Annotated in this window: 49 protein-coding genes, 1 tRNA gene and 1 pseudogene (2 of these 51 running past the window's edge); 24 read left to right on the forward strand and 27 right to left on the reverse strand. The window is 73.4% G+C overall.

What is annotated here, in order from left to right:
- Together GA0070610_RS29330 and GA0070610_RS29335 are read left to right on the forward strand one after the other, a co-directional pair.
- Window positions 1-944, forward strand: the 3' portion of a protein-coding gene (locus GA0070610_RS29330; protein ID WP_089003018.1) for an ABC transporter ATP-binding protein. 235 nt of this gene lie to the left of the window's left edge; 944 of the gene's 1,179 nt are visible here — the last part of the coding sequence; the start codon falls outside the window, past its left edge; its stop codon occupies window positions 942-944.
- Window positions 941-2,044, forward strand: coding sequence for an ABC transporter ATP-binding protein (locus GA0070610_RS29335; RefSeq protein ID WP_089003019.1), 1,104 nt, complete (start codon window positions 941-943; stop codon window positions 2,042-2,044). The genes GA0070610_RS29330 and GA0070610_RS29335 overlap by 4 nt, the downstream gene beginning before the upstream one ends.
- Window positions 2,045-2,105: 61 nt before the next feature.
- On the opposite strand, the gene GA0070610_RS29340 is transcribed toward GA0070610_RS29335, so the two are convergent.
- Window positions 2,106-2,561, reverse strand: coding sequence for a hypothetical protein (locus tag GA0070610_RS29340; protein ID WP_089003020.1), 456 nt, complete (start codon window positions 2,559-2,561; stop codon window positions 2,106-2,108).
- Window positions 2,543-3,208, reverse strand: coding sequence for an HNH endonuclease family protein (locus tag GA0070610_RS29345; RefSeq protein WP_089003021.1), 666 nt, complete (start codon window positions 3,206-3,208; stop codon window positions 2,543-2,545). The genes GA0070610_RS29340 and GA0070610_RS29345 overlap by 19 nt, the downstream gene beginning before the upstream one ends.
- Window positions 3,209-3,316: 108 nt before the next feature.
- Here GA0070610_RS29345 and GA0070610_RS29350 point away from each other — a divergent pair, with 108 nt between their 5' ends.
- On the forward strand, window positions 3,317-4,768 hold the full coding sequence (locus tag GA0070610_RS29350; protein ID WP_089003022.1) for an MFS transporter: 1,452 nt from the start codon (window positions 3,317-3,319) through the stop codon (window positions 4,766-4,768).
- A gap of 22 nt (window positions 4,769-4,790) precedes the next feature.
- On the opposite strand, the gene leuA is transcribed toward GA0070610_RS29350, so the two are convergent.
- From leuA to GA0070610_RS29365, 3 genes are all read right to left on the reverse strand, one after another.
- Window positions 4,791-6,542, reverse strand: a complete 1,752-nt coding sequence (leuA, locus tag GA0070610_RS29355) for a 2-isopropylmalate synthase (protein WP_089003023.1) — start codon at window positions 6,540-6,542, stop codon at window positions 4,791-4,793.
- A gap of 237 nt (window positions 6,543-6,779) precedes the next feature.
- On the reverse strand, window positions 6,780-7,331 hold the full coding sequence (locus GA0070610_RS29360) for a nitroreductase family protein (RefSeq protein ID WP_089003024.1): 552 nt from the start codon (window positions 7,329-7,331) through the stop codon (window positions 6,780-6,782).
- An 85-nt stretch (window positions 7,332-7,416) separates the two neighbouring features.
- Window positions 7,417-8,253 (reverse strand): hypothetical protein, encoded by an 837-nt coding sequence (locus tag GA0070610_RS29365; RefSeq protein WP_231925853.1) that lies wholly within the window; start codon window positions 8,251-8,253, stop codon window positions 7,417-7,419.
- Between the two features lie 223 nt (window positions 8,254-8,476).
- Here GA0070610_RS29365 and GA0070610_RS29370 point away from each other — a divergent pair, with 223 nt between their 5' ends.
- Window positions 8,477-9,742: an aspartate kinase gene (locus GA0070610_RS29370; protein ID WP_089003025.1), complete on the forward strand. Its 1,266-nt coding sequence runs from the start codon at window positions 8,477-8,479 to the stop codon at window positions 9,740-9,742.
- A gap of 5 nt (window positions 9,743-9,747) precedes the next feature.
- Complete coding sequence (locus tag GA0070610_RS29375) at window positions 9,748-10,809, forward strand: aspartate-semialdehyde dehydrogenase (protein WP_089003026.1); 1,062 nt, start codon at window positions 9,748-9,750, stop codon at window positions 10,807-10,809.
- Between the two features lie 141 nt (window positions 10,810-10,950).
- Here GA0070610_RS29375 and GA0070610_RS29380 read toward each other — a convergent pair whose 3' ends face one another.
- Window positions 10,951-12,372, reverse strand: a complete 1,422-nt coding sequence (locus GA0070610_RS29380) for a GGDEF domain-containing protein (RefSeq protein ID WP_089003027.1) — start codon at window positions 12,370-12,372, stop codon at window positions 10,951-10,953.
- A gap of 218 nt (window positions 12,373-12,590) precedes the next feature.
- Between GA0070610_RS29380 and GA0070610_RS29385 the strand changes: the two genes are divergently transcribed.
- Together GA0070610_RS29385 and GA0070610_RS29390 are read left to right on the forward strand one after the other, a co-directional pair.
- Window positions 12,591-13,373 carry a phosphodiesterase gene (locus tag GA0070610_RS29385; protein ID WP_089003028.1) on the forward strand — a complete coding sequence of 261 codons (783 nt, stop codon included), beginning with the start codon at window positions 12,591-12,593 and terminating at the stop codon, window positions 13,371-13,373.
- Between the two features lie 286 nt (window positions 13,374-13,659).
- The gene (locus GA0070610_RS29390; protein WP_089003029.1) at window positions 13,660-15,369 is read left to right on the forward strand and encodes a bifunctional metallophosphatase/5'-nucleotidase; all 1,710 of its coding nucleotides are present in this window, start codon (window positions 13,660-13,662) and stop codon (window positions 15,367-15,369) included.
- A 93-nt stretch (window positions 15,370-15,462) separates the two neighbouring features.
- On the opposite strand, the gene GA0070610_RS29395 is transcribed toward GA0070610_RS29390, so the two are convergent.
- Window positions 15,463-16,746, reverse strand: coding sequence for an MFS transporter (locus GA0070610_RS29395; protein ID WP_089003030.1), 1,284 nt, complete (start codon window positions 16,744-16,746; stop codon window positions 15,463-15,465).
- Window positions 16,747-16,878: 132 nt separating this feature from the next.
- Here GA0070610_RS29395 and GA0070610_RS29400 point away from each other — a divergent pair, with 132 nt between their 5' ends.
- The gene (locus tag GA0070610_RS29400; protein ID WP_089003031.1) at window positions 16,879-17,352 is read left to right on the forward strand and encodes a hypothetical protein; all 474 of its coding nucleotides are present in this window, start codon (window positions 16,879-16,881) and stop codon (window positions 17,350-17,352) included.
- A 42-nt stretch (window positions 17,353-17,394) separates the two neighbouring features.
- Entirely contained in the window at window positions 17,395-17,781 is a 387-nt protein-coding gene (locus GA0070610_RS29405) for a VOC family protein (protein ID WP_089003032.1), read from the forward strand.
- A gap of 80 nt (window positions 17,782-17,861) precedes the next feature.
- Here the strand turns inward: GA0070610_RS29405 and GA0070610_RS29410 are convergent, their stop codons facing one another.
- Together GA0070610_RS29410 and GA0070610_RS29420 are read right to left on the reverse strand one after the other, a co-directional pair.
- Window positions 17,862-20,876: an NACHT and WD repeat domain-containing protein gene (locus GA0070610_RS29410; RefSeq protein ID WP_157747274.1), complete on the reverse strand. Its 3,015-nt coding sequence runs from the start codon at window positions 20,874-20,876 to the stop codon at window positions 17,862-17,864.
- Window positions 20,877-21,982: 1,106 nt separating this feature from the next.
- The gene (locus GA0070610_RS29420) at window positions 21,983-22,252 is read right to left on the reverse strand and encodes a hypothetical protein (protein ID WP_231925854.1); all 270 of its coding nucleotides are present in this window, start codon (window positions 22,250-22,252) and stop codon (window positions 21,983-21,985) included.
- Between the two features lie 206 nt (window positions 22,253-22,458).
- Between GA0070610_RS29420 and GA0070610_RS29425 the strand changes: the two genes are divergently transcribed.
- A complete protein-coding gene (locus GA0070610_RS29425; protein WP_089003035.1) occupies window positions 22,459-22,683 on the forward strand; it encodes a winged helix-turn-helix domain-containing protein in 225 nt (74 codons plus the stop codon).
- Between the two features lie 175 nt (window positions 22,684-22,858).
- Here the strand turns inward: GA0070610_RS29425 and GA0070610_RS29430 are convergent, their stop codons facing one another.
- Window positions 22,859-23,188: a hypothetical protein gene (locus tag GA0070610_RS29430; protein ID WP_089003036.1), complete on the reverse strand. Its 330-nt coding sequence runs from the start codon at window positions 23,186-23,188 to the stop codon at window positions 22,859-22,861.
- A 224-nt stretch (window positions 23,189-23,412) separates the two neighbouring features.
- Between GA0070610_RS29430 and GA0070610_RS29435 the strand changes: the two are divergent.
- Window positions 23,413-23,631, forward strand: a pseudogene (locus GA0070610_RS29435) (tyrosine-type recombinase/integrase); the annotation flags it as partial.
- Window positions 23,632-23,707: 76 nt separating this feature from the next.
- Here the strand turns inward: GA0070610_RS29435 and GA0070610_RS29440 are convergent.
- Both GA0070610_RS29440 and GA0070610_RS29445 read right to left on the reverse strand, forming a co-directional pair.
- Window positions 23,708-23,781 (reverse strand) — tRNA-Pro (locus GA0070610_RS29440).
- A gap of 312 nt (window positions 23,782-24,093) precedes the next feature.
- The gene (locus GA0070610_RS29445) at window positions 24,094-24,987 is read right to left on the reverse strand and encodes a metallophosphoesterase (protein ID WP_089003037.1); all 894 of its coding nucleotides are present in this window, start codon (window positions 24,985-24,987) and stop codon (window positions 24,094-24,096) included.
- A 25-nt stretch (window positions 24,988-25,012) separates the two neighbouring features.
- Here GA0070610_RS29445 and GA0070610_RS29450 point away from each other — a divergent pair, with 25 nt between their 5' ends.
- Window positions 25,013-25,468 (forward strand): GatB/YqeY domain-containing protein, encoded by a 456-nt coding sequence (locus GA0070610_RS29450; RefSeq protein WP_089003038.1) that lies wholly within the window; start codon window positions 25,013-25,015, stop codon window positions 25,466-25,468.
- Window positions 25,469-25,549: 81 nt separating this feature from the next.
- Here the strand turns inward: GA0070610_RS29450 and GA0070610_RS29455 are convergent, their stop codons facing one another.
- On the reverse strand, window positions 25,550-27,985 hold the full coding sequence (locus tag GA0070610_RS29455; RefSeq protein ID WP_089003039.1) for a penicillin-binding protein: 2,436 nt from the start codon (window positions 27,983-27,985) through the stop codon (window positions 25,550-25,552).
- A 404-nt stretch (window positions 27,986-28,389) separates the two neighbouring features.
- On the opposite strand from GA0070610_RS29455, the gene GA0070610_RS29460 reads away from it, so the two are divergent.
- Window positions 28,390-28,710 (forward strand): WhiB family transcriptional regulator, encoded by a 321-nt coding sequence (locus GA0070610_RS29460; protein WP_089003040.1) that lies wholly within the window; start codon window positions 28,390-28,392, stop codon window positions 28,708-28,710.
- Between the two features lie 6 nt (window positions 28,711-28,716).
- Here the strand turns inward: GA0070610_RS29460 and GA0070610_RS29465 are convergent, their stop codons facing one another.
- From GA0070610_RS29465 to GA0070610_RS29475, 3 genes are read right to left on the reverse strand one after another with little or no spacing between them, the layout of a single operon-like run.
- Window positions 28,717-29,868, reverse strand: a complete 1,152-nt coding sequence (locus tag GA0070610_RS29465) for an ArsA family ATPase (RefSeq protein WP_172896619.1) — start codon at window positions 29,866-29,868, stop codon at window positions 28,717-28,719.
- A 53-nt stretch (window positions 29,869-29,921) separates the two neighbouring features.
- Window positions 29,922-30,899 carry an ArsA family ATPase gene (locus GA0070610_RS29470; RefSeq protein WP_089003042.1) on the reverse strand — a complete coding sequence of 326 codons (978 nt, stop codon included), beginning with the start codon at window positions 30,897-30,899 and terminating at the stop codon, window positions 29,922-29,924.
- A 26-nt stretch (window positions 30,900-30,925) separates the two neighbouring features.
- Window positions 30,926-31,585, reverse strand: coding sequence for an Rv0361 family membrane protein (locus GA0070610_RS29475; RefSeq protein WP_089003043.1), 660 nt, complete (start codon window positions 31,583-31,585; stop codon window positions 30,926-30,928).
- A 308-nt stretch (window positions 31,586-31,893) separates the two neighbouring features.
- Between GA0070610_RS29475 and GA0070610_RS29480 the strand changes: the two genes are divergently transcribed.
- From GA0070610_RS29480 to GA0070610_RS29500, 5 genes are all read left to right on the forward strand, one after another.
- The gene (locus tag GA0070610_RS29480) at window positions 31,894-32,373 is read left to right on the forward strand and encodes a hypothetical protein (protein WP_089003044.1); all 480 of its coding nucleotides are present in this window, start codon (window positions 31,894-31,896) and stop codon (window positions 32,371-32,373) included.
- 46 nt (window positions 32,374-32,419) lie between these two features.
- Window positions 32,420-32,575 (forward strand): DUF4177 domain-containing protein, encoded by a 156-nt coding sequence (locus GA0070610_RS29485; protein WP_018222171.1) that lies wholly within the window; start codon window positions 32,420-32,422, stop codon window positions 32,573-32,575.
- A complete protein-coding gene (locus GA0070610_RS29490; protein WP_089003045.1) occupies window positions 32,572-33,033 on the forward strand; it encodes a RidA family protein in 462 nt (153 codons plus the stop codon). Before GA0070610_RS29485 ends, GA0070610_RS29490 begins: the two co-directional genes overlap by 4 nt.
- 122 nt (window positions 33,034-33,155) lie before the next feature.
- On the forward strand, window positions 33,156-33,983 hold the full coding sequence (locus GA0070610_RS29495; protein WP_089003046.1) for an MBL fold metallo-hydrolase: 828 nt from the start codon (window positions 33,156-33,158) through the stop codon (window positions 33,981-33,983).
- A complete protein-coding gene (locus tag GA0070610_RS29500; RefSeq protein ID WP_089003047.1) occupies window positions 33,980-37,558 on the forward strand; it encodes an adenylate/guanylate cyclase domain-containing protein in 3,579 nt (1,192 codons plus the stop codon). The genes GA0070610_RS29495 and GA0070610_RS29500 overlap by 4 nt, the downstream gene beginning before the upstream one ends.
- 48 nt (window positions 37,559-37,606) lie before the next feature.
- Here the strand turns inward: GA0070610_RS29500 and GA0070610_RS29505 are convergent, their stop codons facing one another.
- On the reverse strand, window positions 37,607-38,557 hold the full coding sequence (locus tag GA0070610_RS29505) for a TerC family protein (RefSeq protein WP_089003048.1): 951 nt from the start codon (window positions 38,555-38,557) through the stop codon (window positions 37,607-37,609).
- A gap of 321 nt (window positions 38,558-38,878) precedes the next feature.
- Between GA0070610_RS29505 and GA0070610_RS29510 the strand changes: the two genes are divergently transcribed.
- The gene (locus GA0070610_RS29510) at window positions 38,879-39,349 is read left to right on the forward strand and encodes a hypothetical protein (RefSeq protein WP_089003049.1); all 471 of its coding nucleotides are present in this window, start codon (window positions 38,879-38,881) and stop codon (window positions 39,347-39,349) included.
- Between the two features lie 31 nt (window positions 39,350-39,380).
- A complete protein-coding gene (locus GA0070610_RS29515) occupies window positions 39,381-40,901 on the forward strand; it encodes a serine/threonine-protein kinase (protein ID WP_089003050.1) in 1,521 nt (506 codons plus the stop codon).
- Here the strand turns inward: GA0070610_RS29515 and GA0070610_RS29520 are convergent.
- A complete protein-coding gene (locus GA0070610_RS29520; RefSeq protein WP_089003051.1) occupies window positions 40,878-41,225 on the reverse strand; it encodes a hypothetical protein in 348 nt (115 codons plus the stop codon). The two genes, GA0070610_RS29515 and GA0070610_RS29520, sit on opposite strands and share 24 nt — an antisense overlap.
- A gap of 101 nt (window positions 41,226-41,326) precedes the next feature.
- Here GA0070610_RS29520 and GA0070610_RS29525 point away from each other — a divergent pair, with 101 nt between their 5' ends.
- Both GA0070610_RS29525 and GA0070610_RS29530 read left to right on the forward strand, forming a co-directional pair.
- Window positions 41,327-41,806 carry a hypothetical protein gene (locus tag GA0070610_RS29525; RefSeq protein WP_157747275.1) on the forward strand — a complete coding sequence of 160 codons (480 nt, stop codon included), beginning with the start codon at window positions 41,327-41,329 and terminating at the stop codon, window positions 41,804-41,806.
- Between the two features lie 174 nt (window positions 41,807-41,980).
- Entirely contained in the window at window positions 41,981-43,786 is a 1,806-nt protein-coding gene (locus GA0070610_RS29530; RefSeq protein WP_089003053.1) for an alpha/beta hydrolase, read from the forward strand.
- A gap of 49 nt (window positions 43,787-43,835) precedes the next feature.
- On the opposite strand, the gene GA0070610_RS29535 is transcribed toward GA0070610_RS29530, so the two are convergent.
- The 9 genes from GA0070610_RS29535 to GA0070610_RS29575 all read right to left on the reverse strand — a co-directional run bounded on the left by GA0070610_RS29535 (window position 43,836) and on the right by GA0070610_RS29575 (window position 55,161).
- Window positions 43,836-44,999 (reverse strand): acyl-CoA dehydrogenase family protein, encoded by a 1,164-nt coding sequence (locus GA0070610_RS29535; RefSeq protein ID WP_089003054.1) that lies wholly within the window; start codon window positions 44,997-44,999, stop codon window positions 43,836-43,838.
- Window positions 45,000-45,015: 16 nt separating this feature from the next.
- The gene (locus GA0070610_RS29540; RefSeq protein WP_089003055.1) at window positions 45,016-47,097 is read right to left on the reverse strand and encodes an ATP-binding protein; all 2,082 of its coding nucleotides are present in this window, start codon (window positions 47,095-47,097) and stop codon (window positions 45,016-45,018) included.
- Between the two features lie 55 nt (window positions 47,098-47,152).
- Window positions 47,153-48,754 (reverse strand): acyl-CoA carboxylase subunit beta, encoded by a 1,602-nt coding sequence (locus GA0070610_RS29545; protein ID WP_089003056.1) that lies wholly within the window; start codon window positions 48,752-48,754, stop codon window positions 47,153-47,155.
- 232 nt (window positions 48,755-48,986) lie between these two features.
- Complete coding sequence (locus GA0070610_RS29550; RefSeq protein WP_089003057.1) at window positions 48,987-50,126, reverse strand: acyl-CoA dehydrogenase family protein; 1,140 nt, start codon at window positions 50,124-50,126, stop codon at window positions 48,987-48,989.
- A complete protein-coding gene (locus GA0070610_RS29555) occupies window positions 50,123-51,856 on the reverse strand; it encodes an acyclic terpene utilization AtuA family protein (RefSeq protein WP_089003058.1) in 1,734 nt (577 codons plus the stop codon). Before GA0070610_RS29555 ends, GA0070610_RS29550 begins: the two co-directional genes overlap by 4 nt.
- Window positions 51,853-52,665 (reverse strand): TIGR03084 family metal-binding protein, encoded by an 813-nt coding sequence (locus GA0070610_RS29560; protein ID WP_089003059.1) that lies wholly within the window; start codon window positions 52,663-52,665, stop codon window positions 51,853-51,855. The genes GA0070610_RS29555 and GA0070610_RS29560 overlap by 4 nt, the downstream gene beginning before the upstream one ends.
- Window positions 52,666-52,706: 41 nt before the next feature.
- Complete coding sequence (locus tag GA0070610_RS29565) at window positions 52,707-53,309, reverse strand: TetR/AcrR family transcriptional regulator (protein WP_089003060.1); 603 nt, start codon at window positions 53,307-53,309, stop codon at window positions 52,707-52,709.
- 346 nt (window positions 53,310-53,655) lie between these two features.
- The gene (locus GA0070610_RS29570; RefSeq protein ID WP_089003061.1) at window positions 53,656-54,399 is read right to left on the reverse strand and encodes a metallophosphoesterase family protein; all 744 of its coding nucleotides are present in this window, start codon (window positions 54,397-54,399) and stop codon (window positions 53,656-53,658) included.
- Between the two features lie 84 nt (window positions 54,400-54,483).
- A complete protein-coding gene (locus tag GA0070610_RS29575; protein WP_089003062.1) occupies window positions 54,484-55,161 on the reverse strand; it encodes a Crp/Fnr family transcriptional regulator in 678 nt (225 codons plus the stop codon).
- 217 nt (window positions 55,162-55,378) lie between these two features.
- On the opposite strand from GA0070610_RS29575, the gene GA0070610_RS29580 reads away from it, so the two are divergent.
- Together GA0070610_RS29580 and GA0070610_RS29585 are read left to right on the forward strand one after the other, a co-directional pair.
- A complete protein-coding gene (locus tag GA0070610_RS29580) occupies window positions 55,379-56,041 on the forward strand; it encodes an adenosylcobinamide amidohydrolase (RefSeq protein WP_089003063.1) in 663 nt (220 codons plus the stop codon).
- 56 nt (window positions 56,042-56,097) lie between these two features.
- On the forward strand, window positions 56,098-56,424 hold the beginning of the coding sequence (locus tag GA0070610_RS29585) for a CapA family protein (protein ID WP_089003064.1). The gene runs 837 nt beyond the window's last position; 327 of the gene's 1,164 nt are visible here — the first part of the coding sequence; its start codon is at window positions 56,098-56,100; the stop codon falls past the right edge of the window.

Genomic DNA, 56,424 nt, shown 5'->3' on the forward strand with positions numbered 1-56,424 from the left:
AGCTCGACGACCGGTCCCGGCGGGACATCCGTGGCCGGGACGTCGCGATGATCTTCCAGGACCCGCTCTCGTCCCTGAACCCGGTGATCCCGATCGGGTTGCAGGTCACCGAGGTGCTCACGCGGCACCGGGGGATGAAGGGCGCGGCGGCGGAGAAGGAGGCGGCGGCCCTGCTGGACCGGGTCGGCATCCCCGACCCGAGGCGGCGGCTCAAGGAGTACCCGCACCAGCTCTCCGGCGGCATGCGGCAGCGTGCCCTGATCGCGATGGCCGTGGCCTGCAAGCCCCGGCTGCTGATCGCCGACGAGCCCACCACCGCGCTGGACGTCACCATCCAGGCGCAGATCCTGGAGCTGCTCAAGGAGCTGGTCCGGGACTCCGGCACCGCCCTGGTGATGATCACCCACGACCTGGGCGTGGTCGCCGGGATGTGCGACACCATCAACGTGCTCTACGGCGGCCGGGTGGTGGAGACGGCCCGCCGTCGCCCGCTGTTCCGCGAGCCCCGGCACCCGTACACCGTGGGGCTGCTCGGCTCGGTGCCGCGCCTGGACGCGGGGCGCGGCGAGCGGCTGAACCCGATCCCGGGCTCGGTCCGCGACCTGCTGCCCTGGCCGGACGGCTGCGCCTTCGCGCCGCGTTGCACCCGGCGGGTCGACGAGTGCGTGGGGGAGCCGCCCGCGCTGGTGCTCGCCCACGACGGGCGCAGCTACCGTTGCGTCAACCCGGCGCCGGTGCCCGGCACCCTGCCCCCGACGGCCGGCACCGGCACCGCCCCGGCAGAGCCGGCCGCCACCCCGGCACCGACGACCGACGCCCCGGCCGCCGCCACCGCACCGGCGACCGACGCCCCGGCCACGGTCGCCACCGCACCGGCGGACGCATCCGCGACGGAGGCGACCGCGGGCCCGGTGCCCGCACCGCGCGAGGAGGAGAAGCCGTGACCGAGAGCGAATTCCTCGTCGAGGTCCGCGACCTGAAGGTGCACTTCCCGATCCGACGGGGCGTGATCTTCGACCGTACGGTCGGCCACGTGAAGGCCGTCGACGGCGTCGACCTGAGCATCCCGCGCGGCAAGACGTACGGGCTGGTCGGCGAGTCGGGCTGCGGCAAGTCGACGCTGGGCCGGGCGCTGCTCCAGCTCACCCCGCCCACCGGCGGCGAGGTCAGGTTCGACGGCGTCGAGCTGACGACGCTGCCGTCGGGCAAGCTGCGGTCGATGCGTCGCCGGATGCAGATGATCTTCCAGGACCCGATGTCGAGCCTGGACCCCCGGCAGAACGTGGAGTCGATCCTCACCGAGGGGTTGCAGGCCCACGGCATCGGCGGCGACCGGGACGAGCGCCGGAAGATCATCGGCGAGACGCTGGACAAGGTCGGCCTGCCCCGCTGGGCGCTCTCCCGCTACCCGCACGAGTTCTCCGGCGGCCAGCGGCAGCGCATCGGCATCGCCCGGGCGCTGGTGCTCGGGCCCGACCTGATCGTCGCCGACGAACCGGTCTCCGCGCTCGACGTGTCGATCCAGGCCCAGGTCGTGAACCTGCTCGACGATCTCCAGGACACCCTCGGCCTGACCTATCTGGTGATCGCGCACGACCTCGCGGTGGTGCGGCACATCTCCGACACGGTCGGCGTGATGTACCTGGGCGCGCTGGTCGAGGAGGCGCCGAGCGACCGGCTCTACACGGAGCCGCTGCACCCGTACACGCGGGCGCTGATGTCGGCGGTGCCGGTGCCGGACCCGGACGTGGAGGACCGCCGGGAGCGCATCCTGCTCGCCGGCGACCTGCCCTCGCCGGCCAACCCGCCGGCGGGCTGCCGGTTCCACACCCGCTGCCCGTGGGCGCAGCCGACCCGCTGCGCCGACGAGCGGCCCGTGCTGCGGGACATCGGCGGCAGCCGGGTCGCCTGCCACTTCGCCGAGCGGATCGCCAGCGGGGAGCTGCGCCCGCACAAGGTCAGCGTGCAGCTCACCCGACCGGTCGGCGAGGGCGAGGAACCGCACACCGTCTCCGCCCCCAGCGAGCCGGGCTCGTACGTCTGATCCGCGTCGCGGACGCGGCCCCTCGACCGGAGGGCCGCGTCCGGGCGGCCGGTCGGTGGGGTCAGCCCTCGGGGCGGTGCAGCAGCGCCACCGCGACGGCGTGCACCGCGTCCAACCCGGCCGGGTCGGCCAGCGCCACCCTGCCGCCGGTGACCGTGTACCACTCGTCGGCGTCCTTGTACTGCACCGTCAGCGTCACCTGGCCGTCCGCGTACCCGGTGCGCAGGGTCAGCTCGCCGGTGACCACCCCGACCTCGTCGGTCATCACCCCGCCCGGACCGGGCACGACGTCGGCCGTACGCTCCGTCGCGGCGGTCGAGGTGCCCTCGGCGTCGGCAGCCATGCCGGCCCCCGGCACCCCGGTGGTCGTGCCCGCCGCGCCGTCCGCCGTCATGCCGGCCGTGGTCGGCCCGGCCGGCGCGCTGCCGGTGGCCGCCGCCGCGTCCTCCCCGGTGGCGTCCGGCGTCTGCTCCGGGGCGGGGGTGCCCCCGGCTCCGGTCACGGCTTGCTCGCCCATGTGCAGCCCTCCAGCATGTCGGTCAGGGCGGCCTTCTCGGCACTGGTCACCGTCAGCCGCCAGTGGTGCTTCACCGTCACCCAGTTGTCGGCGTACTGGCACCAGAACGACCGGTTCGCCGGCTTCCACTGGGACGGATCCTGGTCACCCTTTGCCCGGTTGGAGGACGCGGAAACCGCGATGAGCTGCGGCCGGTCCAGATCGTTGGCGAACTCGCCACGCTTCGCGTCGTCCCACTCGTCGGCGCCCGAGCGCCACGCGTTCGCCAGCGGCACGGTGTGGTCGATGTCCACGTCGGACGGGTCGGTGAACGCGCGACCGTCGTAGACGCTCTCCCAGTGCCCGCCCACCACGTTGCAGCCGGAGAGCTTGATGTCCTCCCCGTCGCGTTTCAGCACGCTGTCGCGTACGTCGCAGTTCTTGCCGGTGTCCCGCCAGTGCGGGAAGCGGCTGCGGCTGTAGCCCTTCATCGACCCGGCGGTGGCCACGGTGAGCTGGGTCAGCTTCTGTGCGGCGTTTCCGCCGCTGCCGCCGCTGCTCGGCGCGACGTCCGGCTCGTCGGCGGCGACGCAACCGGCCGCGCCGAGCGCCAGCGCCGCGGCGAGCGCGGCCGTCACTGCGGCTCGCGGTCCTGATCTGGTACGCACAGACGACACCTCTCCAGCTTGCGGGCTCCCGGCGATCCCGCACAGTACCCGGGCCGGGTTTCGGCGATTCGTGGCGTCTCTCATATCGCGCGGGGCAGATTGGACGCCATGACCGAAACCGCGCCCGCGCTCCGGCTGGGCACCGCGCACGGGCGGGGCACCCTGCTCGCCGCCGTCCTCGCCTCCGGCATGGTCTTCCTGGACACCACCGTGGTCAACGTGGCGCTGCCCCACCTCGGTGCGGACCTCGACGCCACCGTCGCCGGTCTCCAGTGGACGGTCAACGGCTACCTGCTGATGCTGGCCGCCTTCGTCCTGCTCGGCGGCGCGCTCGGCGACCGGTTCGGGCGGCGGCGGGTCTTCCTGGTCGGGGTGGTCTGGTTCACCCTCGCCTCGCTGCTGTGCGGCCTGGCGCAGGGCACCGAGTGGCTGATCGCGGCCCGGTTCCTCCAGGGCGCCGGGGGCGCGCTGCTCACCCCGGGCTCGCTGTCGGTGCTCCAGGCCAGCTTTCACCCGGACGACCGGGGTCGCGCCATCGGCGCCTGGTCGGGGCTGTCCGGCGTCTCCACCGCGCTCGGCCCGTTCCTCGGCGGCTGGCTGATCGACGCGCTCTCCTGGCGGTGGATCTTCTTCCTCAACCTGCCGCTGGCCGTGCTCGTGCTGCTGGCGACCCTGCGCTGGGTGCCGGAGAGCCGGGACAAGGCCGCGTCCCGCACCGGGACGGCGGGGCGGGGCCGGCGCCGGTTCGACGTGGCGGGCGCCCTGCTCGGCGCGCTGGCCCTGGCAGGCGTCACGTACGCGCTGATCGACGCCCCCGTCCGGGGCTTCGACTCGGTGCCGGTGCTCGCCGCCGCGCTGGCGGGCGTGGCCGGCGCGGTGGCCTTCGTGCTGGTCGAGCGGCGACGGGGGGACGCCGCGATGCTGCCCACCGGCCTGTTCGGCAGCCGGCTCTTCTCCGTGCTGAACGTCTTCACCGTGCTCGTCTACGCGGCGCTCGGCGGCTTCACCTTCTTCCTCGCCGTCTACCTGCAGAACGTGGTCGGCTGGTCGGCGCTGCTCACCGGGGTCGCGCTGCTGCCGATGACGGTGCTGCTGCTGGTCGGCTCGGCCAGGGCGGGCGCGCTGTCGGCGCGGATCGGGCCGCGGCTGCCGCTGACCGTCGGGCCGGTGGTCGCCGCCGCCGGGCTGGTGCTGCTGCGTGGCGTGGATCCGGGCGCGTCGTACTGGCGGGACGTGCTGCCCGGGGTGGTGCTCTTCGGGATCGGGCTGACGCTGGTGGTGGCGCCGCTGACCGCCTCCGTACTGGCCGCGGTCGACGACCGCTTCGCCGGCGTGGCGAGCGGCTTCAACAACGCCGCGTCCCGGGCGGGCGGACTGCTGGCGGTGGCCGCCCTGCCGCTGCTGGTCGGGCTCTCCGGCGCCGGCTACGCGCAGCCGGCCGCGCTGACCGACGCGTACCGGGGCGCAATGCTCTGGTGCGCCGGCCTGCTGCTGGCGGGGGCGGCGATGGCCGTCCTGCTCGTGCACCGCCCGGCGAGTGAGGAAGGGCACCCCGCCTGAACGGAGTGCCCTTCCCCGTCCGTCAGGCGCGGGCGCGGTTGACGGCGCTCGTCACGGCCTTCACGGAGGCGGTGACGATGTTGGCGTCGGTGCCGACGCCCCAGACCGTACGACCGTCGACCTCGCACTCCACGTACGCGGCGGCCTGCGCGTCCCCGCCGGAGGAGAGCGCGTGCTCGTGGTAGTCGAGCACCCGTACCGCCACGCCCACCGACTGGAGCGCGTTGACGTACGCGTCGATCGGGCCGTTGCCGACCGCGGTCAGCGAGCGCGGCTCCCCGCCCAGGCCGACGCGGGCCTCGATCTCGACCTTGCCCTCGGCGGTGCCGATGGCGTAGTCGTCCAGGGTCAGCGCCGGGTCGACCTGGTGGTCGAGCAGGTAGTGCGTGGCGAAGATCTCCCACATGGTGCCCGGGTCGACCTCGCCGCCGTCGTGGTCGGTGACCTGCTGGACCACGCCGGAGAACTCGATCTGGAGCCGGCGCGGCAGGTCGAGCTGGTGCTCGCTCTTCATGATGTACGCGACGCCGCCCTTGCCGGACTGCGAGTTGACCCGGATGACCGCCTCGTAGGTGCGGCCCAGGTCCTTCGGGTCGATCGGCAGGTAGGGCACCGCCCAGGTGTGCTGGTCGATCGGCACCCCGGCCGCCGCCGCGTCCTTGGCGAGCGCGTCGAAGCCCTTCTTGATCGCGTCCTGGTGGGAGCCGGAGAAGGCGGTGTAGACGAGGTCGCCGGCGTACGGGTGGCGCTCGTGCACCGGGAGCTGGTTGCAGTACTCGACGGCGCGCCGCACCTCGTCGATGTTCGAGAAGTCGATCATCGGGTCGACGCCCTGGGAGAACAGGTTCAGCCCGAGTGTCACCAGGTCGACGTTGCCGGTGCGCTCGCCGTTGCCGAACAGGCAGCCCTCGACCCGGTCCGCGCCGGCCAGCAGCCCCAGCTCGGCGGCGGCCACGCCGGTGCCCCGGTCGTTGTGCGGGTGCAGGCTCAGCACCAGGCTGTCCCGCCGGGGCAGGTGCCGGTGCATCCACTCGATCGAGTCGGCGTAGACGTTCGGCATGGCCATCTCGACGGTGGCCGGCAGGTTGACGATCAGCTTGCGGTCCGGCGTCGGGTCGACCACCTCGATGACCTTGGCGCAGACCTCCAGCGCGTACTCCAGCTCCGTGCCCGTGTAGGACTCGGGCGAGTACTCGTAGTGGATGTCCGTGTCCGGGGTGTGGATCTCCGCGTACTTGCGGCAGAGCCGCGCGCCCTGGGTGGCGATGTCGGCGATGCCGTCGCGGTCCAGCCCGAAGACCACCCGGCGCTGGAGCGTGGAGGTCGAGTTGTAGAAGTGCACGATCGCCCGCCGGGCGCCGCGCAGCGACTCGAAGGTCCGGTCGATCAGGTGCTCCCGGCACTGGGTGAGCACCTGGATCGTGACGTCCTCCGGGATCAGGTCCTGCTCGATGAGCTGCCGTACGAAGTCGTAGTCCGTCTGGCTGGCCGAGGGGAAGCCGACCTCGATCTCCTTGTAGCCCATCTGCACCAGCAGCTGGAACATCCGGCGCTTGCGCTCCGGCGACATCGGGTCGATCAAGGCCTGGTTGCCGTCGCGCAGGTCCACCGCGCACCAGCGCGGCGCGGCCTCGACGTGCCGGGTCGGCCAGGTGCGGTCGGGCAGGTCGATCCGGAACTGCTGCTGGTACGGCTGGTAGCGGTGGTACGGCATCCGGCTGGGGCGCTGCCGGGCGATGGGATCGGTGTCAGCGTCGGTGACGGGTTGAGCCATGACGGAGTGCTCCCTGGAACATGTGGCGTCAGCAATCGGAAGGTGTCGGCCGGGTGCCGGGCGACGGTGCCCGGGCGGTTGCCGATGGAAGGTTCGGATGTGCTGGACGGCGCGGTTCGACTCCGCGACGAGGTGCCGGCCTTCAGGCCTCGTCGCGGCGACCAAGGAGGAGGTACGCCTGCCACATGACGAGGTAACCCTACGTGGCCGGCCGGGGGGCGGGAAGGCCGGTCCGAACTATGAGACGCACTTCGCAGGCTCGCTGGTCAGCAGCAGGTCGGCCAGGGGGAGACGGCGGCGCAGGCCGGTCTCCGACCGCAGCAGGTCGGCGGGGAGGCTCAGCGGGTCGCCGAGCTGCCCGACTGCCGCCACCACGTGTGGCCGTACGTCCGCCGGCAGGTCGAGGTCGGCGGCCAGGCCGGCGTGGTCGAACTCGTGCAGTTGGCGTACGTGCAGGCCGAGCGCCGTGGCCTGCACGGTGAGGTGGGCGACCGCCTGGCCCAGGTCGTACGCGTGCCCGGCGGGGCCGGTGCGGTGCGCGCCGAGCAGCAGGGCGGCGGCACGCTGCGCCCAGCGCTGGTCGGGTTCGGGCAGGTTGACCAGGATCCGCTTGAACGTCTCGTCGTCGCGGTGCCCGAGCGCGAACCGCCACGGCTGGGCGTTGCCGGCCGACGGCGCCCAGCGGGCCGCCTCCAGCAGCGCGGCCGCGTCCTGGCGGGACAGCTCCGCCACCGGGTCGAAGGACCGGGGGCTCCAGCGGAACGCGAGCAGCGGGGTGAGGTCGACCATGGGGCTAGTGTCCCGTAAGGGCGATTGGTGGGTTAGGGGTGGGATGTCCGAATGTGGCGAAGGGCACCCGTAACGTCACCGCCGGTCAGGGCGTTCCCGCGCCCGGGCTCGTGGCCGGTTCCGTGGTCGGCTCCGGCGTCGCCGTGCCGAGCGGCTCGGCGACGACCACCGGCCCGGCCAGCTGGACCGTCGCCGGGGCCGGCGCGGGCGTGCCCGCGAGCAGCAGCGTGCCGGACGCGGTGTGCACCGCCGTGGGCGTGCCGTCGGGGTCGTAGCAGTAGATCCCCACGTCCAGCGGCGCGTTGATCGACGCCGACGTGGTCTCGACCGAGTAGCAGGCCCCGGCGGCGCCGGGCGGCGGCTGGGCGGGCGACACGGCGAGCGGGGCCCGCCGGTCGGTCAGCACGTCCAGCCAGTCGGTGAACGGGTGCTGCACGCGCGGGTCGACCCGGCGGGGCACGGCCTCGTCGCGATCGCCGAGGCGTACGCAGGTCGCCGGCTCGGGCCGGGCGGCGGACGGCAGGGCGCACTGGAACAGCCCGTCGGCGGTGGCCGCGAACGAGACGTCGGCGCTCCCGCCGAGCGCGCCGCCCGGCACGTCGACCCGCCAACTGCCGTCGTTCGCGGTGGTCACCAGGATCGTCCGGTCCGGGGACCCCGGGGCGCGCAGCGTGTAGCTGGCGACCAGGTGCCGGTCCTGCGCGGCGGCCGCCAGCGCGGCCAGCTCGTCGCGCGCCGCGTCCATGCCCGCCGGCACCGGTGCCGAGGTGGGTGTGGGCCGGGGGGCCGGCAGGTCGGCGGTGCAGGCGGCGAGGAGCGCGGGCAGGGCGAGCGCGAGCGTGGCGGCGAGGCGTCGGGCCGGACGCGCCGGGGTGCGCGCGGGCTTCGCGGGAAGGCCGGCCGGACGGAGATGGGCGTGCACGGGGCCATTCTGCGGCCCGGGAGGCACGCGCGTGCGCCCCGCCGCGCGCGGCGTCCCGGCGTGTCGCGCACCACCCCGCCCCCGGCGGCCGGGCCGGATCGTGGGATCACCCGACCCGGCCGGGTCGGGGGACCGATACCCTGGGTGCGTCTGACACGCGCCGCCGGCTGAACTCCGGCGGCGTCGGCACGCTCAGGGTCGTCGCTGGAGGGAGCGCACCGTCGTGGCACTCGTGGTGCAGAAGTACGGCGGGTCCTCCGTCGCCAACGCCGAGCGGATCAAGCGGGTGGCCGAGCGCATCGTCGCCGCCCGCAAGGCCGGCGACGACGTCGTCGTGGTGGTCTCCGCGATGGGGGACACCACCGACGAGCTGCTCGACCTGGCCAACCAGGTCAGCCCGCTGCCGCCGGGCCGCGAGCTGGACATGCTGCTCACCGCCGGGGAGCGGATCTCCATGGCGCTGCTCGCCATGGCCATCCACAACCTGGGGTACGAGGCCCGCTCGTTCACCGGCTCGCAGGCCGGCGTGATCACCACGTCGGTGCACGGCCGGGCGCGGATCATCGACGTCACCCCGGGCCGGCTCAAGGGCGCGCTCGACGAGGGCGCGGTCGTCATCGTCGCCGGTTTCCAGGGCGTCTCGCAGGACACCAAGGACGTCACGACGCTGGGCCGGGGCGGCTCCGACACCACGGCGGTGGCGCTCGCCGCCGCACTGCACGCGGACGTCTGCGAGATCTACACCGACGTGGACGGCGTCTTCAGCGCCGACCCGCGGATCGTCCCGAACGCGCGGCACATCACCCAGATCACGTACGAGGAGATGCTGGAGCTGGCCGCCTGCGGCGCCAAGATCCTGCACCTGCGCAGCGTGGAGTACGCCCGCCGGGCGGGCTTGCCGATCCACGTCCGTTCGTCATACTCGACCAACACCGGCACGATGGTCACCGGATCGATGGAGGACCTTCCTGTGGAGCAAGCACTGATCACCGGGGTCGCCCACGACCGCAGCGAAGCCAAGATCACGATCGTGGGGGTGCCCGACGAGCCGGGCGCCGCCGCGCGGATCTTCGACACCGTGGCCGGCGCCGAGATCAACCTCGACATGATCGTGCAGAACGTGTCCACCGAGGGCACGGGCCGCACGGACATCTCCTTCACGCTGCCCAAGGCCGACGGCCCGACCGCCATGGCCGCCCTGAGCAAGATCCAGGAGTCGGTCAAGTTCAAGGGCCTGCTCTACGACGACCACGTCGGCAAGGTCTCGCTGATCGGGGCCGGCATGCGCTCGCATCCCGGTGTCGCGGCCGGCTTCTTCGCCGCCCTCGGCGCGGCCGGGGTCAACATCGAGATGATCTCCACCTCGGAGATCCGGGTGTCCGTGGTCTGCCGCGACACCGACCTGGACGCCGCCGTGCGTGCCATCCACGAGGCGTTCGACCTCGGCGGCGACACCGAGGCCGTCGTCTACGCGGGGACGGGACGGTAGCCACCGTGTCGCCGCTGCCCACCCTGGCCGTGGTCGGGGCGACCGGTGCCGTCGGCACCGTGATGTGCGAGCTGCTCAGCGGCCGGAAGAACGTCTGGGGCGAGATCCGGCTGCTCGCCTCGGAGCGCTCGGTCGGGCGGCGGCTGCGCTGCCGGGGCGAGGAGCTGACCGTCCAGGCGCTGACCCCGGAGGCGTTCGACGGCGTCGACGTGGCGATGTTCGACGTCCCGGACGAGGTCTCCGCGCAGTGGGCGCCCGTCGCGGTCAGCCGCGGGGCCGTCGCGGTCGACAACTCCGGCGCCTTCCGGATGGATCGCGACGTGCCGCTGGTGGTGCCGGAGATCAACCCCGAGCAGGTACGCAACCGGCCGAAGGGGATCATCGCCAACGCCAACTGCACCACCCTGGCGATGATCATCGCGATCGCCCCGCTGCACCGCGAGTACGGGCTGCGCGAACTCGTGCTCGCCTCCTACCAGGCGGCCTCCGGCGCCGGCCAGAGCGGCGTGGACACCCTGCACGCCCAGCTCACCAAGATCGCGGGGGACCGGGTGCTCGGCTCCCGCCCCGGCGACGTACGCCAGGCGGTCGGCGACGACGTCGGCCCGTTCCCCGCGCCGCTGGCGCTCAACGTGGTGCCCTGGGCCGGCTCCCTGGTCGACGCGGGATGGTCGTCCGAGGAGATGAAGCTGCGCAACGAGTCGCGCAAGATCCTCGGGCTGCCCGACCTCAAGGTCTCCGCCACCTGCGTACGGGTGCCGGTGGTGACCGGCCACTCCGTCGCGGTGCACGCGGTCTTCGCCACCGAGGTGGACGCCGAGGGCGCCCGCGAGGTGCTGCGGAACGCGCCCGGGGTGATCCTGGTCGACGACCCGGGGGCGGGCGAGTTCCCCATGCCCATCGACGCGGTCGGCACCGACCCCTCGTGGGTGGGCCGGATCCGCCGTGCCGTCGACGACCCCCGCGCGCTGGACTTCTTCGTCACCGGCGACAACCTCCGCAAGGGCGCCGCCCTCAACACGGCCCAGATAGCCGAACTCCTCGCCAAGGAGCTGACCCCCCGCTAACCCCGCCCGCTCGCGTCGATCATGGCTGCGCGGGACCTCGGCGGCCGGGCGGTGTTGGTCCGCCGACTGGATACCACACAGGTATTTTTATGCCGCTGAGGTATCAGCTGTCCGGTGGTGGTGGTTCGTCGGCCAGTACACCTAGGCCGGGGCGAGGCGGGTGGCGTCGCGGCCGTGGCGTTTGACCGCGTAGAGGGCCTGGTCGGCGCGACGCAACGTGGCTTCGGGGGATTCGCCCGGGCGGGGGAGGGCCACCCCGACGCTGATCGTGCGACCGATCCGCCGCGCCGCCTCGTTCAGGCGCTCGGCGATGCGTACGGCCTCCTCGGGGCGGGTCACCTCGATCACCGCCACGAACTCGTCGCCGCCGACGCGGTAGAGCTCGTCGCCGTGCCGCAGCGCCCTTTCCAGGGCCCGGGCCAGCCGGACGAGGACGCGGTCACCGGCCTGGTGGCCGTACGTGTCGTTGACGGTCTTGAAGCCGTCCACGTCGATGGCGAGCAGGGCCGTACGTCCCGGGGTGGCCGCCGCGATCCGCTGGCCGAAGGGCCCCGTGTGCCGTAGCCCGGTCAGCGGGTCGGAGTTGGCCTGCTCGCGCAGGCGGGCCAGCGTACGCAGCCGGTCCAGGCAGCTCCACGCCTGACCGGCGAGCAGCTCCAGCAGGTTGACGGTGGTCGGGTCGGGGCGCAGCAGCCGTTCGTCGGCGACCAGCAGCACCCCGCCGTCGTCGGGCTGGCCGACCGGCACCGCGACCAGGGTGCGCACCCCGGCCCGGGTCAGCGGCAGGTGGTCCGGGATGGGCGGATGTCCCGCCTCGCCGAGCGTGTAGCCCACGCCGTGGCGGTGGGCGCGGGTGACCAGCCGGTCCAGCGCGGCCGGGCCCGCCTCGGCCAGCTCCGCCCGGATCCGCCCCTCCAACTCGCCCGGGGTGGCCGGCGGCGTGCCGAGCCGGGGCCCGGTCGGGCCGGTGAGCACCAGCACCGCCGCGGAGAGCGTGGAGACGTCCCGGGCCGCGGTGATCGCGGCGGCGAACAGATCCCACTCCGTCGACGCCGAGGTCAGCGCGGCGGCGTGCCGGAGGAGCTTCTCGCTGCGGCTCTCCGCCGGTGGCCCGCCGAGCGCCACGATCCGGGCGCCGAGCCGGGCCGCCAGCCGCTCGGCGGTGTCGCGCCAGGGCCCGAGGTCGGTCGGACCGCACCACTGGAGGTCCAGCACCCCGATGGGCCGGCCCGCCGGGTCCAGCACCGGTACGCACACCTCGGCGGTGACGTCGGGGCGTACCGGGATGTAGTCGGGGTCGTCGGCGACGTCGGGCACGACGGCGGTCTCGCCGGAGGCGTACACCCGGCCCACGATCCCGGTCTTCGGCGGCACGGTGGAGAAGACCTGCCAGGACCCGGTGGCCGCGACGCAGCGCAGCCGGTCGTGGACGTGCAGCAGGACGGAGATGGTGGCCGGCGCGTGGCGGGCGAGCGCCGTGACGGTCCACCGGCACGCCTCGACGACGGTCGACGCCATGGGGAGGCGGACCGTGACGTCTCGGATGACTCGCTCGTGATCCACTCGGCACGTCGTTCCAGGTAGGGAGGGCTGCGACCGGCGGGCGGGCCCGCGATCAAGCGTACTCAGCGGACCGCCGTACCGCCGTGGTTCAAGATCGTCCGCGTTCTTCGTACACATGTGCCATCCACAGGCTGTGGACAGGGCCTGTGGGTACGGGCGGGCCGCGCGCCGGGGCTCGCGGCGATAGCGTGAGGGTCCCCGGTCGAGTGGAGGCACCGATGCTCATCGCCCAGCTCAGTGATCCGCACCTGACCACCGGCGCGCTCGCCGCCGAGCCGGCCGCCGGCCTGCACCGCGCCCTGGGCCGGGTGCTGGCGCTGAACCCCCGGCCCGACTGCGTGGTCGTCACCGGCGACCTGGTCGAGCGTGGTCGCCCCGACGAGTACGCGACCCTGCGCGAGATCCTCGGCCGGTTCCCGCTGCCGCTGCACCTCGTCGCCGGCAACCACGACGACCGCGAGTCGCTGCTGGACGCGTTCGGCGGCACCCCGTGGCTCGGCGGTGGCTTCTCGGCCTACTACCACGTCGACCATCCGGAGGCGACGGTCGTGGTGCTGGATTCCCTGATGCCGGGCGGGGGTGGCGCCGGCTGTCTCGGCGAGGACCAGCTCGGCTGGCTGGAGGGGGTGCTGGCCGGCCGGCCCGAGGTGCCGGCGGTGGTCTGCCTGCACCACCCGCCGGCGCCCGTCGGCATCCCGTTCCTCGACGACATCCGGCTGACCGACGGCGACGGGCTGGCCGAGGTGGTCGCCCGGCACCCGCACGTCGTCCGGGTGCTCGCCGGGCACGTCCACCGCCCCGTGACGGTGAACTTCGCCGGCACGGTGCTCACCACCGCGCCGAGCACCTGGCGGCAGAGTTCGCTCACCACCAGCCCCGACGAACGGTTCGGCTGGGTCGCCGAGCCGACCGGCTTCCTGCTGCACCAGGTCGCCGGAGGCGGCTGCGTCACGCACCTGGTGCAGGCCAGCCACGCCGCCGGCATGACCTGCGACCTCTGACCGCCGGCGGTCGGTCGGACGACCGGCGCACGTCCCGCCGGCCGGCAGCCCGTCGGCACTGCCGGGCATGTCGGAAACGCCCGTCCGGACGTGCCTCCGGTCGCGGGTATGCCCAGCTCCGGGGGTACGCCCCGGTCGACGGGGACGGGCGACGATGAGAGGCTGTCGGCGACGCGGCGGCGATCCCCCACCGGCGTCACCGCGACCGAACACTGCCGACGGCGCGGCCAGCCCCCGGGGTTGACCGTCACCCGGGTGCCCGCGCCGGCTTCCCACGAGGAGTTCCATGTCCATCCCCGGGATGCGCCGGGCCGCCATCGGCCTGACCGCGCTCGCCGTGACCGCCCTCGGCGCGGTCACGACCACCCCCGACCAGGCGGACGCCGGCCCGAAGCCGGTCGCCGTCAAGCTGCTCGCGCTCAACGACTTCCACGGCAACCTCGAACCGCCGTCCGGCTCCAGCGGCACCATCGCCGGGCAGCCCGCCGGCGGGGCCGAATACCTCGCCACCCAGCTCGCCGAGCTGCGCAAGCGCGCCGCCAAGGAGCAGAACACGATCACCGTGGCGGCCGGCGACCTGATCGGCGCCTCCCCGCTGCTCTCCGCCGCGTTCCACGACGAGCCGACCATCGAGGCGCTTTCGCTGGCCGGGCTCGACTACGCCAGCGTCGGCAACCACGAGTTCGACGAGGGTGCCGACGAGCTGCTGCGCATCCAGAACGGCGGCTGCCACCCGGTCGACGGCTGCGTCGACGGCACCCCGTACGAGGGCGCCGGCTTCCAGTACCTCTCCGCGAACGCGTTCAAGACCGCGACCGGCCAGCCGCTGCTGGCGCCGTACGCCATCCACAAGGTGCAGGGCGTCAAGGTCGGCTTCATCGGCATGACGCTGGAGGGCACCCCGCGCATCGTCAGCCAGCAGGGCGTCGCCGGCCTGACCTTCGCCGACGAGGCGCAGACCGCCAACCGGTACGCCCGCGAGCTGCGCCGCCAGGGCGTCGAGACCATCGTCGTGCTGCTGCACGAGGGCGGCACCCAGGACGCCACCGGCGGCATCAACGACTGCAAGGGCATCTCCGGCCCCATCGTGGACATCGCCAACCGGATGGACCCGTCCATCGACGTGGTCGTCAGCGGCCACACCCACCAGGCGTACAACTGCGACATCAGCGGCAAGCTGGTCACCAGCGCCAGCTCCTTCGGCCGCCTGGTCACCGACATCGACCTCTCCATCGACCGGCGCACCGGCGACGTGATCAGCGCCAAGGCCGAGAACGTGGTGGTCACCCGGGACCTCGCCCCGGACCGGGCGCAGACCGACCTGATCAAGCGCTACAAGACCGTGCTCGGCCCGGTGGCCGGCCGCGAGGTCGGCCAGACCACCACGGAGATCAAGAAGACCCAGGAGACCCTCTTCGGTACGACCATGGGCGAGTCGCCGCTGGGCAACCTGATCGCCGACGCGCAGCTCGCCGCCACCGACGACGAGCAGGGCGCCGTCGCCGCCTTCATGAACCCCGGTGGCGTACGCGCCGACCTCGACGCCGGGCCGGTCACCTACGAGGAGGCGTTCACGGTGCAGCCGTTCGCCAACAACCTCGTGACGCTCGACCTCACCGGCGCGCAGCTCTACTGCCTGCTGGAGCAGCAGTTCGTCACCGGCCGGACGCTCTACCCGTCGTCGACCGTCCGGTACGTCGTCGACCCCGCCGGCACCACCGGCACCGCCGCCGACGCCTGCTCCGGCACCCGGGTCGTCCGGGGCAGCCTCACCCTCGGCGGTACGGCGGTCACCGCCGACGCCACGTACCGCGTCACGGTGAACAACTTCCTCTCCGGCGGCGGCGACGGCTTCACCGTCCTCACCGGCGGCACCAACGCGGTCACCGGAATGATCGACCTCGACGCGTTCGTGGCCTACCTGACCGCCCAGTCCCCGGTCTCGGCACCGGCCCTGGACCGCATCCGCACCACCGCGGAGGTCCCCGCCGCCTGACGGCGGACGCACCAGTCGACGGGCCCCGGAGCATCCGCTCCGGGGCCCGTCGTCGTCCGGCGCGGTCACCTCGGCATGGTCGAGTGGGCGCGGTCAGGCCTTCGCGGCAGCCGGCTCGGCGGCCGGCGGGGTGGCCGGCGCGCGGCCGTCCTGGGCCGGCGTGAGCAGCCGGCGCAGGGAGAGCGCGATGAGCGATGCCACCAGGCAACCGCTGACGACCGCCACGACCCAGATCCGGCCGTTGGCCGCACCGAGCAGCGGGCCCGCCGTGACCGGACCGATCACCCCGCTGATGCCGAAGATCATCGAGCTCATGGCGTTGTACCGGCCGCGCAGCGCGTCCGTGGCGAGCGCGTTCGTCAGCGCCGGCATCACCGGCGACAGCAGCGTCTCGCCGAAGCCGAAGATCGCCGAGCAGGCCACGACGCAGAGGGCGGCGACCAGCGCGTTGCTCGGGCCGACCACGCCCCCGGCCCCCAGGACCAGCCAGGCGAGCGCGAAGACCGCGCCCACGACCGCCAGCCCGCCCGTCCGGCTGCGCCCCTCCATCCGCCGCAGGACCAGCAACTGGGAGAGCACGATCATCACCGTGTTGCCGGCCAGCGCCCAGGCGACCACGCGCGGCGTCACCTCGGCCACCCGCACGGCGTACGCGGTGAAGCCGACCTCGATCTGCGCGTAGCCGCAGGTGGTGAGGACCAGGCCGAAGATGACCAGCCGCCGGAACGGACGGTCACGCAGCACGGTGAGGTAGCCGCCGGCCGACGCCCGGTCCCCGCCCGTCGCGGCGGCGAGCCGGTGGCCCACGTGCGGCAGGGTCAGCAGGATCAGCGCGGGCATCAGGTAGCTGATCGCGTCGAGCACGTAGATCGTCTGGAAGGTGACCGCGCGGGCCGTGTCGACGATCGCCCCGGAGGTCAGGCCGCCGAGGCCGATGCCGAGGTTGAGCAGGGCGAAGTTCAACCCGAAGACCCGCTGCCGCTCGTCGACGTCGGTGAGTGAGGCGAGGATCGTGTTCTGCCCGGGCCAGATGACGGAGCTGCCCATCGCGACCAGCGTCATCACCCCGAACGCCGAGGCGCTGGAGTCGACCAGCGCCAGCGACCCGGTGCCGACCGCCTCGATCACCAGGCCCGTCAGCAGGATCCGGCGGGCGCCGAACCGGTCGATGAGCGTGCCGCCGATGGGCGACAGCGCCAGGGTCACCACGCCGTACCAGCCGATCACCAGACCGGCGCGGGTGTCGGAGAGGCCGCGGACGTCGGTCAGGTAGATGAACAGGAACGGCAGGGTGAGGCCGCGCCCGATCGCCGACAACAGCGTGCCGATGAGCATCCGCCGGGCTTCGGAGCGGCGGGGCAGGGCGCGACTGAGCATCCCCCGATTCTGTGTGCTGGGTGTGACACAGCGCGAGGCCTTTTGGCGCCGAGTTTCCCGTTCACCCTGTGCGCGGGGTCACAGGACGGGCGTGCCGGCGGGGCGTCGTACCTCTCTGCGATCCTGGTCGCGATGACCACCACCTGGCAACACCTGCCCGCACCGGCCCGCGAGATCGCCGCCGCCACCACCGACGCGGTCGCCGCCGCCCGCGAGCGCGCCCCCGAGGCGTACGACGTCGCGGTGGCCCGGCTCGCCGCAGCCGACCGTTCCGGCCTGGTGCTCGGCGCGGTGGTCCGGCTGCTGCTGGAGGAGACCCACCCCGACGGCCTGGACGGCGACGACGTCCGTCAGGTGCTCGAAGGCTGCGTGCGCGACGCCGCGCAGTGGCAGCCCGACGTCGACCCGCACGTGGTGCTCGTCCTGCTGGCGGGCGCCCTCGGCGTCTACGACCCCGACGGCGACGAGTCGCCGCCCGACCCGCCCGCCGTGGCGCGGCACGGGCCGCTGCTCGTCGCCGACCTGCTCGCTGCCACGGGGCGGCCCCTCGACGGCTACCTGACCGCCGCGTTCACGGAGATCGCGCGCACCGAACAGCAGGACTGACCGGCCCCCCGGGGGCCGGCACTCGACTGGGGATGGTCCGACATGACCAGCAAGTTCACCGAGCTGGCGATCGACTGTGCCGACCCGCACGCTCTCGCCCGGTTCTGGTGCGCCGTCCTCGGCTACGTCGTGCAGGACGAGGACGACGAAATCGTCACGATCGGCTCCCCCGTGGTGCCGGAAGGCAGGGACCGCCCCGGCCCGGTGCCGCCGACGTTGACGTTCGCGCGGGTGCCCGAGGGCAAGACCGTCAAGAACCGGCTCCACATCGACCTCAACCCGACCGACATGGACCGGGACGAAGAGGTCCGTCGCCTGCTCGACCTCGGTGCCCGGCACGCCGACGTCGGCCAGGGCGATGAGCGTTGGGTCGTACTCGCCGACCCGGAGGGGAACGAGTTCTGCGTCCTCGCCGACCGCTGCCCCTGATCGGACGCCGCGCGCCGCGCCAACCTGCTTCCGGTCGCCTACGGTCGGAAGGACGGTCGGAAACGAGCCAAGGCTTCTCGTCACACCGGTTGGAAGGCCAATGGGAAAGCTGCTGTTTGCCGCGCGGCTTTGGTACCGGGCACGAAGACCATCACAGAACGGTCGCCGCCGCCGGTGACAATGCGGTGCCGGCCGTCCGGTCCGGGCAGCACCGCTACCGCCCACACCCCGTCGGTGTGGCCGGTCAGCTCGCTTGGCCGGTCGCCGGTGTCGGGGTCCCAGACTCGTACCGTGCCGTCTTCACCGGCGGAGACGATGTGGTGTCGGCCGTCCGGGTCGGGTAGCACTGCCAACGCCGCCACCCAGCCGGTGTGGCCGGTCAGCTTGTTTGGCTGCTCGCCGGTGTCGGGGTTCCAGATTCGTACCGTGCCGTCGCGGCTGGCGGTGATGATGTGGTGTCGGTCGTTCGGTCTGGGTAGCGCTGCCACGGCCAACACCCCGTCGGTGTGGCCGATCAGTTCGGTCGGTTGGTCGCCGGTGTCGGGGTCCCAGACCCGCACCGTGCCGTCTTCACCGGCGGAGACGATGTGGTGTCGGCCGTTCGGTCTGGGTAGCGCTGCCACGGCCAACACCCCGTCGGTGTGGCCGATCAGCTCGGTTAGTTGGTCGCCGGTGTCGGGGTCCCAGACCCGCACGGTCCTATCGACGCCGGCGGAGACGATGTGGTGTCGGCCGTTCGGTCTGGGTAGCGCTGCCACGGCCAACACCCAGCCGGTGTGGCCGATCAGTTCGGTCGGTTGGTCGCCGGTGTCGGGGTTCCAGACTCGCACTGTGCCGTCGCGGCTGGCGGTGATGATGCGGTGCTGGTCGTGCGGGCCGGGCAGCACCGCTACTGCCGCCACCGAGCCGGTGTGGCCGGTCAGCTTGGTTGGTTGGTTGCTGGTGTCGGGGTTCCAGATTCGTACCGTGCCGTCGCGGCTGGCGGTGATGATGTGGTGTCGGTCGTTCGGTCTGGGTAGCGCTGCCACGGCCAACACCCCCTCGGTGTGGCCGATCAGTTCGGTCGGTTGGTCGCTGGTGTCGGGGTTCCAGATTCGTACCGTGCCGTCGCGGCTGGCGGTGATGATGCGGTGTCGGTCGTGTGGGTCGGGCAGCACTGCCACCGCCGACGCACCGTAGGTGTGGCCGGTCAGTTCGGTCAGCTGGTCGCCGGTGTCGGCGTCCCAGACCCGCACGGTCCCGTCGACGCCAGCGGAGACGATGTGGTGTCGGCCGTCCGGGGTGGGCAGCACTGCCACCGCCGACGCACCGTAGGTGTGGCCGGTCAGTTCGGTCAGCTGGTCGCCGGTGTCGGCGTCCCAGACCCGCACGGTCCCGTCGACGCCGGCGGAGACGATGTGGTGTCGGCCGTCCGGGGTGGGCAGCACTGCCACCGCCGCTACCCCGTCGCTGTGCCCGGTGAGGGTGCGGTGAGTGGTTCCGGACCAAAGGGCGGCTTGCACATGCCAGGGCCAGGCAGGGTGGTCGACGATGAGTGTGTCAGCCAAGTTGATCGATCGGGTCTTGCGGGCCCAGATGTGTAGCCACCAGGCCCGTTGCGGTTTAGGCCAGCCGGTCCAGTCGCTGGTGGCGGCGCTCTCCGCAGCCGCGGCTGCGGTGACGGCGTCCCGTGTGGTCAGTGCGTGTCGGTGCGACAAGATCTGGCCTGGCGGGCAGGACAGCAGGAATCCAGGATCGGATATGAACTCGTCGAGCATCTCGGCGGCGGCAGCGTGTGCGGGCAGCTGCAGTCGGGTGTAGTCATCGATAGCGGACCAGTCGCGCCGGCCGGTGGCCGGGCTGGTGGGCGGCACCAGCCAGGTCGTGATCGCGCGGTGTGCGGTGTGCCAGGCAGCGTGCAACTGGTTGGTCAGCCCGGCATCAACGGGTTCCTCGCCGCTGGGAGGGGCGGTAGTGAACAGGTCGCGCAGGCTCTGGTGGCGAACCTGGTACTGGCGGCGGCGGTCCGGCCCGGTGGTCACGTCGAGGTATGCGCGGGCAGGCCCCTCCAGCCATGTTGCCAGTTCGCCGGCAGCGTCCGGGCTGTTGAGCACCGTAGCGAGGTCGGCGCTACCGATCGCGCGGCCGAGGGCGGCGAGCACAGCAAGAGCAGGCAAGTGCAGCCTGCGCCAATCGGGATGCGCGGCCCACCGGTGCTGGATCTGCAGTTCGTAGTAGCCGCGCAACCCGTCAGGCAAAGAGGCAACGTCATTCGGTGGACGCAGAGCAGCGCGGATCTCGTCCAGCACGTACCGCAGGTATATCCACACCCCGCGGCACCGATCCAGCAATGTCGCGACGAACGCCGGCGTGCTGACCTGATGCTCTACCAGCGCCCGGGTCAGCGCCAGGTCCGGGTTAGGGCCGGTGGTCGCGGCGTGCATGTAGGCGGCCATGTCGGCCAGGTTGTCGGCGCCCTCCACCTCGATTTGCGACCAGCCGACCCGCAACGGATCGCGCAACGCGACCAGTGGCAGACCATACCGACTGGTCGCCACGATGTACGCCCCGGCTGGCAGGGCGTCCGGGGTCGGCAGGCCGAGCGGTACCCCGGTACCCATGCCCGGCGAATCCGGCTCGGCCTCGTCCAACCCGTCAACGACCAGCACAAGTGGCCGGCGCTCGACCACGGGGAAGCGCTCGTCACGGGCCGCCACCGCCGCCCGGATGACCTTGGCCAGCCAGTCCGGCCGCTGCGCCGCCGCCGGAAACACGCCCCCCGGAGTGAACCGCTCCGTCAGATCCCACGCGCCAATCAACTGCGCCGCCAGACTCTTGCGCGCCTCAACCGGGTTACGGGCCCCGCCATCCAGACGGGTGAAGTGGTAGGCACACGGACGCGTCCACACCAGACGAGCCGCCAGCGCACTCTTGCCCACCCCCGCCTCGCCCCGCACTACCACGTACCCCTGTTCGGTGGCCGCGATCCGCTCGTCGATCCGGGCGATCAGGCCAGCGCGGCCCTGAAAGCGGGCGAGATCCAGCTGCTCGTACAGTGGCGCGGGATCGAAGGTCGCGTCCTGGAGACGATCGGACTGACCTACCGTGAATTGCATGTACGTCGGTCCGGTGTGCACCGTCCCGGTGAGGTCCCGGCCCGCAACCACCGCGCCCGGGGCCAGCTGCCATCTGGTACCCACCCGCTACCGACCCGATCCCTGCCGACTGCTGCCGGTGGTATCGATGTTCGCCTTCTCGGCGATGTCCCGACCCGCCACCACCGCGCCCGGGCCGACTCCGGTCTCCCGCATCGGCGAACCACTACCAGCTGCCACAGACCCATCGGTTCGGACCTGGCCACTGATGTCCCGACCCGCCACCACCGCACCAGGACCGACCGGCCGGTGCGTCCCCGACGCGTTTGCGGCCAGCCAACCCGCTACCACCGCCCCGAACAACGTGAATACCCCGGCTGCGGCCCACCACTGCCAACCGCTCTGCAGCTTGTTGATCACCGCGCTGTTCGCGGCAGCCACCACCACCCCGACACCCGCAGCCCAGACAACTCGCCGACCAGACACCAGCACACCCCTCGATTACCCAAAGCATCAGAGCAGGAACAGAGAGTGGAGCCTAGCCGGGCCCGGCGCCGAGTTGCGTCCACTGGATTGGTGTACGACTTGCCCGTGATGGGCGTGTTGCGTAGGTAGGAGTCGTCCCACCGCGCGCCCCTTCGAGGCGGTGACGCCCAGTGAAGGAGCGGGATACGCGGTGGGTCGGGCCACCCGACGATCCAACCCGCCATTCTCGCCGTCTGTAGCCGATCCACACTGTGGAGCGGCCCCGTTCTGGACGCACCCGACTCTGGCTGGATCGCAGGGCGCTCGCGTCGTTTGCTGCCTTCTCGCTGCCTCCGGGAGGGCAGTGATCGTCGGAAACGGGTCAAGGCCCCTCGCTGGAGAGGCTTGACCTGCTCTTACCTCTGGTCGGGGTGGCCGCATTCGAACCGACGACAGACCTCTTCGTCCCGAACTCCCGGCGAGTGGTGCAGGTGGCCGGCGGGGGCGTGGGCCAGGTCCTGGGCGGCGTCGACGAGCTGGGCGGCCAGGTAGAGGGCGAGGCGTTGTCGTACTCCGCTCGTAGCTCCTGCCTCGGGTCTGGCAGGGCCAGTCGGCACCGCATCCGCCGCACGTCCAAGCCGGTGTCACCGGGAGGTGTGTCGTCATCGCGGCGCGTCCTGGCTCGGCCAGTGGCCGCGGTTGATCGGGATGGGATGACGGCTTCGGCAGGGCAGGTCGCTTCCGTAGCGGCAGATGCGCCGCCAGTCCTGCCATGACCAGACGGGTCGGTGCCGGCGGGCGAGGGTCAGCGCCGCCGCCAGGACGTACTCGTCGTAGGACACGCGTCGCCGGCTGTTGTTCTGCCTCTGGTGGTAGCCGGTGTACCGCACGGAACCTGCGGTCGAACCAGTTGCATCGTCCGGTCTGGTCATCTCGCCTCCCGCCGACGCTGGGCACCCGGTCAGCCGTGTCCGGAGACAGGGCACCCACGGCAGGGCGACCGGCCGCCAAGCTGGGTGGCCCCACCAGCAACTTAGGACGCAATGTGCGCAGGGTAAACAGCTACGACACATAGCGTTGTAAGTCGAGCGTTCGGTGTGGTCTGCTTGCACCAGCCGCCAAGCTGGGAGCACCACCTATGTCTGAAGCTGCCTACCTACAGGTCGCCCGAGATATTCGCGAGCAGGTCAGCTCCGGCCAGTTGAAGCCGGGCGACAAGCTGCCCTCGTTTGCCGCCCTCTGCGAGCACTACGAAGCCAGCAACACCGTGATCCGTGCTGCCATGCTGCTGCTCAAGGCCGAGGGCCTGATTGACGGCCGGCAGGGCAAGGGCGTCTACGTCGCCAACCCGCTTCCCCGGTGAGCCGGGGTCACCCTCGAGGCGCGACGCCTCGTTCATAAGTTTTGAGCGCTCCGTCCGGCAACGTCTGTCCGCGTACGCGACCTCGGGCGGAGGTGCACGCTCGACCGCTGGCGACTGTCCTCGTCCCGGCTGGTTGCTGTCACCGTTGCTGTCGACAGCAACAGGGGCAACGTCTCTAGTGGTGGTGCGCGGTCGACGCATGCTGCCCTAGGAACTCTCGGAAGAGCCGGCAAAGGTTCGAGACGGCGCGCTCGTGGTCGTCGTCGCTGACAAGGCCATCCTCGATGGCACCCCTACCGAAGGTCTCGGCGAGCGCTAAAGACGAGAAGACGAGAGGACTGCCGGGATGGCGGGCAGACATCCACTCCTGGAACGCCGCCAGCTCACCCTGACCGCGCGCGAGGGCGAACCCCGTCAGCAGCGAGAACGCTCGCTCGTACGTCGGCCGCCCAACGTACATGCCCAGCCGGTGCTCCATATGCCACAAGAACTCTTCCCAACTCACGGCCGCATTGTTTCCGACGCCGGACGCTTCGGTGTGAACGCGGGCACGAGCCACAGCTGGATGTCGCCGGAACTCGTCCTGTGGCAGCTAGCATGGACACTGCGCTGACCGGTGCCGTCCGCCGCCAGACGGCGCTGTAGCTTTCGCTGCCTCGCGGCTGCCTCATTCCGCCTGTTACTCCTTGGCGTTGAGCTGTGGCCGGTCGGTGGCCCTTGGGCGCGTGTTGGGATGCCCGCTGTGCCCGCGCCGGGGTCCGGAAGATCACCGTGCACGATGCCCGGCGTACCTGCGCGACCCTGCTCGTCGACCTGGACGTGCACCCGCGCGTCATCATGCAGGTGCTTCGGCACGCGGAGGTGTCGGTGACGATGGAGATCTACTCGCAGGCGTCCTCGGACGCCACCCGCGACGCCCTCAAGCGCCTGGGCGAGAGTCTGCGCTGACGCGCTGCTGTACTCGACTGCTGTACGAATGCATCAGGGGCCACTCTCATCGATGGAGAGTGGCCCCTGACCTCGGTCGGGGTGGCCGGATTCGAACCGACGACCTCTTCGTCCCGAACGAAGCGCGCTACCAAGCTGCGCCACACCCCGAGGCGTGCCGACAAATAGTAGCCCACCCCGCTCAGGGGTCCAACTCGGTACCCCCACCGCCGTGGCGGCCCTGTGCGGCCCTCGTGGGAGCCCGGCGAACCCCCGGGCGCCGGCTGATGTCGTAGGCGGTTCAGCTCGACAGGGCGGCCACACCCAGGCCGGGGCGTCGGTCACTGATCCGCGCCGACGCGCCCCACATCACCGCGCCCAGGTCCGGCACCGCGTGCCCCACGTCACCGCGCCCGGACCGGCCCGCCCGCCGGTCCTTGGACGGCCGGCGGGCGGACCGAGGGCGGAAGGGCGAGCCGCGGGTCAGCGCGGGATCAGGGTGAGCACGCTCGCCTCCGGCGGGCAGGCGAACCGGATCGGCGCGGTCGGGTGCGTGCCGAGGCCGGCGGAGACGTGCAGCCACGCGTCGGAGCCGGGCCAGCGGTGCAGGCCGCGTGCCATGGAGCGGGGCAGGCCGCAGTTGGTGACCAGCGCGCCGACCCCCGGTACGCAGACCTGGCCGCCGTGGGTGTGCCCGGCGAGCATCAGCCCGAAGCCGTCGGCGGCCATCCGGTCGAGGACGGCCGGCTCGGGGGAGTGGGTGAGCGCGATCGACAGGTCGGCGGTCGGCGACACCGGCCCGGCCACGGAGTCGTAGTCGTCCCGCTCGACGTGCGGGTCGTCCACCCCGAGCAGCTCGACGACCCGGCCGCCGGCCTTGACGGTGGTGCGGGCGTTGTTCAGGTCCGTCCAGCCAGCGCCGACGAAGACCTCACGCAGCTCCTCGTGCGGCAGCTCGACGCCCTCGGTGTACTCCCGGTCGGGCAGGAGGTAGGTGAACGGGTTCTTCCAGACCGGCCCGGTGTAGTCGTTCGAGCCGAAGACGAAGGCTCCCGGGTAGTCGAGCAGGGGCTGGAGGGCGCGCAGCACGCCGGGCACGGCGCCGGGGTGCGCCATGTTGTCCCCGGTGACCACGACCAGGTCGGGGTCGAGGGCGGCCAGCGACGCCACCCAGCGCTGCTTGCGCCCCTGGTCGGGCATCATGTGCAGGTCCGACAGGTGCAGGATCCGCAGGGGCTCCGCGTCGGCCGGCAGCACCGGCACGTCGTACCGCCGCAGGGTGAACATGTTGCGCTCGACGAGTGACGCGTACGCCAGGGTCGCCGCGCCGAGGGCGGCGGTCCCGGTCGCGAGCCGGAATAGTGTGCGCTTTCGCATGGCGTTCAGGGTAGTTTCACCGACCATGAGCACGCTGAAGGACCGTCTGACCGCCGACATGCGCGCCGCCCTGAAGGCGCGCGACGAGCTGACCACCTCCACGCTGCGGATGGCGCTCGCCGCCGTCGGCACCGCCGAGGTCGCCGGCAAGGCCAAGCGCGAGCTCACCGACGACGAGGTGCTCGCGGTGCTGACCAAGGAGGCGAAGAAGCGCCGGGAGGCCGCCACCGCCTTCGGTGACGCCGGCCGCACCGAGCAGGCCGCGAAGGAGGTCGCCGAGGGCGAGGTGCTGGAGCGCTACCTGCCGAAGCAGCTCCCCGACGCCGAGCTGACCGAGCTGGTCGCGGGGGCGCTCGCCGCGGGCGGCTTCACCGGCAAGGCGCAGATGGGCCCGGCCATGAAGGCGGCCCAGGCGGCGGTGGCCGGACGGGCCGAGGGCGGTCGGGTCGCCGCCGAGGTACGCCGACAGCTCGGCCTCTGACTCCGGCCGCGCCGACCCGCGTACGCGAAACGGGCGGGCACCCCGCGAAGGGTGCCCGCCCGTGGCGTTCGTGCGGCCGGCTCAGCCGCCGGGGCGGCCCGGCGGACGGCCCGGGTTGTTCGGCGGCCCGCCGTTGCCGGGCGTCGTGCCCGGGGTGGTGCCTCCGCCGGCGCTGATCTGGATGGTCACCACGCCGCCCTTGATGGTGCGGCCGTCGGGGCTGGTGCCGGCGGCCTTGCCGGCGGGGCAGCTTGACGGGACCTTGATGTCGGAGATGATCGCGTCGAAGCCCTCCGCCTCGATCCGGGACTTCGCCTGCTGCGGGTCCAGGCACTTGACGTCGGGGATGCGACGCTGGTCGCCCTCACGGATCTTCTGGCCCGGGGGCTCGAAGTTGATCCGCTTCTTGCCCTTCATGGCGTCGCGCAGCGTCTCGTAGACCGGCGGGTTGATGCCGTCCTTCTGCTTGTGCTTCATCTTGACGTTGGTCTGCGGCCAGTCGGGGTCGGCCATGATGCCCGCCACCGCGTACTGCTTGGTCATCGCGACGAGGGAGGCGGTCTTCTCCGAGTCGGTGGTGCCGGACTTGCCGGCCACCGGCGCGTCGACGATGCCCCGGACGTTCGCGGCCGTACGGCTGCCGCCGCACCGGCTGGTGGAGGAGTTGTCACCGACCGGGCAGCGGGCGGCGTCGACGGCGGCGCGGGCCACCTCGGTGCTGACCCGCTTCTCGCAGCGCGGGTTGGCGATGTCGAGCTTCTTGCCCTCCGGGTCCTTGATCTCCTGCACCGGGATGGGCTCGCAGTACTTGCCGTCCGCCGCGAGGGTGGCGTAGGCGTTGGCCAGCTCCATCGGGGTGGTCTGCGAGACGCCCAGGGTGAAGGCACCCCAGTCGTGCGCGGCCTCCTTGGTGCCGCTCAGCCGGCGGTCCTCCGTGGTGCGGAACTGGATGCCGAGCCGCTTGGCCACGTCGACCACGTTCTCGGCGCCGACCTGCTGCTGGAGCGGCACGAAGTACGTGTTGATCGACTGGGCGAAGGCGCTCCACATGTTCTGCACGCCACCGGCCTTCTTGCCGGAGTTGGTCGGGCAGTACAGGTTGGTGCCGGGGCAGGCTGCGGGCCCGGGCTGGATCCGGTATTCCGAGCGGAACTGCTGCGGGGCGTTGATCGTGTAGCCGAGCGGGATGCCCTTCTCCAGCGCCGCCACGATCGTGAAGATCTTGAAGGTCGAGCCGGCCTGGTAGCCCGTCAGGCCGTCGCCCCCGGTGAGCAGCGGGTTCACGGTGTTCGGGTAGTTGCCGAGCTTCTTCTTCTTGCGCTGCTTGGGGTCGCTGTGCGGCTTGTTGGCCGGCTTCTTCGGGTCGTCGAGCTTGAAGTTGCGGTTCACCGCCAGCGCCCGTACCCGGCCGGTGCCCGGCTCCACCACCGCGACCATGGCGGCTTCCTTGCTCTTCTCCGACTTGGCCTTGCGGACCGCCTTGTCGGCGCCCCGCTGGGCCTGCGGGTCAAGCGTGGTGATGACGGTGTAGCCGCCGCTCTTGAGCCGCCGCTCCCGGTCGTACGAGGTCGAGCCGAACGTCTCCTGCCCCATCCACCAGCGGTAGAAGTAGTCGCAGAAGAAGCCCCAGCCCTTCTCGTTGGTCGAGACGCAGCCGTTGGGGGCCCGCTTGCCGGTGACCTTGAGCTGGACGGCCTTCGCCGCGTCCGCCTCCTGGCGGGTGATGGCGCCGGTCTCGACCATGTTCTCGATGACGTAGTCGCGCCGGGCGACCGCCGCCTTGTAGCCGCTCTTGGTGGTCGGGTCGTTGGTGCTCGGCGCCTTCACCATGCCGGCGAGCATGGCCGCTTCCTCGATCTTCAACTTGCTCGGCGGCTTGTTGAAGTAGACCTGGCTGGCGGCGTAGATGCCGTACGCGCCGTTGCCGAACGCGGCGATGTTGAGGTAGCGCTCCAGGATCTCGTCCTTGGAGAGCTCCTTGTCGATCTGGATGGCGTAGCGCATCTCGCGCAGCTTGCGGGCGCTGGTGTCCTCGGTGGCCGCGACGACGTCCGCCGGGTGGCTCGCCGAGTAGGCGATGGCGAGCCGGACGTACTGCATGGTCAGCGTCGAGGCGCCCTGCTGGCTGGACGCGTTGGACTGGTTGTTGACGAAGGCCCGGGCGATGCCGTTGAGGTCCACGCCGTTGTGCTTGTAGAAGTCGTGGTCCTCGGCGGCGACGATCGCCTTCTGCATGATGGGCGCGATGTCGGCCAGCTTCACGTCGCGACGGTTCTCGTCGTACATGGTCGCCAGCGGGGTCTTGCCGTCGGAGGCGAGCAGGTAGCTGATCTGTGGCGCGCGGGCCACGGTCAGCTCCTTGGGTAGTGCGCCGAAGGTCTCGGCGCCGGCCTTCGCGGCAAGCCCGGACATCGCCACCGCGGGGAAGGCCGCCGCCGCGACCACCACGCCGGCCAACAGGCCACAGATGAGTAGCGATGCGGCGTTGGTCAGCACATTGTGGTCACGTTTCCGCATCCAGGTCACCTCGACAGGGTACGCGAGTAGGGAACGAGGGGCGCCGGGGCGTTCTTTCCCCATTTCCTGCGCGCGCCGACCTCGTTGTGCTAAACGCACGACCCCCGGTGCGTGGTTGCGTGGATCCGGCGCCGAGTCTCTCTCCTTCCGGGAGGGGCTCGCAGCGTTTTCACGGACTCCGACGGGGTAACCGGCGGTCGCGAAGCCCGGGAAGCCGGGAGTGTCCGGAATGATGGATTTCGCCGACAACGTTGCGTAATCAGTCGACTACAGAGCATGATGGGGGCGGCGACAGCGCCACATGTCGTCCGTGCCGCCTTGGGGAAGGCAGGCCGGGCGATCGGGGGGATTGCCGGCTGGTCCGCGACGGGGTCGGTAGGTACTGCAAGGGGGGACGTGTACAGATGGGCATGATCACTGACTGGCCGTCGCTGGCGGCGTGTCAGAACGGGGACCCGGACGCGTTGTTCGTACAGGGCGCCGAACAGAACGTGGCGAAGCGGATCTGCCGGAGCTGCCCAGTTCGGTACGAGTGCCTGGCCGACGCGCTGGACAACCGGATCGAGTTCGGCGTGTGGGGCGGCATGACCGAACGTGAACGCCGCGCGCTGTTGCGCCGTCACCCCCAGGTGGCGAGCTGGCGCAAGATGTTCGAAGCCGCGATGAAGAAGAACGCCAAGGACAAGGCCGGCAAGGATAAGATCCTCGTCACCACCGCCGGCTGATCGCCGTCACGGCCGGCTGATCGCCGCGCCGATCGTCCGCAGCCCGTCGACGTCGTGCACGTCGGCGGGCTGCGCCGTCACCGACACCGCCGGCACCGCCGGGAACGCCTCGGTGAACCGCGCCGCCACCTGCCGCTCGCGTACCGCCTGCTGAGCCAGCGCGGCGTGGGCCCGCAGCACGTCGACGGTGCCCTCGTGCCCGCCGAGGCCGGCCAGCCGCTCCGCGGCGGCCAGGCTGTCGGCCGCGTCGAGCGCCGGCACCGCCGAGCGGTGCACCCGGTTGAGCACCAGGCCCGCCAGCGGCATCTTCTCCTCGCGCAGCCGGCCCGCGAAGTAGGCCGCCTCCCGGACCGCGTCCGGCTCCGGCGCCGCGACCAGCAGGAACGCCGTCTCCCGGGCCTGGAGGATGCGGTACGTCTGCTCGGCGCGCTGACGGAAGCCGCCGAACATCGAGTCCAACGCGGCGACGAACCCGGACAGGTCGGTCAGCAACTGGGCCCCGAGCACCTTCTGCACGACCTTGGAGAACATTCCGAACGAGGCCGTGACCAGACTGAACATGCTCCGCCCGCCGGTACGCGCCGGAGCCAGCAGCAGCCGCAGCATCCGCCCGTCGAGGAAGCGGGACAGCCGGGCCGGGGCGTCCAGGAAGTCCAGCGCCGAGCGGGACGGCGGGGTGTCCACCACGATCAGGTCCCACTCGCCCCGGGCGTGCAGCTGGCCCAGCTTCTCCATCGCCATGTATTCCTGCGTGCCGGCGAAGGTCGAGCTCATCGCCTGGTAGAAGGGGTTGGCGAAGATCTCTTCCGCCTTCGCCCGATCGGTGTGCTGGAGCACCACGTCGTCGAACGTGCGCTTCATGTCGAGCATCATGGCGTGCAGCTCGCCGCCGCTGGCCTCGACGTCGATGCCCTTGACCTGGCGGGGGGTGTTGTCCAGCTCGGTCAGCCCGAGCGACTGGGCCAGCCGGCGGGCCGGGTCGATGGTGAGCACCACCGTACGCCGGCCGTGCCGCTCGGCGGCGCGCAGCGCGAGCGCGGCGGCCGTGGTCGTCTTCCCCACCCCGCCCGCCCCGCAGCACACCACGATCCGGACGCCCGGATCGGCGAGGATCTGGTCGACGTCCAGCTGCGGCGCCGCGTCTTCGGAAGGCACCAATCGAGCGTATCGGGCCGGGTCGGTCCTTGCGCCCGTGCCGGCGGCAGTGTGAGTCAGTCGGCCCCGACGAGGGCCGCGGCGAGCCGGTCCAGGCCGGCCCGGTCCACCCCGCCGGGCAGCAGGGGCAGCTCGGTCATCGGCAGCCCCAGCTCCACCAGGTCGGCCCGGAGCGTCTCCTCCAGCTCGCGGCGGACGGCCTGGTCGCGCGCCTCGGCGGCCAGCCCGGCGACGGTCTCCCGGTCGGTCGGCAGCCCGGCGGCGCGCAGCCCCCGTTCCAGCTCCGCGGCGGCCACCACCCGCCCGGCGGGCAGCGGCGGCCGGGCCCCGTTGACGATCACCCGACCCACCGGGAAGCCGAGCTGGGTCAGCTCGGCGATCGCGTCGACCGTCTCCTGGACCGGCATCTCCTCCAGCAGGGTGACGACGTGCACGGCGGTGATCGGGGAGCGCAGCAGGGCGGCGACCCCCTCGCTCTGGGTCTTGATCGGGCCCACCTTGGCCAGCCGGGCCGTCTCGGCGGTGACGTTGAGGAACCGGCCGATCCGCCCGGTGGGCGGCGCGTCCAGCACCACGGCGTCGTACGCGCGCCGCTGGCCGACGGTGCGGGTGGTGGCCTCCTTCACCTTGCCGGTGAGCAGGACGTCCCGCAGGCCGGGGGCGATGGTGGTGGCGAAGTCGATCGCCCCGAGCTTGCGCAGCGCCCGGCCGGCCGCGCCGAGCTTGTAGAACATGTCGAGGTACTCCAGCAGGGCCTCCTCGGCGTCGACCGCCAGGGCCCGCACCTCCCCGCCGCCCGGCGCGTCGGTCAGGTGCCGTTCCTCGTACGGCAGCGGGTCGGTGCCGAAGAGCTGGGCGATGCCCTGCCGCCCCTCGACCTCGACCAGCAGCGTGCGCTGGCCGCCGGCGGCCAGCGCCAGGGCCAGCGCCGCCGCGACGCTCGTCTTGCCGGTGCCGCCCTTGCCGGTCACGACGTGGAGGCGGGCCGGCCACCGGGTGCCGGCCGGGTCGGCCGTCGACTCTGCTGCTCGCACCCGTCGAGCCTATCCAGGCCGCCGGCTCAGGCGACCTCGCAGACCCACCAACCCGTCTTCCTCACCACGGTGAACCGCAGGTCCTGGTCGGCCACCTTCTCGTCGGCGGTGGTCATGGTGACCTTGGTGGTGACCGTGGCGCGGTCACCGGTCTGGTTGTCCACCTGCGGGGTGCTCCACCGGAACCGGGGGTTCTGGTGGGCCGAGACGTGCTTCTCGACCTCGGCCACCTTGGCCGCGATCTTCTTCTCGTCGCGCGAGGAGGAGCAGACCAGGCCGGCCGCCCGGTCGGCGTCACGCTCCTGGTAGACGGCCTTGAGGAACTCGTCCACCGCGACCGCCGGCTCCTTGGCCCCCTCGCCGCTCTCGGCGTCGCGCAGCGTCAGGAACGCCACGACGCCGCCGCCGGCGCAGAGCAGCAGGATCACGGCCAGGGCGATGGAGGCGATCAGCGCGCCGCGCTTCTTCCTCGGCGCGGCGGGCGGCTGGTGGGGCGGGTACCCGGGCGGGGGAGGAGGGAACGCCGGGTCCGGGACGGCGGCGGGGCCGGGCGGAACGGCGGCGGGGCTGCCGGGAGGGACGGCGGGGGCGGCGGCCGGGCCGGGCGTCCCCGTGGCGTCGGGAGCCGCCGGAGGGTCCGGCTGGTCGGCCGGTCCGACGGGGCCACCGCTGGGTGGTTGGGTCATCTCATCCCCCGGGTTGCGACGTCGTCGCCTGACCGGGCGACGAGCGTGATCGAGCTGGCGGCGAGGCGGCGAGCGCCCGTCCGACCGGAAGGGTATCGGTCGGTTCGTCGCGCCGGGGGGCGCCGGGGTGCCGTCAGGTTCCTTACCGACGCTGTGTCGCATATGTGACTTTGGGTGATCGGGTGTGCGCGTCCGGTTGGCGGGACTGTCGCCCCGGACCTACGTTCTCAGCGGCGCGGGGGCGGGCCAGGCGCAGCGTCCGGGCCCGAAGTGATGACGTGACCAGGTACGACGTCCGGAGGCAAGGCATGCGCGACGTGGACAACATCCCCCGAGGCCAGTTCCCGGCGGGCGACCGGGCGCGGCGGCCCGCCTCCTCCGGCGACGCCGAGGGCGGCGTCGGCCTGCCCATCAACGAACGCTCGTACCGGCGGCTGGCCGAACCCGTCGAGGTGGTGCGCGTCCCCGGCCGGCCGGGCCCGGGAGGCCGGGACGAGGAGGAGCCCGGGTTCGTCATCCACCTGCCGATCCGGGTCGCCGACCTGAGGGCGGCCACGGCGCTGGCCGGGACCGTCGCCACCTCGCTGAGCTTCCTGGTCGAACTGGACGCCGGCGAGACCACCGTGTCGAGCACGGACGACCAGAACAACCGGCACCGCGTCTTCTGCGACCTGCTGCTGCCGGACCGCTCCCGCTGCCCCCAGCCGTACGAGCACGGCGGCCCCTGCGGGGAGGTGCCGGCGGCCCCGGAGCAGCGTCCCGCGCCCGGCCCGTCCGCCGGACCGTAGGCTGTGCGTCGAGAAGTCGAACTCCAGCCAAGGGAGCCCTCCACCTATGCAGAAGTGGGAATACTCCACGGTCCCGCTGCTGGTCCACGCGACCAAGCAGATCCTCGACAACTGGGGTGAGGACGGGTGGGAACTCGTCTCCGTGGTTCCCGGTCCCAACCCGGAGCAGCTCGTCGCCTACCTGAAGCGGCCGAAGGCATGAGCAACGGTCCGCACGCGAAGCTCGCCGAGCTCGGGCACACGCTGCCCGAGGTGGTCCCGCCGGTGGCCAGCTACGTGCCGGCCGTCCAGTCCGGGCAGCACGTCTACGTCTCCGGGCAGCTGCCGATGGTCGAGGGGAAGTTGCTCGCCACCGGCAAGGTCGGCGCCGGCGTCTCCGCCGAGCAGGCCAAGGACCTGGCCCAGCGGTGCGCGCTCAACGCGCTGGCCGCGATCGACTCGCTGGTCGGCCTGGAGAACGTCGTGAAGGTCGTCAAGGTGACCGGCTTCGTCGCCGCCGCCTCCGGCTTCACCGCCGTCCCGGGCGTGATCAACGGCGCGTCCGACCTGTTCGGCGCGGTATTCGGTGAGGCCGGCCGGCACGCGCGCAGCGCTGTCGGCGTCGCCGAGCTGCCCCTGGACGCCCCCGTCGAGGTCGAGGTCGTCGTCGAGGTCTCCTGACCCGCGCCGCCTTCCCCGCGATCTGGCACTCCGCGCCCGGCAAAAGCCGTGAAGCGGTACGTATCGAGGGCCGGATCTGCAAGATCGCGGGGAGCGGCCGGCGGGGCCGTACGATCGCAGCCATGACCGGGCACTTCACCGCGCCGGCGGCGGCGCTCGCCGGCGAACTGCCGGACTGGGTGACGCTCCTGCGTGCCCCGAACCCGGGGCCGATGACGCTCGACGGCACCAACACCTGGGTGCTGCGCGCCCCCGGCCAGGAGCACGCCGTCGTCGTCGACCCGGGCCCGGCCGACGAGGGGCACCTGGCGGCGATCGCCGCGCTGGGGCCGATCGGCCTGGTGCTGATCACCCACGGCCACCCCGACCACACCGACGGCTCGCGCCGCCTGCACGACCTGCTCGACGGGGTGCCCGTACGCGCCGCCGACCCGACGCACACCATCGCCGGGGAGCCGCTGACCGGGCCGGGGGAGGAACTCGGCGAGCACGGGCTGAGCGTCCGGCTCGTGCCGACCCCCGGGCACACCGGCGACTCGGTCTGCTTCCTGGTCGGGCACGGCGACGAGCGGGCGGTGCTGACCGGCGACACGATCCTCGGCCGGGGCACCACCGTGGTTGCCCACCCGGACGGGCACCTCGGCGACTATCTGGCCAGCCTGGAGCTGCTCTCCGCGTACCGGGGGATCACGGCGCTGCCGGGGCACGGCCCGGCGCTGGCCGACTGCGGCGCCGCCGCTGACTTCTACCTCGCCCACCGCCAGGCCCGGCTCGACCAGGTCCGGGCGGCGGTCGCCGAGGGCGCCGGCACTGCCGCGGAGGTGGTCGCGACGGTCTACGCAGACGTCGACCGGTCGCTGTGGTGGGCCGCCGAGTGGTCCGTGCGGGCCCAGCTGGAATACCTGGGCCGGGAATCCGGCGGAGGCACCGCGGGGTTGGAGCAAGCGTGACCTGCCCGGTGTGCGGAACCGTCGCGGTGCCCGGCGCGCGGTTCTGCCACAACTGCGGCGCCGCGCTGCCGGCCGCCGCGACGCTGCCCGCGGCCGAACGCCGCGTGGTGACGGTGCTCTTCGGTGACCTGTCCGACTTCACCTCCTGGTCGGAGGACCTTGACCCGGAACGCGTCGGCGCGGTCACCGACCGGGTGCTCGCCGCCCTGGCCGGCGCGGTGAAGACGTTCGGCGGGCACGTCGACAAGCTCACCGGCGACGGGATCATGGCGGTCTTCGGCGCGCCGGTCGCGCACGAGGACGACGCCGAGCGGGCCGTACGTGCCGCGCTGTCGATGCAGCGGGCCGTCCGCCGGGTGCTCGACGACGAGCGCGGCGGCGGCGCGCCGCTCGGCCTGCGGGTCGGGCTGAACACCGGCGACGTGATCGCCGGCATCCAGGCCGCGATCGAGTACACGGTCATCGGCGACACCGTGAACACCGCCGCCCGGCTGGCCGACGCCGCCGCCGTCGGCGCGGTCTACGCGGGGGCGCGCACCTCCGCCGCCACCCGGCACGTCGCCTCCTGGCGGGCGCTGCGCCCGCTGCGGCTCAAGGGCAAGCGCGAGCCGGTCGAGGCGTACGAGCTGCTGGGCCTGCTGGACGCCCCGGGCACCCGGTCCGGCCTCGGCGACGAGGCCCCCTTCGTCGGCCGGGAGACCGAGATCGGGCGGGTCGCCGGCCGGCTCGCCGAGGTGATCGACCGAGCCGAGCCCCGGGTGCTGCTGATGACCGCCGAGGCCGGGATCGGCAAGTCCCGCTTCGCCGCCGAGGTGGAACGCCTGGCTGCCGGCTACGACGTCGGCGCCGGCCGGTACGCCGCGCACACCGGCGCCCGGGTGCTGTCGGTGCGCTGCGCCGCGTTCGGCGAGCGGCGCCGGCTCGCGCCCCTGGCCGACCTGGTCCGGGCGGCGGTCGGCCTGCCCGGCGACCCCGCCACCGCGCTCACCCGCCCGGCCGTGGAGGAACGCCTGCGCCGGCTCGGCCAGCGACTCAGCCGCTCCGGCGAGCCGGCACCCATCGCCACCGACCAGCTGCTGGCCCTGCTCGGGTACGCCGAACTGCCCGGTGGCGCGGCCGACCAGGGCGAGTGGGGCACCGCCCAGCCCGCCGACGCCGACGCCGTGCCGAACGCCGTCGCGGACCTGCTCACCGCGCTCGCCGGGGAGGCGCCCCTGGTCGTCGTCGTGGACGACCTGCACGACGCCACCGCCGAGACCATCCGGGCGCTCGGGGTCACCCTGTCCCGGCTCACCGGCCCGGTGCTGGTCCTGCTGCTCGGCCGGCCCGAGCTGGTGCGTACCGCCGGGGCGCTGACCCGGGTCGCGGACGCCGAGGTGCACGCGCTGCCGCCGCTGCGCGGTGCCGACGCGGCCCGGCTGCTCACCACCTACCTCGGCGGCGGCAGGCTGCCGCAGGCCGACGCCGACCGGCTGCTCGCCACCGCCCAGGGCAACCCGTTCTACCTGGCCGAGCTGGTCACCCTGCTGATGGAGCGGGGCGCGCTGACCGCCGTCGCCGAGCGCAACTCCCCGAGCCCGGGCAGCTGGCGACTCGTGCCCGGCTCGCTCGGCAGCCGCCTGCTCTCCCGCGACCTGGCCGCGGTGCTCGCCGCGCGCATCGACGCGCTGCCGGCGGAGGCCCGCTCCGTGCTGCGGGACGCGGCGGTCGTCGGCGACACGGTGCCGGACGGCGCGCTGGAGGCGCTGCGCGAGCAGCGGGCCGGCCGCGACGGTCGGCCGGCGGCGGTGGTCGCCGTCGAGCTGGAACGGGCCGTGGAGGAGCTGCTGCAACGCCGGATGCTGCACCGCACCCGCACCGGCTACGCCTTCGCGACCCCGCTGATGCGGGAGGCCGCGTACGCCGGGGTGAGCAAGGCCGAACTGGCCGAGCGGCACGCGGCGCTGGCCCGCTGGGCCGCGGCCGATCCGCTGGCGGGGGCGGCGCCGGGCGGCTTCACCGAGGCCGCCCGGGACGTCTTCGTGGCCCAGCACGTCGAACGGGCCGCCACGCTGGCCGACGCGGTCGGGCTGCGGCCGGACGCGCCGGCACGGGCCGTCGTCGGCCTGGGCGTCGCCGCGCTCGGCGGGGCCGCCCGCCGGTCGTTGCAGGCGGGCGAGCCCGCGCTGGCCGTGGAGTACGCCGAACGCGCCGCCGAGCTGGCCCGCGACGGGGTGCCGGCGGCGGACCGGGTGGTGCACGCGCGGGCATTGCTCCAGGTCGGTCGTCCCGCCGACGCCCTCGCCTTCGCCGAGAAGATCGCCGCGAACGCCGGCGACGAGTCCGCCGTCCGGACCAGTGCGCTGCTGCTCGCCGGGCAGGCCCACCAGACCATGGGCGACCAGGCGCGCGCGGTGGCCTGCTGGCAGGAGGCGTTGCAGGTGGCCACGGCCGGCGGGCTGCCGACGCTGCGCGCCTCGGCGATGCGCCGCCTCGGCATGGCCGACTTCATCGCCGGGCGGCTGGGGCAGGCCAGCAGCCGGCTCGCCGCGTCGTACCAGGTCAGCCTCCAGGCGCAGGACCGCCGGGGGCAGGCGTGGTCGTTGCAGAACCTGGCCTGGGTGACCACCACCCGGGGCGACTTCGCCGGCACCGACGCGGTGCTCGGCCGGGCCGCCCGGCTCTTCGCCGAGCTGAAGGACCCGTACGGGCGGGCCTGGCTGCGCGGCACCACCGCCTTCGCGCGGCTGCTCGCCGGCCGGCTGCGCGAGGCGTGCCGGATGGCGCAGGTCTTCCTGCCGTTCGGCGAGCGGGTCGGCGAGTCGTGGGCGGTGGGCACGCTGCGCGCGGTCGAGGCGTTCGCCACCGCCGAGCTGGGCGAGCTGGCCGAGGCGGACCGGGGGGCCCGCCGCGCGTACCGGGAGTTCGCCGCCGCCTCCGACGACTGGGGGCGCGGGTTCGCGCTGGTCGTCCGGGGGGTCGTGGCGCGCGGGCTGGGCGAGCCGGGGCACGCCGCCGACCTGCTCACCGACGCGCTGTCGTACGCGGAGCGCACGTCGCACCCGCTGCTCACCGGGATGGCCGGCACGCTGCGCGGGTTCGTGGCGCTGGACCTGGGCGACTGCGAGACGGCCGAGCGGGACGCCCGGTCGGTGCTGACCGCCGTGGAGCCGCACAACCCGCAGGCGCCCGCGCAGGTGGGGCCCCGGGTGCTGCTGGCCACCGCCCGGTTGGCGGCCGGCGACTCCGCGACCGCCGTCGGGCTGCTCGCCCCGGTGGCCACCGCCGCCGCCACCGTGCCCTCGCTGCTCTTCTCCCGCCGCCAGACCATGGCCCGGTACGCGTCCGCGCTGCTCGCCCACGGCCAGTGCGAGCAGGCGCTGGACTGGGCGCGGCGGGCCGTCGCCGCCCCGTCGGAGGACGTGCGCAGCCAGGTGGTCGCCGCGAGCGTGCTCGCCGAGGCGCTCGCGGCCTGCGGCCGGCACGAGGAGGCGCTGGCCTGCGCCGAGGAGGCGGTCCGCCTGGCGTACGCGACCGAGCAGCGCAGCGAGCGCCGCGCCGCCGACGCCCTGCGCGCCCGCCTCGCCACCCCCTAGGCGGGGGCGGCGAGGTCGGGCGGGCCAGGGGTCGGCGGTCGTCGACGCTCAGGTGCCGGTAGGGGTACGGGAGCCGGTGCCGGCCGTGCCGCGGGTCGCGACGAGGCTCCAGCCGATGGAGACGGCGAGGGTGGCGACGATGACGCCGAGGGTCAGCGGGATGGGGAGCTTGCCCACCGGGGTCTCGGAGAGGACGAGCTTGACGCCGGCGAAGGCCAGCAGGAACGCCAGCCCGTAGTGCAGGTGCACGAAGCGGCGCAGCAGCCCGGCGAGGCAGAAGTAGAGGCTGCGCAGGCCGAGGACGGCGAAGGCGTTGGCGGTCCAGACGATGAACGTGCTCGTGGTGATCGCGAGGATCGCGGCCACGGAGTCGATGGCGAAGATCAGGTCGGTGGCCTCGACGGCGACGAGGACGATGAACAGCAGCGTCGCCGTACGCCGGCCGTCGATGCGGGTGAAGAACCTGCTCCCGTGGTAGCGGGCGTCGGTGGGGACGATCCGGCGGACGAGGCGGACCACGAGGTTCCGGTCGGGCTGCGTCTCGGCGTCGTGCCGGAAGGCCATCTTCCAGCCGGTCCAGACCAGGAAGGCGCCGAAGACGTACGCGGTCCAGAAGAACGTCTCGAGCAGTCCCGCGCCGAGGAGGATGAAGACGAAACGGAACAGCAGTGCGCCGACGACCCCCCAGAACAGCACCTTGTGCTGGTAGGCGGCCGGCACCGCGAAGTAGCTGAAGACCAGGGCGAACACGAAGACGTTGTCGACCGACAGGGCCTTCTCGATGAGGTAGCCCGCGAAGTAGGCGCCGGCGGCCTCGTCGCCCTGCCACAGCCAGAGCAGGACGCCGAAGGCGAGGCCGGCGGCGATCCAGATCGCCGACCAGGTGGCCGCCTCGCGCAGGCCGATGACGTGGTCGTCGCGGTGCAGCAGCAGGTCGACCGCCAGCATGGCGGCGATCGCGGCGGTGAGGGCCAGCCAGGCCCACCAGGGTACGGACATCGGGGCTCCCTTTGACCGGGCCGGCGCCGGGGCGCCGGCGTGCTGGCCGAAGGTCTCCCCGGACCGCCGGTGCGGCGGTCCGCGCGACCGGGACCCGGGTGGGTCCGTACTGACGGCCGGCGCGTCCGGTGGCGGGTACTCCCCCTCGAACTACGGTTCATTATTCACGAAATGTGGTTCGTCTGTCCAGTGTCCAGCCGCGCGGTCCGACCCCCGAAGTCTGGCGTTTCTGGGGATGCGGTGTGTCGGGGGTGGCCGATAGCGTGTCAGGTTCGAGGGGCGGTCGGTCGTGCGACCGCGTCGGGTCTGGGGAGGGCCGTCATGAGGTTGCCGCGTTCGGCCGCCGGATGGACGATCGCGGTCTTCGGCGTGTTGGCCCTGCTCATGGGGGCGGTCGGGCTGCTCTGGCCCGAGGCGCTGCTGCGCCTGCTCGGCCTCGAGGTGCCGGCGACGCGCGCCGTGGGCGACCACACCGGCACCTTCCTGACGGCCTCCTCGATGGCCTCGTTCAACATGGGGGTCTACTACCTGCTCGCCACCGCCACCGAGTGGCGCCCGTTCTTCCGCTTCACCGTGCTGTTCCGGCTGGTCACGTTCACGGTGTTCAGCATCGCGGTGCTGGCCGACGTCGCCCCCGGGCGGTTCTTCGGGGTGGCGCTCTGGGAGGGCCTCGGCGCGGCGGCGACCGCCGTCGGGCTCTGGTGGGACGACCGTCGCGCGGGCCCCGGGGCGGTGGGGCTCGGGCGTGATTCCGCCGTCGGTGCCGTGCCGTCCGCCGATGCGGCTCACTGAGCCGCCGGTCCGATTGGGTATTTTCAGAGCCGTGACCGAGACCTCGCCCGGTGCCCTGCCGGTGCCCATCGTGCCCGGTCTGACCGATCTGCGCGTGTTTGCCCGAGGAGGCTACGCGACGATCTACAAGGCGACCCAGATCTCGGTGGGGCGCGAGGTCGCGGTCAAGGTGGAGAACCGCACGCTCGACAGCGAGCACGACCAGGCGCGCTTCCTGCGCGAGGCGCGGGCCGCCGGGCGCATGTCGTCGCACCCGCACGTGGTCGACCTCTTCGACGTGGGGGTCACGGTCGACCAGCACCCCTACCTGATCATGGAACTCTGCGACGGCTCGTACGCCGAGCGGATGCGGACCTCGCCGCTCGGGCCGGCCGAGGCGCGCGACCTCGGCGTCAAGATCGCCGACGCGATCGCCCACTCGCACGCCGCCGGGGTGCTGCACCGCGACGTCAAGCCGGCGAACATCCTCCACTCGCACTTCAACTCGGCGGTGCTGGCCGACTTCGGGCTGGCGGTCGTGGCCGAGATGCGTGACGCCTCGGTCGCCCTGGAGGTGCTCACCCCGGCCTACGCGCCGCCGGAGATGTTCAACCACAGCCCGCCGTCGCCCGCCGTCGACGTCTACGCCCTCTGCGCCACCCTCTACGCGGTCATGCACGGCCGGCCGCCACGCTGGCAGTCCGAGCGCAACCCGAGCCTGATCACGGTGCTGGAGATGTTCCACCAGCCGGTCCCCGGCCTGCCCGGCGTGCCGCCCGAGATGATCGACGTGCTCCGGGCGGGGATGTCCAACGACCCCGGCGAGCGTCCCTCGGCCGTCGAGTTGCGTGACCTGCTGGCCGGCCTGCCGCTCGGCCCGGCCGGCTCCCCGGTGGGCGGCACGGGCGTGCCCGGGCCGGTCGGCGGCGGGCCCGGTCCCGTCGGTCCGTACGCCGCCGACCACGTCTCCCGGCCCGCACCGCGACCGCCGGTGGAGGACCTGCACCCCACGGTGCCCACGGTCGGCCGTCGGCGTCGGCGGCGCTGGTTCCTCGGCGGTGCCGGGATGGTGGCGCTGGCCGCCTCGGCCGGCGCCGGCGCGTGGCTGGGCGGCGTGGTGTCCGCCCCGGGCCCGGCGCCGACCGCCGACGTGGCGGCGACGAGCGTGGCGGCGACGAGCGCGGTGCTGCCCGCCTGCGCCCTGACGGCCGGACTGCCCGCCGGGGCGGGCTGCGCCGACGAGTTGGAGTGCTTCGGCCCGATGGTGGTGCGTGGTGCCCGGGCCCGGGCGGCGCGGGTGCCCTGCGACGGCCAGCACACCTGGGAGAGCTACGCCGAGGGCGAACTTCCCGACACCCTGGTCGGTGCCGACCACGACGAGGTCGTCGCCGACGCGGGGGTGCGCCGGGTCTGCAACGAGACCACCTTCCGGCTCACCAGCGGGATCAGGATCGCCGACGGCTGGAACCTGGAGGTGCTGCCCCCGGCCGGGGCGGACACCGACCGGACGTACCGCTGCCTGGCCGGGCGCGGGCTCGACGCGCTCGCCTCACCCACCCTCACGGGCCGCTGAGCCACCGCGCCCCCGGTGGCGCTCCCGCAGGGCGCGGACGGTCTCCCGGTGGTCGAGCGACTCCAGCGTGTCGGCGTCGACGCCGTAGAGGCCCCCGGCTGGCTGCCCCGGGCCAGCCGGTGTGACGCCCGGTTCCGCCTCGTCCTCCTGCCGGGCCGCCGCCACGGAGACGGCCGCGATCATCGTCGAGAGGACGCAGAGCAGCGCCAGGGCCACCCCGACGAGATCCTGCCGGCCCCACACGATCAGCGTCACCAGCAGCGAGACCGCCACCAGCGCCGCGACGACCGCCTTCGCCCGCGCGTCGGGCCTCGGAATTCCCACCCGTCCAGGATGTCCGAGCGGGGCCCGCTGTCAACCGGGTCGCCGGCACCGGATGCGATGATCTCCGTTCGAAGATCGTCGCCTGTGGGAGAGGAGTGCCGGTGACCCGCGTCCTCCGGATCGTCGCCGCCGTGCTGGTGTCGGGTGCGCTGGCCGCGTGCGGAGCGGACGGGGCGCCGGAGCCGGCGACCGCGCCACCGCCCGCGAGCGGCGCCTCGCCCGGGGCGTCCTCGCCCGCCTCCGCGCCGTCCGCCACGCCACCGCCGGCGGGCTCCGCCTCGCCGGCCGCCGGTCGCGGCGGGTACGCCAACCCGGACGAGGCGATCGCCGCGCACCTGTCGGCCGTCCCGGGGGTCCGTTACCTCGGCCTGTGCAAGAACGCCAAGCGCGACCCGGCGGCGGTCTGCGCCCTCCGGATGGGCTTCGTCGAGCGCGACGAGGTCTACGGGCTGGGCGCGCCGCACAGCGACGTCGTCGGCTTCCTGCTGTTGCGCGACGGGCCCGCCGGCTGGCGGGTGGCGGCCGAGTACGCGCCGGACGGCGGGACGCCGGCGCCGCCGTGGATGGCCGGGGTGGGATGACCCGGGGCGGGCGAAGGGCTTAAAGCGTCGACGATGAATTATTCGTTACATCGCTCGCCCGGATTGTCGGATATGTAGTCACTCGCCGGCCTGCGGCCCTGTCGCCCGGTCCCTAGAGTGACGGAGGTCGAGCCCTGGCCCGACCGTCCTGTTCGCCCACCGGAAGGCGTCCACATGCCACGACGAAACCGGTCCATCGCCGCCGCGGGGATCGCCGGCATCCTCCTCGCCGGCGCCGCGGTCGCTCCCGCCGCCGCCGCACCGTCCCCCGCCGGCGGGGACCGTCCCGTCACCTCCGACCGGACCAGCCCGCAGGAGGCCCGCCGGGTCGACCGGGTGCCGACGCCCACACTGGACTGGTACGCCTGCTACGAGTACGCCGAGTGCGCCACCGTCCGGCTGCCCCGCGACTACGACCAGCCGAACGGCCCCACGACCGAGGTCGCCATGCTGCGCGTCAAGGCCCGCGACCAGCAGCGGAAGATCGGCAGCCTCTTCGTCAACCCGGGCGGCCCCGGCGGCTCCGGCACCGACATCGCGCTCGCCGCGCCGTACGTCCTCGGTGACGAGGTGCTCGACCGCTTCGACGTCGTCGGCGTCGACCCGCGCGGCGTCGCCGCCAGCCAGCAGGTCAGGTGCTTCCCGTCCGTCAAGGAGCAGACCCGGGCGTACGCCGGGCTGAACGTGGCGTTCCCGTGGACGAAGGCCGAGGAGAAGGCGTACGTCGCCTCCTCGAAGGCCGTCGGCAGGGGCTGCTCCACCACGGGCCGGCCACTCACCGGCGCGATGTCGACCGCCGAGGTGGCTCGGGACATGGACGTGCTGCGCCGCGCCGTGGGCGACCGGAAGCTCACCTACCTCGGCTTCAGCTACGGCAGCATCCTCGGCCAGTACTACGCCAACATGTTCCCCGACCGGGTCCGGGCCCTGGTGATCGACGGCGTGCTCAACCCGAACGAGTGGGTCGGCCAGGGCAAGGCGCGCAGCCTGTCCCAGGAGGACCGGATGCGCAGCGCGCAGGGCGCGTACAAGGCGCTGCGGGAGATCCTGGTGCGCTGCGACAGGGCCGGCGCGCAGGCGTGTGCGCTGGCCGAGGGGGACCCCGTCGCGTCGTTCGACCTGGTCGCGAAGCGGCTGCGGGCCAAGCCGGTGGTGATCGAGGACCCCGACTTCGGCCCGATCACCGTCACGTACGCCGACTTCGTCGCCGCGAACCTGGGCGCGCTCTACGGCCCGACGGGCTACGCCGAGGTCGTCGACCTCACCGCCGCCCTGCTGGTGCTCACCGACCCGGCGGCGTCCCCGGCCGCCCGTCGCCCCGCCACGGCCGACGTGACCCGGCAGGCCGCCAAGGCCCGCGAGCAGGCCCGCCGGTACGACTTCCCGTACGACAACGGGTTGGAGACCTTCCTCGGCGTGGACTGCACCGACGCGTACCACCCGAAGGACGCCGGCTCGTTCCCGGCGCGCGCCGCGAAGGCCGACAGGCGCGACCCGTACTTCGGTCGGCTCTGGACGTGGGCCACCTCGCCGTGCGCCCGCAAGACGTGGACCGTGCGGGACGAGGATGCCTACACCGGCCCGTTCAACCGGCGCACCGCCGCGCCGGTGCTGGTGGTGGGCAACTACTGGGACCCGGCGACCAACTACCGGGGCGCGGTCAGTTCCGCCCGGCTGCTGCCGAACAGCCGCCTGCTCAGCAGCGACAGCTGGGGACACACCGCGTACGGGACGTCGGCCTGCGTGACCGGCGCCGTCGACGCGTACCTGCTGCGCGGGGCGCTGCCGGCCAACGGCAAGGTCTGCGTGGGCGACGTCCAGCCGTTCGCGGAGCTGCCGGCGGAGCCGGGGGCGACCCGCCGCGCGGAGGCGTCGAAGGGCGCGCTGGCCGCCGAGGGTGCCCCCGGGCGCGGCGAGCCGAAGCGGCTTCCGCCGGTGGTGGCGCCGCTGCCGGCGGTCGGCACGCTGACCGTCCGCTGAGGACCCGGGGTGCGGCGGGCGATCGGGCGCCCGCCGCACCCCGGCCCGCTCAGTAGGACTTGTCCTGGCCGAGGACGTGCTGGGCGACGAAGTTGAGGATCATCTCGCGGCTGACCGGGGCGATCCGGCCGGCGCGCACCGCGCCGAGCAGCGTGGCGACGCCGTACTCGGTGGTCATGCCGGCCCCGCCGAGCACCTGTACGGCGGTGTCGACGGCCAGCGCCGCGGCCTCCCCGGCGGCGTACTTGGCCATGTTGCCGGACACCCCGGCCTCCAGGTCGCGGCCCGCGTCGTAGAGGGTGGCCGCCTTGTGGATCATCAGGCGGGCCAGTTCGACCTGCACGGCCGCGTGCGCGAGCGGATGGGCCACGCCCTGGTGCGAGCCGATGCTCCGGCCGCCCCAGACCTTGCGGGTGGCCGTGTACTCGCTGGCCCGCTCGATGGCGTACCGGCCGGTGCCGGCGCCCATCGCGGCGACCGTGATCCGCTCCGGGTTGAGCCCGGCGAAGAGCGCCGGTAGGCCGGCGTCCAGCGACTCGCCGACCAGCGCGTCGGCGGGCAGCCGCACGTCGTCGAGGTAGAGCAGGAACTGGTTCTCCGGGGAGACGATCTCCATGTCCAGCTTGGAGCGGGTCAGCCCCGGCGCGTCGGTCGGCACCACGAACAGCGCCGGCTTCAGCTTGCCGGAGACCGCGTCCTCGGTGCGGGCGACGACCAGCACGTACGACGCCTCGTCGACGCCGGAGATGTAGCACTTGCGGCCGGAGAGCAGCCAGTCGTCGCCGTCGCGGCGGGCCACCGTGCCGAGCCGGTGGAAGTTGGAGCCGGCCTCCGGCTCGGTGATCGCGAAGACCACCTTCAGCGAGCCGTCGGCGAAGCCCGGCAGGAAGCGCTTGCGCTGCTCCTCGGTGCCGTGCCGGGCGATCACCGTGGCCGCGATGGCGGGGGAGACCACCAGCAGCAGCAGCGGGCAACCGGCCGCCGCCAGCTCCTCGCAGACGATGGCCAGCTCGGTGATCCCGCCCCCGCCGCCGCCGTACTCGGTGGGGATGTTGACCCCGAGGTAGCCCAGCCGACCGGCGTCGTCCCACAGCTCGGTGGTGTGCTCGCCGGCCCTGGCCTTGGTGACGAAGTAGTCGTGGCCGTACCGGCGGCCCAGGGCGCGCACGGCGTCGCGGAGCTGGTCCTGCTCGGGGGTGAGGTCGAAGTTCATCGGGGGGCCTCCAGGATCACTCGGGGTTGACCACGGCCAGCACGGCGCCCGTGTCGACCTGCCCGCCGGTCGCGACCGGAAGCTCGGCTACCACGCCGTCGGCCGGGGCGAGCACGGGATGTTCCAGCTTCATCGCTTCCAGCGTCAGCAGCAGGTCGCCGGCCGCCACCCGCTGACCGACCTCGACGTGCACCCGGGTCACCGCGCCGGGCAGCGGCGCGACCAGCGACCCGGCCGCCAGCTCCGCGGCGGGATCGGGGAAGCGCGGCAGCTCGGCGAGGCTCGCCGCCCCGTCCGGGCCGTCCACGAAGACCTCCGAGGACACCCGGTGTACGCGGTACGCGCGCCGCACCCCGGCCACGTCGAGCACCACCCGGTCCGGGGCGACCTGGACCAGGCTCACCGCCGGCGTCGGTGCGTCTGCCGCCGTCTCGTGCGACGCCGGCCCGCCTGCCGTGGCCGTCTCGTCCGGCGTCGGCGCGGCCGCCGGGGCCGCTGCGTCCGTGGGCGGCCCGTCGGTGCGGGCACCCGGCGAGGTCGACCACTCGGCGAGGCCGCCCGAGCGGTCCAGCCGGTAGCGGACCTCGATCTCGCCGTCCGGCCCCGCGTAGCGGGTGACCTGTGGGAACGCGGGCACGTTGCGCCAGCCCGACGGGAGCCCGGCGAGCACCGGCGCGTCGGCCCGACGGGCGGCGGCGGTGGCCAGCGCGGCGGCCAGGGCCACCAGAGGGAGCTGGTCGGCGGGCAGTAGTGGGGCGAAGACCTCCTCGTGCCGGTCCAGGAAGCCGGTGTCGATCTCCACGGCGCCGAACTCGCGGCTGCGCAGTACCCGGACCAGCAGGTCCCGGTTGGTGGTCACGCCGTGCAGTTCGGCCCGGGCCAGCGCGCCTGCCAGCAGCCGGATCGCCTCGGCACGGGTCTGCGCCCAGGCGATCACCTTCGCAAGCATGGAGTCGTAGTGCACCCCGACGGTCGAGCCGTCCACCACACCGGAGTCCAGCCGCAGGCCGATCCCCCGTAGGTTGCCGAACTCCCGGTCCACCCCGGGGACCGCGAACCGGTGGACGGTGCCGGTGGCCGGACGCCAGCCCTGCGCCGGATCCTCGGCGCAGAGCCGCACCTCGATCGCGTAGCCGCGCATCCAGTGCGGGTCGGTCGCGTTCTCCGGCAGGGCCTGGCCCTCGGCGACCATCAGTTGCAGGCGGACCAGGTCCAGCCCGGTGCAGAGTTCGGTGACCGGGTGCTCGACCTGGAGGCGGGTGTTCATCTCCAGGAAGTAGATCTCCCCGTCGGGCGCGAGCAGGAACTCCACCGTGCCGGCGCCGACGTAGTCGACCGCCCGGCCGGCGGCCACCGCCGCGGCGTGCAGCCGCTCCCGCACCTCGGCGGGGAGGACCCCGGGCGCCTCCTCGACGATCTTCTGGTGGCGGCGCTGGATGGAGCAGTCCCGCACGCCGAGGGCGGCCACCGTCCCGTGGGTGTCGCCGAAGATCTGCACCTCGACGTGCCGGCCCCGCTCGACGTACCGCTCGATGAAGACCGTGCCGTCGCCGAACGCGCCGGCCGCCTCGCGGCGCGCGGAGGCGACGGCCTCGGCCAGCCCGGCGGCGTCCCGGACCACGCGCATGCCGCGCCCGCCGCCCCCGGCGGACGCCTTCACCAGCACCGGGAAGTCGGTGATCTCGTCGGCGTCGGTCCAGGTGGGCAGCATCGGCACGCCCGCCTCGGCGAGTAGTGCCTTCGCCGCCATCTTGTCGCCCATCGCGGCGATCGCCTTCGGGGGCGGGCCCACCCAGGCCAGCCCCGCGTCGGTCACCGCCGCGGCGAACTCGGCGTTCTCGGCGAGGAAGCCGTAGCCGGGATGCACGGCGTCCGCCCCGGTCCTGCGGGCCGCGTCGAGGATCAGGTCGATGCGCAGGTACGTCTCGGCGGGCGTGTTCCCGGGCAGCCGCACGGCGTGGTCGGCCTCGGCGACGAACGGCGCGTCGGCGTCGGCGTCGGCGTGCACGGCCACCGTCTCGACGCCCAGCGCCCGGCAGGTGGCGAAGACCCGGCGGGCGATCTCGCCCCGGTTCGCCACTAGAAGTCTCCTGATCACTGGGCCTGCCTTTCGTTCGCGACTGCGGGACTCCGCTTCGCTGCGTTCCTCGCGCTCACATGCGGAAGACGCCGAAGCCGTCGGCGCCCCTGACCGGTGCGTTGTGGATCGCCGACAGGCAGAGCCCGAGGACGGTACGGGTGTCGCGGGGGTCGATCACCCCGTCGTCGTAGAGACGGCCGGAGAGGAAGAGCGCGCCGGACTGCGACTCGATCTGCTGCTCGACCATCATCCGCATCGCGGCGTCGGAGTCCTCGTCGTAGTCGCGGCCCCGGGCGGCGGCGGCCTGCCGGGCCACGATGGACAGCACACCCGCGAGCTGCGCCGGCCCCATCACCGCCGACTTGGCGTTCGGCCAGGTGAACAGGAACCTCGGCTCGTACGCCCGCCCGCACATGCCGTAGTTGCCGGCGCCGTAGGAGGCGCCCAGGTTGACCGTCAGGTGCGGCACCGTCGAGTTCGACACCGCGTTGATCATGAGGGCGCCGTGCTTGATGATGCCGCGCTGCTCGTACTCGGTGCCGACCATGTAGCCGGTGGTGTTCTGGAGGAAGACCAGCGGGGTGTCGGCGACGTTGGCGAGCTGGATGAACTGGGCCGCCTTCTGCGCCTCCTCGCTGAACAGCACGCCCCGCGCGTTGGCCAGCACCCCGACGGGGTAGCCGTGCAGCTCGCCCCAGCCGGTCACCAGGGCGGTGCCGTAGCCGGGCTTGAACTCGTCGAAGGCGCTGTCGTCGAGCACCCGGGCCAGCACCTCGCGCGGGTCGAACGGCACCTTCAGGTCGGCGCTGGCGATGCCGAGCAGCTCCTCGGGGTCGTACCTGGGCGGGGCCGGGCGCGGGTTGCGCGGCGCCGGGCCCTGCTTGCGCCAGTTCAGCCGGCGTACGCACTGCCGGGCCAGCCGGATGCCGTCGCGCTCGTCGGAGGCGAGGAAGTCGGCCAGCCCGGACGTCGTGGCGTGCATGGCCGCCCCGCCGAGGGACTCGTCGTCGGTGACCTCGCCGGTGGCCATCTTCACCAGCGGCGGCCCGGCCAGGTAGACCTGCGAGCGGTCCCGGATCATGATCACGTGGTCGGACATCCCCGGCACGTACGCGCCCCCGGCGGTGGCGTTGCCGAAGACCACGCTGACCGTGGGGATCTTCGCGGCCGAGAGCCGGGTCAGGTCGCGGAACACCCGCCCGCCCGGGATGAAGATCTCCGCCTGGGTGGGCAGGTCCGCGCCGGCCGACTCGACCAGGTTCACCATCGGCAGCCGGTTGGCCAGGGCGATCTCGCCCGCCCGGCGGGTCTTCGCCAGCGACCACGGGTTCACCGCGCCGCCGCGTACCGTCGGGTCGTTGGCGACGATCATGCACTCGACGCCCTCGACGACGCCGATGCCGGTCACCACGCTGGCGCCGACCGGGAAGTCGGTGCCGTACGCCGCCACCGGCGACAGCTCCAGGAACGGGCTGTCCGGGTCGAGCAGCAGCTCGATCCGCTCCCGGGGGAGCAGCTTGCCGCGCCCGTGATGCCGGGTCACGTACTTCTCGCCGCCCCCGGCGCGGGCCTTGTCGAGGGCCGCGTCCAGCTCGGCGAGGCGCTCCAGCAGCGCCTCCCGGTTGGCGCGGTGCCCCGGCGAGGACGGGTCGACCGCGCTGCGCAGTGTGGTCACAGGCCCTCCTTCGTTCGTGACTGCGGGGCTCGCAGACCCGGCTCACTCCTCGCACTCACAGGCCCTCCTTCGTTCGTGACTGCGGGGCTCGCAGACCCGGCTCACTCCTCGCACTCACAGGCCCTCCTTCGTTCGTGACTGCGGGGCTCGCAGACCCGGCTCACTCCTCGCACTCACAGGCCCTCCTTCGTTCGTGACTGCGGGGCTCGCAGACCCGGCTCACTCCTCGCACTCACAGGCCCATGCCTTTCGCGACGATCTCGTTCATGATCTCGGTGGTGCCGCCGCCGATGCCGAGGATCCGGGCGTCGCGGTAGTGCCGCTCCACCTCGGCGTCGCGCAGGTAGCCGTAGCCGCCGTGCAGTTGGAGCGCCTGGTCGACGACCTCGGCGCAGGCCGCCACCGCGACGTTCTTCGCCATCGCCACCTCGGTCACCACCGGCTCGCCGGCGGCCACCCGCGCCGCCACCTCGTGCACGTACGCGCGGGCCGCCTCGGTGCGGGTGTGCATCTCGGCCAGCCGGTGCCGGACCAGTTGCCGGCTCGCCAGGGGGCGGCCGAACGTGGACCGGTCCCGGCACCAGCGCACCGCCAACTCCACGCAGCGCTGCGCGGTCGCGTACGCCTGGGTGGCGAGCGAGAGCCGCTCGGCGGCGAAGTTCTGCATGATCGACAGGAAGGCGGTGTCCTCCGCGCCGACCCGGTTCGCCACCGGCACCCGGGCGTCGGCGAACGACAGCTCGGCGGTGTCGGAGCAGTGCCAGCCGAGCTTCTCCAGCCGGCGCCCGACGGTGAAGCCGGGGGTGTCCTTGTCGATCACCAGCAGGGTCAGGGCGCCGCTGCCCGGGGGCAGGGTGCAGAGGGCGGTGGTCACGAAGTCGGCCCGTACGCCGCTGGTGATGTAGGTCTTCGACCCGTTGACCACGTAGTGGTCGCCGTCCCGCCGCGCGTGGGTGCGGATGCTCGCCACGTCCGAGCCGCCGTCGGGCTCGGTGATCGCCAGCGCGCCGATCATGGTGCCGGCCAGCGTCGGCCGGACGTACCGGTCGATCAGCTCCGGGTCGCCGGAGGCGACGATGTGCGGCAGCGCGATGCCGTGCGTGAAGAGCGCGGCGATCAGCCCGGACGAGCCACCCGAGCGGATGATCTCCTCGGTCACGATGATCGAGTCGAGCAGGTCCCCGCCGCTGCCGCCGATGGCCTCCGGGAAGCCGATGCCGAGCAGGCCGAGCTTGGCGGCGGTGGCGTGCAGCTCGCGGGGGATCTCGCCGGCCCGCTCCCAGTCGTCCAGGTGCGGCAGCACCTCCCGGGTGACGAAGGCCCGGGTCAGCTCCCGTAACTGCCGGCGCTCCGGCGTGTCCACGATGGTCATCGGCCCTCCCCGGGCGTCGCGCCGCCGGCCCGGGGGTCCGGGCCGGGCATGAGGTCCGCCGGCAGGTCGACGAGCCGGGAGCGGAGCAGCTCGCCGAGCGCCTTGGCCTGCGGATCGAACCGGGTGGAGGCGGCCACCCCCTGCCCGAGCAGGCCCCGGAGGACGAAGTTGACCGCCCGCAGGTTCGGCAGCTCGTACCGCTCCACGGCCAGCGGCGCGGTCTCCGGCAGCAGCTCGCGCAGCCGGGCGGTGGTCAGCCAGCCGCGCAGCCACGACCAGGTCGCGTCCGTGCGGGCCCAGACGCCCAGGTTGGCGTCGCCGCCCTTGTCGCCGGAGCGGGCCCCGACCAGCTCGCCGAGCGGAGCGCGCCGGGTGGGCCGGTCGGCCGGCGCCGGGTCCGCCTCCGGCGGGTCGGCGGCGGGCGCCGGCTCGTCCGCCGGGGCGGCGGTGCGGGCCGGCGGCGGGATCGGCACCCGCTCGCCGGAGGGGAGCACCGCGACGTGCGGCACCGCATCCTGCGGCACGGCGTCGGCGGTGAACACCCCGTAGGGCGCGGCGTCGCCGGGCAGCGTGGTCAGGGTGCAGCCGGGGTACGAGGCCAGGGCCAGCTCCACCGCGGCGGCCGAGAACGCCCGCCCGGCCCGCGCCTTGTCGCCGTCGCGCAGGTGTACGTGCAGCAGCGCGCTCGCCGCCTCGGTGTCGGCCGCGTCCGCGTGGTTGGTGCGGGCCAGGACGAACTCCAGCCCTTCCGTGCCGACCGCCGCCTCGACCTGACTGCGGACCAGGGCCGCCTTGGCGGGGATGTCGAGCCCGCACAGGACGAAGGTCATCGAGTTGCGGAAGCCGCCGAGGTTGTTCACGCCCACCTTGAGGGTGCCCGGCGGAGGCGTGCCCCGGACGCCGCTCACCCGCACCCGGTCCGGCCCGTCGGCGCCCAGCTCCACCGTGTCCAGCCGGGTCACCACGTCCGGCCCGAGGTAGGCCGGGCCGCCGATCTCGTAGAGCAGCTGGGCGGTGACCGTCTCCACGGTGACCGCGCCGCCGGTGCCGGGGTGCTTGGTGATCACGCAGGAGCCGTCGGGGTGCACTTCGGCGACCGGGAAGCCGGGACGCCGCCCGCCGTCGGGCAGCTCCGTGAAGAAGCTGAAGTTGCCCCCCGTGACCTGCGCCCCGCACTCGAGCAGGTGGCCGGCGACGGTCGCCCCGGCCAGCGCGTCCAGGTCGTCGCGGCCCCAGCCGAACCGGGCGATCGCCGGTCCGACCACCAGCGACGCATCGGTCACCCGGCCGGTGACCACCACGTCCGCCCCGCCGTCCAGGCAGGCGGCGATGCCGTACGCCCCGAGGTAGGCGTTCGCCGTGAGCGCGTCCGGGCGGGCGAGGGCGTCGCCCTCGACGTACCCGACGCGGACGGTCAGGCCGAGCCGGTCGGCGAGGGACCCGATGGCGGCGGCCAGGCCCGCCGGGTTCAGCCCGCCGGCGTTGGTCACGAGCCGCACGCCCCGGTCCAGCGCGGTGCCGAGGCAGCCCTCCAGCTGGCGGAGGAAGGTCTTCGCGTAGCCGAGGGAGGGGTCGCGCAGCCGGTCCCGGCCGAGGATCAGCATGGTCAGCTCGGCGAGGTAGTCGCCGGTGAGCACGTCCAGTTCGCCGCCGTCGAGCATCTCCCGCCACGCCGTCGACCGGTCGCCGTAGAAGCCGGAGGCGTTGCCCACCCGCAGTGCGCCGCTCACGCCGCCACCCCGCCCGCCGCGTCGCTTCCGGGGGCCGTCGGTGGGCGGCCGGGGCCGGGTGGGCCGGCGAAGGCCTGCGCGACGTCCAGCCACGCGTCGGCCACCGGGCCGGTCGCGGTCAGCGCCAGGTCGGCGCGGTGCCTGCGCTGGGTGACCAGCAGGCAGAAGTCGAGCGCCGGACCGGTGACCCGGTCGGCGGCGTCGGTCGGGCCGTACGCCCAGGTGTCGCCCCGCGGCGCCGTCAACTCGACGCGCACCGGCGCCGTCGGCGCCGGCCGGCCGTGGGCGGCGAAGCTGTGGCCGAGGGTACGGAAGCCGAGGTGCGCGACGTGTCGCAACCGGTCGGTGCCGGGGCGGGCCACCCCGAGGGCGTCGGCCACGTCCGTGCCATGTGCCCAGGTCTCCATGATCCGGGCGGTGGCCATCGAGGCGGCCGACATCCGGGTGCCGAACCAGGGCAGCTTCCCGCCCGCCGGCACGCGGGCCAGCGCGTCGGCGAGCGCCGCCCGGCCGGCCCGCCAGCGGGGAAGCAGCTCGCCCGGCGGGGCGAGGAACTCCTCCGCGCCGGAGTCGACGAGCCGGGCGGGGTCGGGGGCGGCGAGCACGGCGGCGAGGAAGGCCTCGGCGTCGGTGGCGGCGAGCAGCGCCACGCGGTCGGTCCAGGCGAGGTGGGCGATCTGGTGCCCGACGCTCCAGCCCGGCGACGGGGTGGCCCGCCCCCAGTCGGCCGACGCCCGGCCGGTCACCAGGTCGTCGAGCTGCTCGGACTCGTCGGTCAGGTCCGCGAGCAGGTCCTTGAGGTCGACCATGGTGCCTCCGGGGGGCTGGGCGGGCCGGTCAGGGCGGGCGGTCAGGGGGTGAGCAGGGTGGCGAGCTGGCGCTTCCAGGTGTGCAGCAGGGCGGCGCGGCGGGACGAGTCGTCGTTGAGCAGGTTGGCCACGCCGAGCCCGCGGAGCAGGTCGAGGGTCGCCTGCACCGCCTCGCGTACGCCCGGGCGGCGCTCGTCCACGTCGAGCAGCGCGACGGTGAGCCGGTGCATCTCGCGGCCGACCCGGGCCTCCAGCGGCACCAGGGCCTCGCGCAGCTCCCGGTCGGTGCGGGCGGCGACCCAGAGTTCGAGGGCCGCGACGAAGAGCGGGCCGGTGAACGCCGCGCCGAGCAGGTCGATCACCAAGTCGAGCCGCTGGGGGCCGGGCGGCAGCGCCTCGGCCTCGGTGCGCAGCTCCTCCGCCCGCCGCTCCGCGAGGTGGGCGACGGCGGCGGTGACCAGCGCGGCCTTGGTGGGGTAGTGGTGCAGCTGGGCGCCGCGCGAGACGCCGGCCCGGGTCGCGACGACGGTGGTGGTGGTGCCGGACCAGCCGTGCTCGACCAGGCACTCGACGGTCGCCTCCAGCAGCCGGGCCTGGGTGGCGCGGCTGCGCTCCTGCTGTGGGACGCGGGTCGATGCGGGCACGGGGACAGCGTGCCGCCCCGGAAACAAACAGTCAAGCCTGACTTTTTCTGGCCGAGGCCCGGTCGACGCGTGTCGGCCTGGGATGGGGGCAGGCGGTCGGACGCTGTCGAGCTGCCCCTACGGACGGGGCAGGGAGCCAGTGCGGAGGTCGCCGGCTTGCCCGGACGGGTCGGCCGGTCCCATGGACGGGGCAGCTCGACAGGGCGCGACGGGTCTCGTCCTTACCTCGACGGGTCTGCGTGGCGAGCACCGGAAGCGGACGATCCTCTCCGCGCGCGGAGCTGCCGCAGCGGAATCCCGGGGTGCAGGCATCTGTGCCCGATGGGGGCCATCCGCAGGCGACCGCTCAGCGGCCGTCGCGCGGGGCGAACACCGCGAGGGCCGTGGCGTCGCTGTGTCGGGAGCGCAGGTACTCGTCCGCCCACTCGGCGGCGTCGGGGAAGCCCGACTCGGCCGTCACCCGGGCGCAGGCGGCGTCCACGTCGAAGGGGGTACGCCGCAGGTCCACCCCGGGCCCGAGGAGCGCCCAGTAGGCGCCGGGACCGCCGTAGGGCATCCCGACGCTGCCCGGGTTGACGATCAGCCGCCGGTCGGCCAGCCGGGTGAACGGCATGTGGGTGTGCCCGCAGACGACCGTGCCCACCTCGGCCGGGACGTCGGCGAGCACCTCCGCCCAGCGTTCCATCCGGGAGTCGACGAGCACGACCTCCTCGTCGTCGCGCGGGGTGGCATGGCAGAACAGCACCGGGCCGAGGCCGGTTACCTCCAGGGTGACCGTCAGCGGCAGTGCCGCCAACCGGGCCACCTGGTCGTCGCGGAGCTGCTCCGCCGCCCAGTTGGAGACGTCGATCGGGGAGGGGCGGCCGGCCCGCGCCTGCACCAGCTCGCGGTCCGCGTTGCCCCGTACCCAGCGGGCCCGGTCGCCCAGCCCGGCGAGCACGTCCAGCACCTCGACCGGCTGCGGGCCGGCCGCGATGTCGCCGGTGAGCACGATCAGGTCGGCGGCGGCGACGTCCGGCTCGGCCAGCACGGCCTCCAACGCCGGCAGCGCACCGTGGATGTCGGAGAGAACGGCCACCCGGTCCAGCATCGCTCAACCGTGCCCGCCGGGCGGGCACGGTGTCCAGCGATTCTGCCCCGGGCAGATAGAGCCGGGGCAGACCAGCCGGGTGCGTCAGACGCGGGCGCGGCGGGCCAGGCGCTCCGGGTCGAGGATGATGATGCTCTTGCCGTCCAGGCGCAGCCACCCGCGCGAGGCGAAGTCGGCCAGCGCCTTGTTGACGGTCTCCCGGGAGGCGCCGACGAGCTGGGCGATCTCCTCCTGGGTGAGGTCGTGGGTCACCCGCAGCACCCCGCCGTCGCGGGTGCCGAAGCGGCCGGCCATCTGGAGCAGGTTCTTGGCGACGCGGCCGGGCACGTCGGTGAAGATCAGGTCGGCCAGGGAGTCGTTCGTGCGCCGGAGCCGGCGGGCGAGCACCCGCAGCAGCTGCTCGGCGATCTCCGGGCGGTTGTTCAGCCACGGGCGCAGGGCCTGCTTGCGCAGCCGCACCAGACGGGTGTCGGTGACCGCCGTGGCCGTCGCCGTACGCGGGCCGGGGTCGAAGAGCGACAGCTCGCCCACCATGTCCGACGGGCCCATCACCGCGATCAGGTTCTGCCGGCCGTCGGCAGCGCGCCGACCCACCTTGATCTTGCCGGACAGCAGGATGTAGAGACTGTCGCCGGGTTCGCCCTCGTTGAAGACGATCTCGCCCTTGCGGACCTCGAGCGTCTCCATCTCCTTGGCGAGTGCCTCGGCAGCCTCCGGGTCGACGCCCTGGAAGATCCCGCTGCGAGCCAGTACCTCGTCCATCGCGCACCTCCGCCTGCGCGTGCCGTCCGTCGGCCGGGTCCGCCGTCCGCTGATCCCTCGCGCGTCGCCAGTCTAGGCGCACGTGAGCAGCAATCAGAGGTGCACCCCTGGAATCTTGATCGTTGGGCGTAACCTGCCGGCCCTGATCAAGCAGTAGGATCGCGCGCCCGCCCGGGCGCCGGGTCGGCCCCCGACACCCGGGTCGTAGGGTCACCACGTGCTGAGTGAACCCGTGCTGACCGCCCGCCCGGAGGACGGTCGGGACGTCCCGCTGCTCGTGTGGCGCGCCGACGGTCCGCTGCGCGCGGTCAGCTCCGCGCCGCTGGGCGGCGGGATCGGCGTCCGGCACTGGGTCGTCAACGCGACCGTGCCCATGTCGTACGACCGGGACGACCCCGCCGACCACCTGGCCGAACTGGCCGACCGGCTCGGCCTGGACGGGCCCGGGGTGGGCCTGCTGACCGGGGTGGACGTCGCCGAGGTCGTCGCCCGGACGGACACCGGCGTGCGGATCTGGGCCACGGTCGGCCTGGGCACCCCGGTCTGGGCGGCGGCACCCGCCCCGGCGGCGCCGGTGCAGCGGGTCGGCACCGTCAACGTCGTGGCGTACGTCCCGGCCCGGCTCGGCGACGCCGCCCTGGTCAACGCCGTCGCCACGGCCACCGAGGCGAAGGCGCAGGCGATCGCGGAGCTGGGCGTGCCGGGCACCGGCACCCCGACGGACGCCGTCACCGTGCTGTGCCCCGTCGACGGCCCCGAGTCGGCGTACGGCGGACCGCGCTCGACCTGGGGCGCCCCGCTGGCCCGGGCCGTGCACGCCGCCGTCACGGCCGGCGGGGCCGGCACCGTGGTCCCGTGGTCGGACCGACCGGCGGGCTGAGACTCCGTCCGATCGGCTCTCGTCTCGGCGTTGCAAGCCCGATAAGGTCGCGCTCGATGTACGCTGCCGCCTCCCCACCGCGCCGCCGCGCCGCACTCGGCCTCGGCGTGCTGCTCGCCGTCCTGCTCGCCGCCGGCTGCGGAGGGCCCGACTCCGGGTCCGACGCGGTCTGGCAGCCCGGCACGGGGGGCGGCAACACCGGCGCCCCGGTCCGCTCGGGCGAGCCCACCCGCTCCGCCCAGCCCGCCGAGCAGGCCATCTCGCTCTCCGCGACCGGCGACATCATCATGGGCAACGCGCCGAACCGACTGCCCCCCTCCGGAGGCAAGGGCTTCTTCGACTCGGTCGAGAAGGCGCTCGCGGCCGACCTCGTGATGGGCAAC

Source organism: Micromonospora echinofusca, assembly GCF_900091445.1.
Lineage (GTDB): Bacteria > Actinomycetota > Actinomycetes > Mycobacteriales > Micromonosporaceae > Micromonospora > Micromonospora echinofusca.

What these genes read in the sequence shown, in the direction of transcription:
- GA0070610_RS29445 (WP_089003037.1), bottom strand. Translation starts at nt 24,987, where the DNA reads ATGCGAAAGCGCACACTATTCCGGCTCGCGACCGGGACCGCCGCCCTC.
- leuA (WP_089003023.1), bottom strand. Translation starts at nt 6,542, where the DNA reads ATGGCTCAACCCGTCACCGACGCTGACACCGATCCCATCGCCCGGCAG.
- GA0070610_RS29400 (WP_089003031.1), top strand. Translation starts at nt 16,879, where the DNA reads ATGACCACCACCTGGCAACACCTGCCCGCACCGGCCCGCGAGATCGCC.
- GA0070610_RS29570 (WP_089003061.1), bottom strand. Translation starts at nt 54,399, where the DNA reads ATGCTGGACCGGGTGGCCGTTCTCTCCGACATCCACGGTGCGCTGCCG.
- GA0070610_RS29385 (WP_089003028.1), top strand. Translation starts at nt 12,591, where the DNA reads ATGCTCATCGCCCAGCTCAGTGATCCGCACCTGACCACCGGCGCGCTC.
- GA0070610_RS29460 (WP_089003040.1), top strand. Translation starts at nt 28,390, where the DNA reads ATGGGCATGATCACTGACTGGCCGTCGCTGGCGGCGTGTCAGAACGGG.
- GA0070610_RS29480 (WP_089003044.1), top strand. Translation starts at nt 31,894, where the DNA reads ATGCGCGACGTGGACAACATCCCCCGAGGCCAGTTCCCGGCGGGCGAC.
- GA0070610_RS29535 (WP_089003054.1), bottom strand. Translation starts at nt 44,999, where the DNA reads ATGAACTTCGACCTCACCCCCGAGCAGGACCAGCTCCGCGACGCCGTG.
- GA0070610_RS29390 (WP_089003029.1), top strand. Translation starts at nt 13,660, where the DNA reads ATGTCCATCCCCGGGATGCGCCGGGCCGCCATCGGCCTGACCGCGCTC.
- GA0070610_RS29395 (WP_089003030.1), bottom strand. Translation starts at nt 16,746, where the DNA reads ATGCTCAGTCGCGCCCTGCCCCGCCGCTCCGAAGCCCGGCGGATGCTC.
- GA0070610_RS29350 (WP_089003022.1), top strand. Translation starts at nt 3,317, where the DNA reads ATGACCGAAACCGCGCCCGCGCTCCGGCTGGGCACCGCGCACGGGCGG.
- GA0070610_RS29530 (WP_089003053.1), top strand. Translation starts at nt 41,981, where the DNA reads ATGCCACGACGAAACCGGTCCATCGCCGCCGCGGGGATCGCCGGCATC.
- GA0070610_RS29405 (WP_089003032.1), top strand. Translation starts at nt 17,395, where the DNA reads ATGACCAGCAAGTTCACCGAGCTGGCGATCGACTGTGCCGACCCGCAC.
- GA0070610_RS29425 (WP_089003035.1), top strand. Translation starts at nt 22,459, where the DNA reads ATGTCTGAAGCTGCCTACCTACAGGTCGCCCGAGATATTCGCGAGCAG.
- GA0070610_RS29495 (WP_089003046.1), top strand. Translation starts at nt 33,156, where the DNA reads ATGACCGGGCACTTCACCGCGCCGGCGGCGGCGCTCGCCGGCGAACTG.
- GA0070610_RS29505 (WP_089003048.1), bottom strand. Translation starts at nt 38,557, where the DNA reads ATGTCCGTACCCTGGTGGGCCTGGCTGGCCCTCACCGCCGCGATCGCC.
- GA0070610_RS29455 (WP_089003039.1), bottom strand. Translation starts at nt 27,985, where the DNA reads ATGCGGAAACGTGACCACAATGTGCTGACCAACGCCGCATCGCTACTC.
- GA0070610_RS29360 (WP_089003024.1), bottom strand. Translation starts at nt 7,331, where the DNA reads ATGGTCGACCTCACCCCGCTGCTCGCGTTCCGCTGGAGCCCCCGGTCC.
- GA0070610_RS29340 (WP_089003020.1), bottom strand. Translation starts at nt 2,561, where the DNA reads ATGGGCGAGCAAGCCGTGACCGGAGCCGGGGGCACCCCCGCCCCGGAG.
- GA0070610_RS29560 (WP_089003059.1), bottom strand. Translation starts at nt 52,665, where the DNA reads ATGGTCGACCTCAAGGACCTGCTCGCGGACCTGACCGACGAGTCCGAG.
- GA0070610_RS29485 (WP_018222171.1), top strand. Translation starts at nt 32,420, where the DNA reads ATGCAGAAGTGGGAATACTCCACGGTCCCGCTGCTGGTCCACGCGACC.
- GA0070610_RS29420 (WP_231925854.1), bottom strand. Translation starts at nt 22,252, where the DNA reads ATGACCAGACCGGACGATGCAACTGGTTCGACCGCAGGTTCCGTGCGG.
- GA0070610_RS29450 (WP_089003038.1), top strand. Translation starts at nt 25,013, where the DNA reads ATGAGCACGCTGAAGGACCGTCTGACCGCCGACATGCGCGCCGCCCTG.
- GA0070610_RS29410 (WP_157747274.1), bottom strand. Translation starts at nt 20,876, where the DNA reads ATGCAATTCACGGTAGGTCAGTCCGATCGTCTCCAGGACGCGACCTTC.
- GA0070610_RS29575 (WP_089003062.1), bottom strand. Translation starts at nt 55,161, where the DNA reads ATGGACGAGGTACTGGCTCGCAGCGGGATCTTCCAGGGCGTCGACCCG.
- GA0070610_RS29550 (WP_089003057.1), bottom strand. Translation starts at nt 50,126, where the DNA reads ATGACCATCGTGGACACGCCGGAGCGCCGGCAGTTACGGGAGCTGACC.
- GA0070610_RS29490 (WP_089003045.1), top strand. Translation starts at nt 32,572, where the DNA reads ATGAGCAACGGTCCGCACGCGAAGCTCGCCGAGCTCGGGCACACGCTG.
- GA0070610_RS29475 (WP_089003043.1), bottom strand. Translation starts at nt 31,585, where the DNA reads ATGACCCAACCACCCAGCGGTGGCCCCGTCGGACCGGCCGACCAGCCG.
- GA0070610_RS29510 (WP_089003049.1), top strand. Translation starts at nt 38,879, where the DNA reads ATGAGGTTGCCGCGTTCGGCCGCCGGATGGACGATCGCGGTCTTCGGC.